This window comes from Micromonospora sp. NBC_00821 (assembly GCF_036347035.1).
GTDB lineage: Bacteria > Actinomycetota > Actinomycetes > Mycobacteriales > Micromonosporaceae > Micromonospora > Micromonospora hortensis.
The window spans coordinates 2,639,448-2,695,093 of the sequence record NZ_CP108880.1 but is presented as its reverse complement, the minus strand read 5'-3'; the positions used below and the strand labels follow the sequence as shown (position 1 = coordinate 2,695,093).

Below are 55,646 nucleotides of genomic sequence, written 5' to 3'. Positions count from 1 at the left end.
GACCGAGGATCGACGAACAGATGAGTCAGGAGGTCAGCGGCCTCGTACAGGGGCCGGGGACCGGTGGCTCTCGGGTCGACGAGTCGCGGGTGCCGGAACCGGCTGGCGAGGACCAGCCGGAGACGACCACCGCCCCGGCCGGCGACCTGCGCACCGGCACCCCGCAGGGCATGAGCTCTACGGACGTCGAGCAGCGCAGCCGGCTCGGCCGGTTCATCTCGATGAGCGCGCTGCCGGGCGACCGTCTGGTGCTCATTGCCAGCGCCCGTGAGAACGAGGCGCCGGACGACATCGTGGCGTCGCTGGAACGGCTGCCCGAGGGCACCGTCTACCAGACGGTCTCCGAGGTGTGGGCGGCGCTGGGCAACAAGAACGAGACAACTCGCTGGTGACCAGGATCGCCCCCGATCCGGCAATCCACCAGTGGCTGAAGGAGGTTCCCCGATGAGTGGCGTTACCGAACATGTGGACGTTTCCGTACCCGTACGCACCGCGTACGACCAGTGGACGCAGTTCGAACAGTTCCCCGAGTTCATGGAGGGTGTGCAGGAGGTCCGGCAGCTCTCCGACACGATGACCCACTGGACCGTTGACATCGCCGGTGTGAAGCGCGAGTTCGACGCGGAGATCACCGAACAGCTCCCCGACGAGCGGGTCGCCTGGCGCTCGACCGACGGCACCCAGCAGGCCGGCGTGGTGACCTTCCACCGACTGGACCAGGACAAGACGCGGGTCACCCTGCAGCTCGAGTTCGAGCCGCACGGCGTGGTCGAGCAGGCCGGCGACAAGCTCGGCATCGTCGACCGACGGGCCAAGGGCGACCTGGAACGGTTCAAGACCTACATCGAGCGGCGTGGTCAGGAGACCGGCGCCTGGCGCGGACAGGTGGACCGTCCGCAGCCGTGACGGTGAGCAGTGACCTGCGATGGCCGCCGGGATTCCCGGCGGCCATCGCCGTATCCGAGCCTTGTCGCACACCACCGTTTGCGATCATCGCGCCCGGGTACCGCTGAAGACATGACCGACGACAACATCAGGGTGTGGCGGGACGAGGAACGGCTTCCGTTGGAAGAGCTGGAGCAGGCCGTGGCCGGCTCCAGCCTCGACGGGCAGGCCGACGACGTGACCGGCAACGACGCGGGGGAAGAGGCGACGTTCGGGCACGGGCCGGCAGCGGACGACCGTAAGGGGCAGGCCCAGGGCAACAGCCGGGAGGACACCGATCCGGAGCGCCGCTACCGCCCGTCCACCACCGGGCGGACCGGCCCGGACGCGGGCTGACCCTCCCCGCCGGGCTGACTGGGCGCCGGCCGCCCGGTGGGCCGGCCGGGCGAGCGACGGGCACCCCACTCGTAGAGCGCGATCAGCGCCAGCGCGAGCACCAGCAGAGCCGCGCCCAGCACCTGCACCGACGTGTTGCCGATCAGCACGCCCAGCCCGGCCGGGACAAGCGCAGCGCCGACGCCCGAGGCGCCGATCTGCATCCCGATGGCCCGGTCCGCGTGCGCCGCGCCGACCCGTTCGGCGGTGGTGAGGGTGAGCAGCGGAAACACCGGCGCGGCGGCGAAACCGACAACGACAAGGCCGAGCACCGCCAGGGCGGCCGGGCCGGGAACGGCGATCAGCGCCGCGCCGACGGCCATTCCGGCCAGGCTGGCCCGCAACACCAACCCCGCCCCCAAGCGCTCGGCCACCAGACCCTGCACGACCCGGCCGACGAAGAGACTGCCCCAGTACGCGGAGACACAGCCGCCGGCCAACGCCGCGCTGAGCCCGCGCCCCTCGGTCAGCAGCAGGAACGCCCACAGGCCGGCGGACACCTCGATGGCCACGTACAGCGCGAAGGCGAGCAACCCCGACCAGACCGCCGGCAACCGCAGCGTGTCCCGAACCGGAACCTGGACGGTCGACGCCGGCCCGGAATCCGTGGCGCCGGGCACGCCCTGGACAGCCGCGCCCGCTTCGGTGCCGGCTGGGGCGTCACGGCGCCAGGCCCGCGCGGTGAGCACGAACGCGACGGCGAGGACGAGTTGGGCGGCGGCCACGATGCCGTACCCCCAGCGCCAGGCCAGCCCGGCGCTCAGCACCGCGGTCATGATCAGCGGGCCGATGGCCACGCCGAGGCCGAAGAAGGCGTGCAACCAGTTCATGTGGCGGGGCCCGAAGGCCCCGGCGGCGTACGCGTTGAGCCCGGAGTCGACAGCGCCGGAGCCGAGCCCGAGCAGCAGCGCGCAGCCCACCAGCACCGCCAGCACGGGGCTCACCGAGTAGCCCGTCAGCGCCAGGCTGGCCACCAGGGTGCTGCCGGCGAGCAGGGCGCCCACGCCGACCCGGGCCAGCGTGAAGCCGGCCAGCACGCTGGAGGTGAGATAGCCGACGGTGCCGGCGGTGAGCACCCACCCGACGGCCTCGGTCGGTACGTCGAAGTCGCCTCGGATCGAGGGCCAGCTGACGCCGAGCAGGCCGTCGGGCAGGCCGAGACTGACGAACGCGAGGTAGGACAGCAGGAGCAGTGCGGCGCGGGGACGCGCGGGCGCGGTGGACACGAGACACCATCCTGCCGCAGGGGCACCCTAGCGCCGTCGGCACCCGATCGCTCGCGGCGCAAAGAAGTCGTGTCCGTACGGTCGAGAAAACGGACAGCTCATCCAGAATCGGCCGATCGGAGGACGGCAAGCCGGCCGGTTCGCGTAAGAATTTCGGGATGCATCAAGGCTCCGGAATCCTCTCCACGCGTCAGCGCAAACTCGCCTGGCTCGGCTTCCTGCTCGCCGCGCTCCAGGCACCCGTGTCCGCCTGGCTCGTCGCCGACGAGTCGTGGCTGTTCAGCCTCTGCGTCGCGCTGATGGTGGCCACCGTGATCATCGCTGACGACGCGGCACGGCGTCGCCCGGCCGACGCGACAAGCGACTAGCCCTCGCCACCCGGCCGGGCCTCGTGGCCCGGCCGGCCCCGGCTCCGGCGGCGTTCCTTCATCTCCGCCTCGTAGAGGTGGCGCCGCCCACCCACCAACTCGTCGCGGGCCTGCTGGTCCAACTCGCGGAACAGCGCGTGGTAGCCGTCGTCGAAGTCCTCGACGATCTGAAACGTCCACCGTCCGGCGATGACGTTGCGGCCGCGTAGCTCAGTGGCGATCCGGTCGGCGAGGTGCGGATGCCCGGCGGCGCGAAACTGCTCCACCGCGTCGTCGAGCATCAGGTCGGCGTGGCCGATCAACTGGTGCACCGAGTAGAGGTGCCCCCGGGCCCGCTCCACACATTCCAGCGCCTCGCTGAGCTTGCCGAGCGCGGCGACCGTCGCGTCGCTGACGCCGTCCGGCCGCCGGTGCCGCTCGTCGGGTCCGTCCGCCTGCTGTCCCATCCGTGCCTCCGTGCCGGGTGCCGTCATTCCTGGGTGTTCTCCTGCTGCCCCGTCTGTGCCGGATCAATCCCCCAGGCCAGCGTCGACCGCCTCAGTGGCGCACCCGACATCCGCCGAGCGGACGAGGTCGACACGGTCACTGGTCGGTTAGCCTCGGTCACCATGCGTGTGCCGTTCAACCGGGTCGCCTCCCGTACCGCCGTCGACTCGGCGCGGTCCACCCTGGCCGCCCTCACCGTCTCCGTGGGCACTGTCGGGCTCGCCGCCGCCGCCGCGCGCCCGGGCCTGCTGGCCCTCGTCGACCAGCATGCGGCGGCCGTCCGGGACAGCCTCGACGGCGACCGCACGCCGCTGAGCGCCGCGGCGCTCGCCGGCTACGCCGAGGGGGTGCGCGCCGCCGCCCTGGAGCACGGGTGGACGCCACCCAGCGGGTCGGTGGACTGGAGCCAGCCGGAGTGGCTGCTCACCCGCCTCGTCGCGGTCTGCGCGCTGGCTCGCGCACTCGATCGGCACTGACACGCGAGGGGAGGGCACCCCGCGTCGTACGCGGAACACCCTCCCCACCCGTCGTGCCGTTCCGCCCGCTACGAGCGGTACTGCTGGGCTTCGTCCACCCGAGGCATGGCCTGGGTGCGGTCACCCCCGCGGTCGGCCATCTGCCGCTCCACGTCGCTACGCCCGGCCGACGCGGCCTGACGTTGCTGCTGCACCGCCCGAGCCTCCTGGGCCGCCCGCTGCAACCAGCCGTCCCAGCGGTTCTGCATCGGCTTCACGAGACCACCGCCGACGCCGACGATCAGGATGCCGGCCACCGTGGCGAGCACCGCGATCAGCACCGGAGTCGTCACCGTGGTGGCGATACCCACCTGGTTGAGGGCGGCGATCACACCGAGCGCGATGATGAAGATCGCCGTCAGATCGGCCAGGACCTTGCCGTACGAGAGCCCTCCCAGCGCCCCGGTGACCAGATCCCGGACAGCGTTGGCGATCGCGGCCGCCACCACCACGATGACGATCGCGATGAACGCCCGCGGCAGCCAGGCCACCACGCCGCTGATCAGGTCACTGATCGCGTTGGGTCCCCAGACTCCGAAGGCGAACTGCAGCGTGAACAGCAGTACGGCGTAGTACGCCAGTCTGGCCAGGATGTCGCTGGCGTCGTACTTCGTTCTCTCCAGGGCCCGTTTGATGCCACCGCGTTCGACCGCCTGGTCGAAGCGCACCCGTTCCAGCACCGTATCCACGATTTTGAGGACGGCTCTGGCGATGAGCCAGCCGACCACGAGGATGACGATGAAGGCCACTGCCTTCGGGATGAAGAGCAGCACCGACCTCCAGGTGTCGGCGATGGCATCGCCGATGTCGGCCTGCCGGACCGCGAGGGTTTTCAGCATGATGTCCCTCCTGTCGCATGGACTGCGCCGGGCGCATACCCGGCAACCGGTCCGGCACTCCGCGCAGCGCGCGGCGTTTTTCCCGACAGACCTCCGGACAGGGGCCCTGAACTGCCCGAACGGCCACCGCGAGGGACTCGGCGACGGCCGGACGCCGTGGTCGGATGCCTTTTCCGGTCGGCCGACTAGGCTGCGAACATGCCAGGAACGGTCGGGCGGGTCCCCACACCAGCAACTCCGGGCCCGGGCAGACCCACCGGGTCCGGCCCGGCCGTCGGCGTGCTCGCCCACGACTGGGCCAACACCCCGCTGGGCCCGGCCGACGACTGGGACGTCGCCCTCCAGGCAGTGGTGGAGCTGGTCCTCGCCTCGCCGATGCCGATGGCCCTGGCGTACGGCGACGATCTCGTCCTGCTCTACAACGCCGGCTACGCCGAACTGCTGGGCACCAAGCACCCGAGCGCCCTCGGCCGTCCGGCCGCCGAGGTGTTCGCGGAGATCTGGGCGCTGCCCGGCGTCGGCGCGGTGATCGAGCGCTGCTACCGGCAGGGCGAGCCCTTCCTGGAGAAGGAGTCCACCCTGCCGCTGGTCCGTGGGCACTCCGCGACGGTGGAGCAGGCGGTCTTCACCCGGGGCTACTCACCGGTGCGCGACAGCGCCGGGCAGATCGTCGGCGTGCTGACTGTCGCGGCCGAGACCACCCACGTCACCGAGCAGTTGCAGAGCCTCAGCGAGGTGGCCGCGGCGCTCGCCGGCACCCTCACCCTCGACGACGTGGCCCGGGTGGCGCTGCGGTACGCGATCACCACGTTCGACCCCGACCAGGCCTCGTTCGCTGTCGACGAGGGCGGCGGCGGCTGGCGCATGGTGCGTCGGGTCCGTGGCGAGTTGTTGGACGAGGCCGACGAGCGGCTTCCCCCGCTCTGGCGGCGCGCACCGGCGGACTGGTCGGCCCCGGTGGTGCAGGCGGCCCGCTCCGGCGCCCCGTCGTTCACCCGCGACGGGCAGCCGCTGCGGGACACCGCCGTGGACCGCCACGACCAGAAGGTCCGCGCGGTGGCGGCCCTGCCGCTGGGCACCTCGGTGGTCCGCGGCGGGCTGGCGGTCGGCTACCAGGTTCCGCACACCTGGTCCCCCGCCGAGCGGGCGCTGCTGGCCGCCTCGGCCGAGCTGATCGGCCAGGCCGCCGAGCGGGCCCGCCGGTTCGAGACGCAGCACGGCACTGCCCAACTGTTGCAGCGCAGCATGTTGCCGGAGCACCTGCCGGATCTACCCCGGTTGCGGATCGCGGCGCGCTACGACCCGGGCGTGGACGGCAACGCGGCCGGCGGTGACTTCTACGACGCGTTCCTGCTGCCCGACGGCTCACTCGGCGTGGTGCTGGGCGACGTCGCCGGGCACGACGTGCAGGCCGCCGCGCGGATGGGGCAGGTCCGGGCGGCGTTGCGCGCTCTGGCCCTGGCCGACCCGACGCCCGACGCGGTCCTGGCCGGCCTGGACCGGCTGGTGACCAGCCTCGGCGCGGAGGCCGGCACCCACGAGCTGTTCGTCACTGTGGCGTTCGGGGTGATCGACGCGGAGCGGCGGGAGCTGACCCTGTCCAGCGCCGGTCACCCCGCGCCGTTGATCCGCCGCGGTGACCCGGATGGTCGGTTCCACGCCGAGTACGTCGACGTCCCGGCCGGGCCGCCGCTGGGGTTGGGCGGCCGGCCGGGCACCACGACCGTCCCGTTCCGCCCCGGCGACACCCTGCTGCTGTTCAGCGACGGGGTGGTGGAGCGTCGCCGGCAGAGCCTGAGCGCCGGGCTGGCCACGCTGAGCGACGCCATCGCGAAGGCCGGCAGCGGCGACCCCCGCGCGCTCTGCGCGGTGGCCACCGCGGCGGTCCCGGGCGGCACGGAGGACGACGTGGCAGTGCTGGCGGTCGAGCACGCGCTCAAACCGAGTCGTTCGGCGAGCATGGAGGTGCCCGCCGAGCCGACAGCGCCGAGCCGGGTCCGGCACTGGCTGACCGGCCAGCTCACCGAGTGGCAGGTGCCCGAGTCGGTGATCGGGGCGGCGGTGCTCTGCACCAGCGAGCTGACCACCAACGCGTTGCTGCACGCCGGCACGGCCGCCCGCGTGGAGATCGACCTCAGCGCCGAACGGCTGCTCGTCTCGGTAGCGGATTCCGGCACCCGAGGGACCGTGACCCGGGCCCGTACCGACACGTTGAGCAGTCGCGGGCGCGGCCTCGGCCTGATCGAGGAGCTCAGCGACGCCTGGGGCACCGACCCGTCGGTCCGGGGCTCCACGGTCTGGTTCGAGATCCTCACGCCGCCGGCCGCGCATCCCTGAGCCGCCCGAGGGTAGGAGGACGCCCATGGCTACCGACCGGCCCGCCGGGGTCCTCTTCGATGTCGACGGCACCCTTGTCGACACCACCTACCTGCACACGGTGAGCTGGTGGGAGGCGTTACGCCAGACCGATCAACCGGTGCCGATGGCGGTGGTGCACCGTTCGATCGGGATGGGTTCGGACAAACTCCTGGATCATCTCCTCGGCCCGGAGCGGGACCGCGACGCCGACTCGAAGCTACGCGACGCGCACGACACCCTCTACGCCGAGTACTGGGAACGGCTCACACCGCTACCCCGGGCGGCCGACCTGTTGGGGGCCTGCGCCGATCGGGGGTTGCGGGTCGTGCTGGCCACCTCCGCCTCGGAACCCGAGGTGGGCGCGCTTCGTCGGGCGCTGGCCGCCGATGACGTGATCGACACGATCACCTCCTCCGCGGACGCCCAGCAGAGCAAGCCGGCCCCGGACATCCTCATCGCCGCCTTGGAGCAGTCCGGGTTGGCCGCCGAGCGGGTGGTCTTCGTCGGCGACTCGGTGTGGGACGTCGCCGCGGCCGGCAAGCTGAACATTCCGTGCGTGGGCCTGACCTGCGGTGGCACCAGCCGCGGCGAGCTCGCCGGCGCGGGTGCCGTGGCGGTGTACGACGACCCGGCCGCGCTGCTGCACGAGTTGGCGGACTCGCCGCTCGCCCGACCCCGGTGAGAATCACTCGGGTCCGCCGGCACTGACGCGCATAGCCGGAGCCCTTGCGGGGCAAGGACTGTCACCACCTGCCCGCACCTCGCGGGTGCGGCCGGAAAGGTGGTGCCGTGGAGCCGGTAGATGTGGCGTTCGCGCTGGTGGGCCTGGGCGCCCTGCTCGCGGGCATCCTGCCGCGGGTGCTGGATAGGCGCCCGCTGTCCATGCCCATCGCCTTCCTCGCCCTCGGCATGCTGGTGTTCCTTCTGCCGGTCGGGCTGCCGTCGCCGGACCCCCTGGCCCACCCGGAGCTGACCACTCACCTCACCGAGATCGGGGTGATCGTCGCGCTGATGGGTGCCGGGTTGAAGATCGACCGGCCGTTGAGTTGGCGGCGGTGGTCGTCCACCTGGCGGCTGCTGGCGATCGCGATGCCCCTGTGCATCGCGGCGGTGGCCCTGCTCGGCTGGTGGTGGGCGGGGCTGGTGCCGGCCGCCGCGCTGTTGTTGGGCGCCGCGCTGGCACCCACCGACCCGGTGCTCGCCGCCGACGTGCAGGTCGGTGAGCCGACCGACGTGGAGGATTCCGAGGACGAGGTCCGATTCGCGTTGACCTCCGAGGCCGGCCTGAACGACGGGCTGGCGTTCCCGTTCGTCTACGCGGCCATCGCCATCGCCTCGACCAGCCTCGCCCCGAGCGACTGGTTGGCCGAGTGGTTCACGGTGGACGTCCTCTGGAAGATCAGCATCGGCGTCGGCGGTGGCCTGCTCATCGGCTGGCTGCTCGGCAAGCTGTTCTTCCGCGCGCCCAGCGAGCTGCGGCTGGCCCGGCACGCCGAGGGCTTCCTGGCGCTGGCTGCCACGTTCCTGGCGTACGGGCTGGTGGAGGTGGTCGGCGGGTACGGCTTCCTGGCGGTGTTCGTGGCCGCCCGGGCCATTCGGGCCGCCGAACGGACCCACGAGTTCCACTCGGTGCTGCACGACTTCGCCGAGCAGGTCGAACGGCTGCTCACCCTGGTGCTGTTGCTGCTGCTGGGCGGCGCGATAGTGGGTGGCCTGCTGAGCCCGCTGACCTGGCCGGCGGCCGCCGTCGGGCTGGCGCTGGTGTTCCTGGTGCGGCCGCTGATCGGCTGGTTGTCGTTGCGTGGCGCTCCCGGACGCCCGGCCGAGCACTGGGTCATCTCCTTGTTCGGCATTCGTGGCGTCGGCTCGTTCTACTACCTCGCGTACGCCACCACCAAGGCCGACTTCCCGCAGGCCGAGCTGCTCTGGGCGACCGTCGGGCTGGTGGTGCTCGTCTCCGTCGTGGTGCACGGCATCACGGCGACCCCGGTCATGCAACTGCTGGACCGGGAGGGAGAGCGGACCTCCGACCCGGCCGAGCGCGACGCCGACGCCCGCCCCGTCGCGGCCGCCGGTCACACCTGAGCGGGTGGCCCCGGGCCGAGCGGGCATGCCTGAGTGGGTGACTCAGGCCAGGCGGGCGGCCAGCGCACGGCCCAGGTCCCGGCCGGAGCGCCAGGCGCTCTGCACCCGGGGCTTGCCGAACGCGTCGCCGGCCAGGCCGATCCCGTCGGCGTCGAGGTGGTGGGTGGCGCCGCCGGCGTCGGTGGTCGGCTTCGCGTACGTCCAGCGGTGCACGTGCACGTCGACGGCCTGCTCGGGCAGCCCGAGCAGGTCCCGGACGGCCTGCTCGATCGCCGGGCCGGCCCCGGTGGGTTGGGCCAGGTGCCCGGCCGCGAACTCCGGCACGGTGTGCGCGACCAGCACCGGCGCGCCGTCACCGCGCCGGTCGCCGTCGTCGCAGACGAGGTTGACGACCGGGTGCTCGTTGACGAACGCGCCCCGGAAGTCCGGCCAGCGCCGGGTCGGGAAGCGCAGTACCGCGGCCAGCGACGGCGACCAGCGTTGCGCCTGCACGACCCGGGTGGCGTCGGTCAGGGCCGGGTCGAGCAGTAGGGCGGCCTGCGGACCCGGCATGGCCAGGGCGACCGCCGCACACGGCTGCCCGTCGACGACCGGGCCGGGTTCCACCGTGAGCACCAGCCTGTCGACGGTCACCGGTACCGCGTCGGCCAGGTGCTCGACCAACGAGCGCAGCCCACCGGGGGCGGCGAAGCGCATCGGCCCGGGCACCTCGTGGTTCCCACTCCGGTCGTACGCCTGGAAGGTGTCGGTCCATTCGCGGACCAGCCCGGCGGCACGCCACTGCTCGACCAGCGCGGCGAAGTCCGGGTCGGTGGCGGTGAAGTAGGCGGCGCCGATGTCCGCGGGCCGGCCCTGGAAGCGTTTGCTGGCCATCCGGCCACCGCGGACGTGCCCCCGCTCCCGGACCTGCACCGGCACCCCGGCCCGGGTCAACTCGACCGCACAGGCCACCCCGGCGATGCCCGCCCCGACCACCACCACGCTCGACCGGTCCTCCGTCATCAGATGATCGTAGGTGGCGGCGTTCGGGCATGAACCACCGACGATCGGGGTACTGGCACACCTGTTCGAAAGGAAGGGTGATGATGATGACGGACCGCCGTACCGAGCAGGCCGACCAGAACCCCGCGATCAAGGACCCGGACGAGTGGGTCACCGGGGACGAGCCGCCGACCGCCGCCCAGGAGTCGTACCTGAGCACGCTGGCCCGGGAAGCCCATGCCGACCTCCCGGACGACCTGACCAAGGCCGAGGCGTCCAAGCGCATCGACGAGCTCCAGGCCGAAACGGGCCGAGGCCAGTAGGACCCGCCCCGTCGATCTTGCACTTTCTGTCGCGACGAAACGACACACAAGGTGCAATTCGACGACAGCAAGTGCAAGATCGCCGGGGCGGGGCGGGGCGGGGCGGGGCGGGGCGGGGCCGGGCGGGGCGGGGCCGCAGGCCGGGGCGGGGCCGCAGGCCGGGGCGGGGCCGCAGGCCGGGGCGGGTCAGGGGCGGGGTAGGTGGTGTAGGTGGACCTTGGTGAGGGTGCCGGTGTGCACCTCGGCGGTGAGGTAGGTGGCGTGGGGTTGGGAGCGGCGGTCGGTGGGTGAGCCGGGGTTGAGCAGGCGCAGCCCACCGGGCGCCTCGGTGTCCCAGGGGATGTGCGAATGCCCGAACACCAGCAGGTCCACGTCGGGAAAGCGGGCCGCGCACCGCTTTTCCCGGCCGGTCCGTTGACCGGTCTCGTGCACCACCGCCATCCGCAGGCCGTCCAGCTCCACCCGGGCCACCTCCGGCAGCCGGGCGCGCAGCGCCGGGCCGTCGTTGTTGCCGTACACCCCGATCAGTCGGCGCGACCGCGCTGTCATGGCGTCGAGCAACGCCTCGTCCACCCAGTCGCCGGCGTGCACCACCACGTCGGCCGCTTCGATGGCAGCCCAGAGGGGCCCGGGTAGGTCCCGGGCCCGCTTCGGTACGTGGGTGTCCGCCGTGAGCACCAGCCGCATACCGGCATTGTGCCCCGAGTCCCGGCCGCCCACCCGGGGGACGTGGGTGGGCGGCCGGGCTCCGCCTCCGCCGCCCGGCCCCGTGCGTCATCGACGCTCGGGTACGGGAGCCGAGCCGGTCAGGGGGCGGTCACGGCAGGGTCCAGCGTTGCGCCCCGGTGCCGTTGCAGGTCCAGATCCGCAGTTGCCGACCGTCGGTGAGATCCGAGTTGGGGATGTCCAGGCAACGACCGGACTGGGGGTTGCGCAGGCTGCCGTCCGACTGGGCGGCCCACTGCTGGGCCCCGCTGCCGTTGCAGTCGTAGAGCTGCACGAGGGTGCCGTCGGTGGTGCCGCTCGCCTTCACGTCCAGGCACTTGGCGAGCCCCCGCACCGTGCCGTCGCCGGGCAGGGTCCAGCGCTGGGCGGCGGTGCCGTTGCAGGTCCAGGTCTGCACCCTGGTGCCGTTCGCGGTCTGGCTGGAGGCGATGTCCGCGCACTTGCCGAGGGCCTTGACCTCACCGGTGCGCGCCCCGCCGGTGCCGACGCCCGGGCCGGTGAAGGTGTAGCTGTCCACGTCCAGCAACGCCCCGCTGCCGCCGGTGACGACCAGGTACAGGTCGTGGGTGCCGTCGTCGGGCTTGGTCACCGTGGCGCTCAGTTCGGTGTAGTTGTCCCAGCCGCCGGTGTTCGGCACCGCGATCCGGGCGACCTCGGTGCCGGTCGGTGAGTCGTACCGGAAGGAGAGGGTGCCGCCGGGGCCGCCGGAGGAAACGCGAGCCCGGACGCCGGTGATTCCCTTGAGGCTCACCGCGTGGTGCCGGACGCTCTCGCCGTTCTGGACGTCACCCAGCCGCTTGCCACCCTCGGCCGCCGCCTGGTCGATCACCTTGGGGCCGTTGAGCTGGACGAAGTGCTCGGCCTGCCACTGTTTCGGGTAGAGGCTGATCTCCTGCTCACCGGTGAGCGCGGCCGAGCCGGTCGCGCCGCGATCGGTGTAGCTGCCCCGCAGGACGAAGAACAGCACCGAGTCGGGGCCGGCGTGTACCGGGCCGGTGTTGAAGGTCGCGCCGCAGCCGGTCCCCTCCCCCTCCTCGTGGGCGTGCTCCTGGTGGCCCAGCGCGGCCCGGACGACCACCGCCGAGCAGGCCGGCGTGCCGTCCTGCGGGTCACTGGCCGTGGCGCCCACCGCCAGGTCCTGCCCCCAGTCGAAGAGCCCGCCGGCGGGTAGGCCGGTCAACGTGACGGTCGGCCGGTTGTTGCCGACCACCACCGACACCACTGTGGTGGCGCTGCGGCCGGTGCCGTCGTTGACGGTGAGCCGGGCGCTGTAGCTGCCGTTGGCGGAGTACGTGAAGGACGGGTTCGCGGCGGTCGAGTCGGTGCTGCCGTTGTTGGTGAAGTCCCACGCGTACGTCAGCGGGTCGCCGTCCGGGTCCGAGCTGCCGGCGCTGGAGAAGGTCACCGAGAGGGGGGCCAGGCCGTTGTCCCGGTTGACTGTGGCCTTGGCAGCCGGCGACCGGCCACCCTGGACATAGTTGATCTTGTAGAGACCGGCGTCGACAGCGCCGGAGAAGTAGCCGCTGCCGTATTCCAGCAGGTAGAGCGAACCGTCCGGGCCGAACTGCCAGTCGATCGGGTGGACGAGTTTCATGCCGGCGAGCACCGGCTCGATGACGGTCGGCGACCCGGTGGACGGGTTGCCGTTGTCGAACTGGACCTCCTTGATCCAGTTGCGGCAGTACTCGGAGATCAGCCACTTGTTGTCGTAGTAGGCCGGCCACTTCACGTCCGAGACGAGGTTCGGATCGTAGTGGTAGACCTCGACGTGGTTGGGCGATCCGCACCCACCCGGGTTGTCCAGCGCCGGCCAGTCCTCACTGCCGCCGTGCTGCTCCCAGACCAGTGCCGGTTTCGTCGGCGGAAGCTGCTGGACGCCAGTGTTGCGGGGTGAGTTGTTGACCGGTCCGGTCGAGCCGCCGCAGGGGAACCACCCGCGCGGTGTGGCGGTGGCGAAGTCCCAGTCGTTGTAGGCGACGTTGGGGCCGCCACAGTACGGCCAGCCGTAGTTGCCGGGCTCGTTGGCCCGGTTGAACTCGTCGTAGGCCGCCGGGCCGCGGTTGGCGAGGTCGGTGCCGGCATCCGGGCCGACCTCCCCCCAGTAGAGGGTGTTGTTGGCGGTGCGGTCCACCCAGATCCGGTACGGGTTGCGCACGCCCATCACGTAGATCTCCGGGCGGGTGCGCGCGGTGCCGGCGGCGAAGAGGTTGCCGACGGGGACGGTGTAGCTGCCGTCGCTCTCCGGGTGGATCCGGTTGATCTTGCCGCGCAGGTCGTTGGTGTTGCCCGAGGTGCGCTGGGCGTCGTACTGGGCGTTGCGGTTCGTCCGCTCGTCGATCGGGGCCATCCCGGCGGAGTCGCCGCCGGAGTTGGTGTTGTCGCCGACGGCGAAGTACAGGTTGCCGGCGGTGTCCCAGCTCATCGAGCCGGCCGAGTGGCAGCAGAGATCGCGTTCGGTGGGCCACTCGATGAGCACGTCCTCGCTGCCCGCGTCGAGCAGCAGGGTGGACGGGTTGAAGGTGAACCGACTGATCCGATTGACCAGTGGGGTGACCTTCGGCGAGTAGAAGAGGTAGACCCAGCGGTTGGTCGCGAAGCTCGGGTGCAGCGTGATGCCGATCAGGCCGTCCTCGAAACGGGCGTCCAGCGCCAGGGTCAGGGCCACCGTGGTGGACCTGGTCTCCGGGTTGTAGAGGCGGACCTGCCCACCGGCGGCACTGGTGCCCCGGTTGATGTAGAAGACCTTGCCATCGGGTGCGACGGCCAGTTCGATCGGTTCACCCATGGACAGGCCGCCGTCGAGGGCTACCTTCTCGAAACCGACCGTGGCGGGCGGCGCGAGGGCGGCGGCCTGGACCGGGGACGCGGCTGCCGGTAGGACGCTCGCCTGCGGGACGAGGCAGAGGGCGACCAGGACGGTGAGCAGTGTGGTGGCGCTGACGAGCCGTCGACGCAGATTGCGGGACACGAGACCTCCAGCTGTCCGGGGGATCTCGGTGCCGCTCCCGCCGACTGGAGGAGCACCGCGGTGTTTCCCGGACATTAACGTCTTTCACTGGAAGGCGATAGAACTTCACGTCATTGGATCGAAAGTTGTCAAGATTTACACGAAAGTACAGCCTCAGCGACGCGCCGGGGTGAAGTGCGCCGGGGGCATCCCGCAGTCGCGCAACGTCGGGTCCTGCTCGACGTCGGTGAGCACACCGGCGGCATTGATGAGGCCGATGTGCGAGAACGCCTGTGGGAAGTTGCCCAACTGCTCCCCGGTCAGCTGGTCGATCTGCTCGGCGTACAGGCCCAGGTCGTTGACCCGACCAGCCAGATCGCGAAACAACTCGTGCGCCCGGTCCCGCTCGCCGGCCAACGCCAGGCAACTCACCAGCCAGAACGAACAGATGACGAAGCCCGCGGGATCGCCGTCCCAGCGCCGCAGCAGGCCGTCGTGTGACAGTCGCCGCTCCACCGCGCGGACCGTCGAGCGCATCCGAGGGTCGTCGGCCCGCACAAATCCCACCAGCGGCATCACCAGCACCGACGCGTCCAGCTCGTCGGAATCAAAAATCCCTGTGTACGACTGGAGCCTGTCGCTCCACCCCCGCTCGAGGATCGCCGCGCGCACCTCGTCGCGGGCAGCCGTCCAGCGCGCCAGGTCCTGCGGCCCGCCGAGCTGGTCGCCGAAGCGGACCGCCCGATCCAGCGCCACCCAGCACTCCACCTTCGAGGACACGTGGTGGTGTTGCACTCCACGCTCCTCCCACATCCCCGCGTCCGGCTGTTTCCAGTCCTGCTCGGCCTGATCGGCGAGCACCCGGAGCAGGTGGTAGACGTCCGGGTCGAACGGTTCGAGCTGGTCGCGCATCAGCCAGGCGGCGTCCATGGCCGCGCCGTAGATGTCGTTCTGTCGCTGCCGCCACGCGTCGTTGCCGGTCACCACCGGCGGGCTGTCGCGGTAACCGCCGAGCTGGTCCAGCCGGTGCTCGGTGAGGTCCCGCTCCCCCAGCACCCCGTACATGATGGGCACCGGCTGGTCGCCTATTCGGCCCATCGCCCGGCCCAACCAGGCGAACTGCCGCCGCACCTCGTCGAAGCACGCCGACCGCCACAGCGCCCGCAGGGTGTGGCTGAAGTCGCGCACCCAGACGTAGCGGTAGTCGTAGTTGCGGTCCCCGCCGAGCTTCTCCGGCAGCGAGGTGGTCACCGAGGCCACCACCGCACCGCTGGGCCGGTACGTCATGCCCTGCACAATGAGGCCGCTGCGCCGCACCTCCTCGGCGTAGAGGCCCTGGTACTCGTGCTCGGCGGCCCAGGACCGCCAGCCGGCGACGGTGTCGGCGATCGTCTGGTCGGCGTCCGGCACCTCCGGCAGTGGGGCGTCGTAGGTCGGGGCGTACCCGAGACTGAAGTTGTGGGTCGCGCCGGCGCGGACGGTGAACGTCGCTGCGGCATCGCCGTCGTCGCCGCACGCCAACCGCACGCTGCTGCGGAAGGTGAGCCGCGCGGCCCCGGCGATGGCCTCGAGCATGTCCTCACGCTCGACCAGGTACGCGATGGTGCGCCCGTACTCGAAGCGCGGACGGTAGTGCACCCGCATCGGCACCGCACCGGAGAGTCCCTGCACGCTACGGACCAGCACCTGCGGTGGGTGCATCCCGATGTCGTGACCTCGCGAGCCGGGCTCGAAGGCGAGCGCGTCGGTGAGCGCGACCTCCCCCTGCGCGGTGCGGAAGACGGTCCGCAACACCAGGGTGTCCTTCAGGTAGGTCCGTTCGACAGTGAAATCGGCCTCCGGCCGGATCGACCAGTGCCCCGCACCGTCGTCGAGCAGCCGCCCGAACACCGACGGGGCGTCGAACCGGCCGGGGCACCACCAGTTCACCGAGCCCGAGGCGTCCACCAGCGCCGCGGTGCGGCCGTCGGCGAGGAACCCGTAGTCGCTGATCTGTCCGCTCTCCACCTGACTGCCTACCCGGGCAGCCCGCGCCCATTCCCCTCCTGTCCGACGGTGCAGACCGCGTTACCGGTCGGCCTGGACGGGAACCCGGCGAGCTGACGAGGGAGGATGCTCATGACGTCAGCTTCGGGGCCGACCGCCGCCTGGCGGTCCGGCACACAGGGTGGCGACCTGCTTCCATCCGGGCCGGCCGGCCGCCTGTCGACACCGGCCGGGGACGGCCACGGGCCGGAGGCTGGTCCGCCGACCGTGACGATCGGCTCGTACCCGGACTATCCGACCGCGCAGCGGGTCGTCGACTACCTGGCCGACAACCGCTTTCCGGTGGAGCACAGCGCCATCGTCGGCACCAACCTCGCCCTTGTGGAAACGGTGCTCGGGCGAATGACCACCGGTCGAGCCGGTCTGCTCGGCGCCGGTACCGGCGCCTGGTTCGGGCTCTTCATCGGCCTGTTGTTCGGCATCTTCACCGTCGGCAACTGGCTGGCGGTGATCCTGGTCGGGCTGGTCATCGGTGCGATCTGGGGTGCCGTGTTCGGCGCGGTCGCGCACGCCATGACGGGCGGGCAGCGCGACTTCACCTCGGCCAGCTCACTGCGCGCCGGCCAGTACGCGGTGACCGTCGACGCGCAGCTCGCCGACCAGGCGCGACAGCTACTCGGTCGGATGCAGATGCCCACCTCGGCGGCGAACGCCCGCTGACCGACGACCGACCGCCCGTCCCGGCAGCACTCCGGGGCGGGCGGCCGTTTCGTCGTTCAGTCGGGCTGAGCCTCGAACAGTTCGCCGTACCGGGTGGCGCCGCGCACCGAGTCCACAGCGAACGTGACGTGCCCGACCGGCACCCGCCCGCCGACGGCCTCGGCCACCCGTGCCGCTGCCGCCAGCGCGAAACCGCCGCACAGCTCGATCAGCGCGACCCCCTCGGCCAGCAGGTCCACCGCCACGGTGGGGGCCATCACCGGGTCGGGCACGGGCACGAGGTAGGTGCGTTGGCCGTCGCGGTCCAGCACGACCCGGTCGGCGACGGGGTCGCTGCCCGGGTGCTCGTAGATGTACGCCCAGCTGACAGTCATCAGACCACTCCCCCGCACGGATCGGTGACGTCGACCGTAGGCGTTGAACGGGACTTGAGGTCAAGCCGCGCGACGCACGGGGATCGAGCCGGTCAGTAGGTTTTGTACGCCAGCTCGCCGGCCCGCAGCGGCACGTCGACCCGGTTCTCCGGTGGCGCCAGCGGGCAGGCCCAGCGGTCGTCGTAGGCACAGCTCGGGTTGTAGAGGTAGTTGGCGTCCAGCCGGACCCGGTCGCCGGGCAGCAGCTGCACGCCCCGACCGAAGGTGCCCTTCACCGTGTCGGTGAGGTACCGGCCTCCCCCGTAGCTCTCCCGCCCGCAGGTGCCGTCGCGCAGCGGAACGAACAACCCGCCCCCGTACGCCTCGATCCACCACAGGGTCAGCGGCCCCCAGGACGTCTCGGCAACCGCCACCCGCCGGTACGCGATCACCCCGTCCGGGCCGCCGGTGTCGATGCGCAGCTCACCGCTGGCCGGTCGCAGGGACGCCTCGACCACGGCCTCCGGGTTGGGCGGGAAGTAGCGCACGCCGGCGAAGTCCTGCCGCTCCGCCACGGGGATCGGGCTCTGCGGGTGGGTGGCGAAGAGTTCGTCGCGGCCGGCCCGGAAGCCGGTTAGGTCGACGTCGGACAGGTACAGCCGGGCCACCCGCTCGCGCCAGTCGGCCAGCTCCAGATCATCCACGCCACCGAGCCTATGCCCCGGTGCTGCGGCAGCTCAGCGCGACGGCCAGGTGGTGAGGACGGCGTCGAGGGCGTCCAGGGTGCGGGACCAGGAGTCGTCAGTGGGGCGCGGCGTGTGCCGGAAGCCGCCGGTCTTCTCCAGGCTCACGAACCCGTGGAACGTGCTGTGCATCATCCGCACCGCGTCGGTCTGGTCGGGCTCGGAGAGCCGGTAGCCGCGCAGGATCGCCCGGGTCATCTCGGCGTGCCGGACGCCCGCGCTCGCCGCGGCGGTCTCCGGGTCGAGGTCGATCTGCATGGCGGCGTAGCGGCCCGGGTGCTCCCGCGCGTAGTCGCGGTACGCGTTGGCGAAGGCCACCAGCGCGTCCTTGCCGGCCCGGCCGGCGAGCGCGGCGGCGACCCGGTCGGCCAGCTCCGCCAGCGCCAGCAGGGCGATCCTGACCCGCAGGTCGTGCGCGTTCTTGAGGTGGAAGTACAGGCTGGCGTCCTTCACCCCGAACTGGCGTGCGAGCGCGGCGACTGTGACGTTCTCCACGCCCACCTCGTCGGCCAGCTCGGCCGCCGCCAGTGTCAGGCGCTCGACGGTCACCCCGGCACGTGCCATGCAGCACACTCCAAACCTAGCCGTAATAATCGCTTGCCTAGGAGGGCTAGGCTACTACCTATGTTGGTCCTTACCGAATCCGTCATCCGCGCGTCCTTCGTCAATTGCAGCAAGGGCGAGGCGAAGCGGCTGGCCGTACCGAACGATCTTGAAATGCGGCAGTGGGACGACCTCGACTTCCTCGGCTGGCGGGATCCCTCCGCGCCGCAGCGGGCCTACCTGGTCGCCGAGACCGACGGCACGTTGGCCGGGGTGGTGCTGCGGGCCGCGACGCACCAGACGGGGCGCGTGCGGCACAGCATGTGCTCGTTCTGCCTGACCACGCACCTCGGTGGCGGCGTCTCGTTGATGACCGCCCCCAAGGCCGGTCCGAGCGGACGGCAGGGCGACTCCGTGGGCACGTACCTGTGCTCCGACCTGGCCTGCTCGCTGTATCTGCGGGGGAAGAAGCACGCCGGACCCCCCGCGCCCGAGCCGCTGCCACTGCCGGAGCGGATCGACCGCGTCAGGACCGCCCTCGCGGCATTCCTGCGCAAGGTCACCGAGTGACGGTTCGACACGACCTGGGCGGCCGGGGCCGGAGCGTGTTCGGGCTCCGGCCCGCCTCCGGCTAGCGGTCGGTGGCCAGGCGGGCGTGCAGGTGCTCGTCGTAGCGGCGGCCGTCGCCGTACCGGTACGACTCGCGCAGGGTCCCCTCGGCCGGATAGCCAGCGCGGTCGGCGACCCGGCAGGACGCCGGGTTGGCGACCGCGTGACACAGTTCCACCCGGTGCAGCCCGAGATCCGCGAACGCCCAGTCGGTGAGCCGGACGACGGCGCGCACCGCCACCTGACGGCCCCGCGCCGCGGGCACCGTCCAGTAGCCGATGGACGCGTCGCCGTCGTGGATGCGGTGCAGCGACACCGAGCCGAGCAGCTTGCCGTCGGCCGCCGCGGTGACCGCCATCGAGGCATGACCACCGGTGGACCAGTCGGCCCGGCGACGCACCCAGAGCAGCGCGACCTCGTCGTCGATCGGGTCGCCGCCCTGCGGGTTCCACTGGGCGATCGCCGGGTCCCGGAGGGCGTCGCGCACCGCCGGGGCGTCCTCGTCCCGCCAGGGGCGCAGCAACAGGTCGGCGGCGGAGAGTTCCACGTGTTCCACGAGGCCGGAGTCTGGCACAACCCAAGACCTGCGCGCCGCCGGATTAACGCAGGTTTCCTTCAAAGCTGCACGATCCGCCGCTCGGACGCCAGGAAGTGACGCAGACGACCTTCAACGTCGGTACTTAAATTTTGAAAGGGTGCTATCGTCGTGGGCATGACCGAGAGCCTGGACAGCACCCGAGAGGCCGCCTGGCGCGCCTACATCGAGGCCAGCCAGCGTCTCTACACCCAGTTGGAAGAGGACCTGCGGGTCGACAGCGACCTCAGCTTCGCCGACTACCACGTGCTGGTCCTGCTCTCCGAGGCACCCGGGCAGCGGCTACGGATGGGCGAGCTGGCCGGCCGGTTGATCTTCTCGCCCAGCCGCCTCACCTACCAGGTCTCCTCCATGCAGCGTCGTGGCCTGGTCAGCAAGGAGCCCTGCCCGGACGACCGGCGCGGCAGCGAGGCGGTGCTCACCGCCGCCGGGCTGCTCGCCCTGCGGGAAGCCGCACCCCACCATCTGGCGTCGGTGCGCACCCATCTCATGGACAACCTCGACGATGCCGAGGTCGCCTGCCTCACCCGGGTCTTCGACCGGCTCGGCGAGCGCCTGCGGGCATCGCGGGTCAGCTCGACCACCCCCGCCTCACGCTAGGAGCCTCGACATGCCCGCGATCACCGTCGACAACGTCCTCGTCCTGCCCCGCCTGCCCCAGCTCGACGAGGCCACCACGATCCGCCCGGTCCGCACCGTGACCACGGCGCCCAGCGGCTTCGAGGGTGAGGGCTTCCCGGTCCGTCGCGCCTTCGCCGGGGTGTCGACCACCGACCTGGACCCGTTCATCCACCTCGACCAGATGGGCGAGGTCGACTACGCGCCGGGCGAGCCAAAAGGCACCCCGTGGCACCCGCACCGCGGCTTCGAGACCGTCACGTACATCATCGACGGCGTCTTCGACCACCAGGACTCCAACGGCGGTGGCGGCACCATCACCGACGGCGACACCCAGTGGATGACGGCAGGCAGCGGCCTGCTGCACATCGAGGCGCCGCCGGAGCACCTGGTGATGAGCGGCGGGCTCTTCCACGGCACCCAACTGTGGGTCAACCTGCCCCGCTCGGCCAAGATGAACCCGCCCCGCTACCAGGACATCCGAGGTCGGGAGTCGGCGCTGCTCACCACGCCCGACGGTGGCGCGCTGATCCGGGTCATCGCCGGCGAGGTCGCCGGGCACCGTGGCCCGGGTTCGACCTTCACCCCGATCACCATCACGCACGTCACGGTGCAGCCAGGCGCGCAGGTCGACCTGCCGTGGCGACCCGACTTCAACGCCCTGGTGTACGTGCTGGGCGGTCGCGGCACGGTCGGCACCGACCGGCGGCCGGTGCGTACCGGTCAGCTCGCGGTGCACGGCCCGGGTGACGCGCTGCGGTTCAGCGCCGACACCACGCAGGACAGCAACACCCCGGCACTGGACCTCTACATCATGGGCGGTCAGCCGATCCGGGAGCCGGTGGCACAGTACGGCCCGTTCGTGATGAACACCCGGGACGAGCTGCTCAAGGCGTTCGAGGACTTCCAGGCCGGCCGCCTCGGCGTGATCCCCACCGAGCGGCTCCCGCACACCGGCGGCCAGGGCACCCGGCCCTGACCACCGCCGACCGCTGAGTTCGGCGCCGACGCCTCCGGTTCACCCGGGGGCGTCGGCGCCGCCTCAGGAGACCGCAAAGATCCCGGCAACGCCCAGAATCACCATCACCAACACCGCTACCAGCGCACCCCGTTCGCTCTCCACCGCCGGCTCGCGGTTCTCGGTCACGGGATTCGTCGTGTCGCGGGGCATAGTGTGGCCTCCTCGGCTGTTGTCGCGTCGCTTTCGATGGCGTCGGCCAGGTCACCGGTCTGGGGGCCTGGCGTGCGGACCCGCTTCCGGGGTCCTACCGTGAGGACGTTGCCGACCTCCAGGGGGGCTGGACGGTGCCGTTGCAGGACTGGTTCCTCACCGCCGAGGAACGCGCCAACCCGGTCTCTGGCATACCCGTATGGACCACGGGAAACCTCGCCGAGCCGTTGATTCACGGTGTCGCGTACTTCGACCGACTGGTCGACGAGGTCGAGGCCCTGGGCCCCGGCGACCACCTGTTCTTCACCGACTGGCGGGGTGACCCGGACCAGCGACTGCGCCCGGACGGTCCGACAGTGGTCCAGCTCTTCGCCCAGGCCGCTCAGCGCGGTGTGGTGGTCAAAGGGTTGATCTGGCGCTCGCACCTCGACGTCCTGGCCTACAGCGAGGCCGAGAACCGCGACCTCAGCGAGACGATCTCGGCCGCCGGTGGCGAGGTGCTGCTGGACCAACGGGTCCGGCGCGGCGGCTCGCACCATCAGAAGCTCGTGGTGCTGCGGCACCAGGGCGCGCCAGAGCGGGACATCGCCTTCGCCGGTGGGATCGACCTGTGTCACAGCCGTCGCGACGACGCCGCGCACCACGGCGACCCGCAACCGGTGCAGATGTCGCCCCGGTACGGACCCAATCCGCCCTGGCACGACGTGCAGCTCGCGGTGCGCGGCCCGGTGGTCGGCGCGTTGGACACCCTGTTTCGGGAACGCTGGACCGACCCGATGCCGCTGGACTCGGAGAACCCGATGGCCTACCTGCGGGACCGGCTGCGCGGCTCGGACCTGCGCCCCGACCCGCTGCCCGAACAGCCGGCCGATCCGCCGCCCTGCGGTCCGCACCAGATCCAGGTGCTGCGCACCTACCCCGCCGTCCGCCCGCGCTACTCGTTCGCACCGCACGGGGAGCGGACCGTGGCCCGGGGTTACACCAAGGCGGTACGCCGGGCCCGCCGGCTCATCTATTTGGAGGACCAGTACCTCTGGTCGGCCGAGGTCGCGGACCTCTTCGCGCACGCTCTGCGGGACAACCCGGACCTGCACCTGATCGCCGTCGTCCCCCGCCACCCGGACGTGGACGGCAAGCTGGCGTTGCCGCCGAACATGGTCGGGCGCGAGCAGGCGCTGTCGCTGTGCGAGCGGGCCGCACCGGACCGGGTGCACGTGTTCGACGTGGAGAACCACGCCGGCGACCCGGTCTACGTGCACGCGAAGGTCTGCGTGGTCGACGACGTGTGGGCCAGCGTGGGCAGCGACAACTTCAACCGGCGGTCCTGGACGCACGACAGCGAGTTGTCCTGCGCCGTGCTCGACGACACCCCGGACCAGCGGGAGCCCACCGACCCCGCCGGGCGGGGCGACGGCGCGCGGAGCTTCGCCCGGGACCTGCGACTGCGGCTGTGGCGCGAGCACCTGGACCGCGACCCGGACGGCACGGACGACGCCGACCTGTTGGACCCGGCGGACGCCGTCGCGGCCGTCACGGCCGCCGCCGACGCGCTACAGCAGTGGTACGACGACGGCCAGGTGGGAGAACGGCCGCCCGGGCGGCTGCGCCCGCACCGCCCCGAGCGGCTGCCGTGGTACACCCGGGCCTGGGCGCTGCCGATGTACCGGCTGGTCTACGACCCGGACGGCAGGCCGCTGCGGGCGAGGCTGGCCGGCACCTGGTGATGCGGTCGGGCCGGGTCCGACGCGGCGACCGCGTACACGTTCAGCCCGCCGGGGTAGGCGAACGACGAGCGCGGTGAGTAGTAGCCGAAGCCGATGGTGAGCGGGTTGGCCGGGCGCAGCGCGTACAGCGGGTGGCCGGGCTGGAGGAACTCGACCGACTCGATCTCGAACGGGGCGACCGGCTCGGCGACGAACGGGTAGGCCGAGCTGAGCAGCTGGCCGTCGCGCCGGGTGAAGTATCGGTGGTGCCCACTGCTGATGACGTGACCGGTCTCCCCCACCCGACACCGGGCCCGGACCAACGGCGTGCCGTCGATCTCCGTCTCGGAGAGCAGGTCCTCGCCGTTGACGTCGATCCGGGTGCGCCCGGCGAGCACCGGGGCGCCGCGAGCGACGGCGTACTCACGGACCCGCCGGCTGGAGGCCACGTAGTGGGTCCACCAACCACCGGCGTTGAGGCCGCCCGGCGCGTCGACGCCCAGCAGCGAGACGCCGAGGTAGGTCAGTGAGTACGCGCCGAAGCCGGAGGTCTGCGTCTCGTCGTCGACGATGTACTGATTCAGGAAGACCTGCCGGTCGGGACGGGGGCAGAGCCCCGGCGGGACCAGCGCGGCGACCGCGTCGGGATCCGCCGGCAGCCAGCTGAAGTAGAGGGTGCGGCTGTTCACGACAAGCTGGGGAGCGGCTGGATCGAGCACGGTGCCTCCGAACCGGGTGTGTACACGCGACGCTACGGCCGGTCCCACCAGCGGGACAAGGACGGATAGTCGACACTCCTGGCGACTTGTCGGATTTCCTGTTGACCAGTCGACGCGAGCCGTGGGCCGATCAGCCGGAGCGGCCGGCCGATTGGGCAGCGGCTGCGGCGTGAACAACGGGTAAGGATCCTCACAGTCACCCCAACTTCCGCGCCATATGCCCGTTTTATGGTCGAACATACCTTAAGTACATCAACCTTTCGGCTAGATTTCTGCGAGACGATCAGGTTAAGGTGACTCCCGAACGGCCTATTGGAAGCTAAACCAAAGCGTCACGTCTTTTTAGTCAGCGGACGAGGTGCAGGGAGGACCACCCATGACCGCGCCAACGATCACCGAGCAGCCGAGCGCCGCCGTCAAGGCCACCACCAAGCTCGACCCGCGCGCTCTCACCGACAGCGCCGCCGACCTGCTCAACGCGATGGCGGCGCTGCCCGCCAACCACCCGTCGCGCGCCGCTCTGCGGGACCGGGCGATCGAGGCCTGGCTGCCGCTCGCCAACCACCTGGCCCACCGCTACAGCGGGCGCGGCGAGCCGAACGACGACCTGGCGCAGACCGCCGCTATCGGTCTGATCAAGGCCATCGACAAGTTCGACCCCGAGCGCGGTGTCGACTTCGCCGGTTACGCGATCCCCACCATCATCGGCGAGCTCAAGCGGCACTTCCGGGACCGCACCTGGGACATCCGGGTGCCCCGCCGGCTCCAGGAGCTGCGGCTGGCCATCTCCGACGCCAACAGCTCGCTCCTGCAGACCCTCGGCCGCTCGCCGACGGTCGCCGACATCGCCGCGCACCTCAAGCTCACCGAGGAAGAGGTGCTGGAGGGCCTGGAAGGCGCCCGCGCGTACAACGCGGTGTCGCTGTCCACCCCGACCGGCGACGGCGAGCGCGCCACCGAGCTGGGCGACATGCTCGGCGGCGAGGACAGCGAGTTCGAGCTGGCTGAGCTGCGCGTGGCCCTCGGCCCGGCGCTGGCCACCCTCGACGAGCGCGAGCAGAAGATCCTCACGCTGCGCTTCTACGGCAACCTGACCCAGTCGCAGATCGCCGACCAGATCGGTGTCTCGCAGATGCACGTATCGCGGCTGCTGACCCGGGCGCTGACCAAGCTGCGCGGCCAGCTCGACGGCACGTACTGATTAGGTGACGAGCGGAGGGCCGGGTCCATTGGACCCGGCCCTCCGCTTTTGTCAGTGCTGTCACGCGAGCGTGACAGTGCGACCACAGGACGTGCTGGTCGCGTCTACCGACCGGCTCAGTGCCCGACCGGCTCCCGCCACATCGGCCAGAACGGCGTCCCGTCGGGCACCCGGAACGGCTCGCCGGCCAGGTAGCCGTGCTTCGCGTACAGGTCCCGACTGCGCGGGCTGCTCGCCTCCAGGTACGCCGGCATCCCGTTGGCGTCCAGCCAGGCGTGGTGGTGGCGCATCAGCGCGCTCCCCAAGCCCTGCCCCTGCCGGTCCGGCCGGGTCGCCAGGAACGCGAGGTGGTGGTGATCCGGATGCGGGTGGTTCGCCGCGAACAGCTCGTCGAGGTGCTGGAACCGGTCGGTCCACTCGCCGCAGGCGGCGGCCAGTCGGGCGTCGTAGTCCGCCGGCGGCGGCGCCGGCTCACCGACCGACGGAAACCAGACCGCGACCGAGGTCCGGTCGGCTGTGGCGTGGACGATGCCGTGCCGCATCGCGTGCCCGACCAGGATCTCGAAGTCGCCGGCCAGTACCGCCTCCCGCTTGCTCGGGTCGGGGACCAGCCAGTACGTCACCTCCAGGACGGTGAACGCCTCGGCGATCCGACCCGCCACGAGGGTGGTCTCCTCCGGCCCGAGTTGCTCGATGACCACGCTCATCGGGTCACCTCCACGGCGGCCGGCGCCTCCGGCTTGACGGCGGCCGCGGCGCTCGCCGCACCCAGGCCGATCCGGGCGTACGTGTCCGGGCGGTTGCTGCGCAGCAGCAGGGCCCAGCCGATGCCCAGCAGGGCGGCCACCGGGTACGCGGCGGGCAGCGCCCAGCGCAGCGTCGAGTCCGGCGCGACGCCGAGCAGGTTGGCGAAGTTCGACACGGCCAACCAGATGATCACGAAGAGCGCGATGGTGGCCAGGCCGGGCGCGATGGCCCGTCGCCAGAGGTTCTCGCCCCCGGCGGAGCGGGCGAAGTAGGCGATCACCGCCACCGAGGTGGTGGCGATCAGCAGCAGGACACCGAAGCCGCCGGTGGTGCCGACCCAGAAGAAGAGCTGGACCACCGGATCCCAGCCGTTGATCGCGTACAGCAGGATGACCAGCAGCCCGAGGACGCTCTGCGCCACCGAGGCGGCCCGCGGCGCCCCGGTACGGGCCGAGGTCTGCCCGAACACCGCCGGCAGCACCCGCTCCCGACCGAGCGCGAAGGTGTAACGGGCCGTGGTGTTGTGGAACGAGATCATCGCGGCGAGCACCGAGGTCAGGAAGAGCACCTGCCCGATGGTGACCGCGGTGTCGCCGAGGTGCGCGGCGGCCAGGTTGAAGATGAGCCCGACGCTCTGTTCGCCGGCCTCGGCGACGATCTGGTCCTGCCCGACAGCGACGGTCATGGTCCAGGACGACAGCGCGTACAGCCCAGCGATGATCGCCACCGAGAGGTAGGTGGCCAACGGCACCGTCCGCTTCGGGTCCTTGCTCTCCTCGCTGAAGACCACCGCCGACTCGAAGCCGACGAAGCCGAGGACGGCGAGCACCAGCACCGCGCCGACACCCGGCACGAAGAGGTTGTCCGGCGAGAACGGGGCGAAGCTGACCCCGCCGTCGGCCGGGTTGCCGAGCTGTCCCAGGTCGAAGACGAGGACCACCACGATCTCGGCGACCAGCAGCGCGGCCAGGACCATGCCGTTGAGGTCGACCCGGAGCAGGCCGAGCAGGCCGACCAACGCCCACGCCACCAGGGCCACTACCGCCCAGTGCGGGTGCCCGCCGAAGAGCCGGTCGAGCACCGGCTCGGCCGCCACGCCGATGGTGCCGTACAGCCCGACCTGCAACGCGTTGTACGCGATCAGCGCCACCCAGGCGGCGCCCACGCCGGCCGGTCGGCCGAGGCCACGGGAGATGTAGGCGTAGAAGGCGCCGGCGTTCTCCACCCGACGGGACATCGCCACGTAACCCACCGAGAAGAGCGCGAGCACCGCGGCGATCAGCAGGAAGGCCAGCGGGATGCCGGTCACCCCGATGACGCCGTAGCCGGTGGTGACGACGCCGGCCACCACTGTCAGCGGCGCGGCGGCGGAGAGGACGAAGAAGATCACCGAGGGGATGCCGAGGCGGCCTCGGGCCAGGGCTTCGGAGACGTTGCTGGGTCGGTCGACTGTCGATGTCGGGGGCATACGACTACTCCGATTGACGAGGGGAGGGTTGGGGGTTACCGGAGGGAGATCAGGGAATGCCGCGCAGCACGGCGGCGCCGACGGCTGCCTCGGTGTGCCCGACGAGTTCCTTGAGTGGCGCCGGCAGCGCGGGGATGAGGACGTTCAGCCGGTGGTGCGCGCGGGGGCCGGCGCTCCACAGCACCTCGCGGGTCAGTCCCGCGGCCACCACCAGGCCGAGCAGCAGGGCGTCCGGCACGCCCGGCGGGTCCGGCCGGTCCAGCAGGGCCCGCAGCCGGGTGGCCGGCCAGGCCACCGCGTTGAGGTCGATCGGCAGGTAACTGACCGAGGTACGCAGCAGCCGGCGACTCTCCTGGCGGCGCAGCACCCCGGCGCGGGCCAACCGCTCCCCCACCGAGGTCGTGGCGCTCTGCGCCAGGAAGCTCAGCCAGGTGCGCAGCTCCCGGTGCTGGGACTCACCGACCAACTGGTCCAGCACCGTGTGCGCCAGGGCATCGGCCGGCGGACGCCGGTCGATGACGGTGATGTGCCCGGCCGTGACGGTGATATGTCCATAGAGGATCAGCTCACCGAGGAGCCCGCCGGCCAGCCCCAGCCCGGTCGCCGCCGGGTGCAGCTTGGCCTTGCCGCGACTGTCGTTGTGTGCGATCAGGAAGAACTCGTCGGCGATGAGCAACGGTCCTCCCGCACAGGTGTGTCCACAGTGATCGCGACCGGGAAAGGATGCACCGACAGCTACTGCAACGCAACTCCCAGATTCGAAAGTTGCACTCCGTGCATATGCGACCTGCGGATCTTGTCGTGGCAGACTCGGACGGTGACCGCCACTCCCGCCATTCGGCCCGCCGCCAGCCCCACAGTGCGGCGACGCCGCATCGCCCGGGAACTCCGCCAACTTCGGGAACGCGCGGGCATGACACTCGATGTGGCGGCCCGTCAGCTCGACATGTCGAAGAGCAACCTCTCCCGCATCGAGACCGCGCAGATCGGCATCAAACCGCGTGACGTCCGAGCGGCTCTCGCGCTGTACCAGGTGACCGGTTCGGATGCCGAGGCGCTGATCGAGATCGCCCGGGGAGCACAGCAGCGCGGCTGGTGGCAGAACTACAGCGACGTGCTCCCGGAGTGGTTCGAGTTCTACGTCGGGCTGGAGGCCGAGGCGGCGGCGCTGCGCACGTACGAGGCCGAGTCGGTGCCCGGGCTGTTGCAGACCGAGGCGTACGCCCGGGAGATCTTCCGGCGCACCGCCGGCGAGGACGGTCTGGAGCGCAAGATCGCCGCCCGGCTGCGCCGGCAGGAGGTGCTGCGCCGCGAGGACCCGGTCGATCTGTCGGTGATCCTCAACGAGGCGGTGCTCCTGCGCCCGGTCGGCGGCGCCGCCGTGATGGCCGAACAACTGGTCCACATGAGCCGGATCGCGCAGCTACCCAACGTGACAATCCAGGTACTTCCCTTCACCGCTGGCGGGCATCCCGCGATGAGCACCCCGTACGTGATCCTCAACTTCGCCGATGCCGCCGACGCGTCAGTGGTTTACCTGGATAACCTCACGATGGGGCTGGCTCTGGAGGAAGCCGATCATGTGCTCGGGTATAGCCTTCTGCACGAGGAGCTGTGCCGGATGGCGCTCGATCCGACGGCGTCGTTGACCCGTCTTGAGCATGCTTCTCGTAACTTTGCGTGACCGCTTCTGCGGCACGCCGACGCAGACGAGAGGTACCGCGGATGACGGCGTACGACCTGACCCGAGCGGACTGGCGCACCAGCACGCGCAGCAGCGGCAACGGCAACTGCGTGGAGGTCGCGACAGTCGACGGTCAGGTCGCCGTCCGGGACAGCAAGGACCGCTCCGGCCCGGTGCTCGCCTTCGGTGCGACGGCCTGGCGGGCGTTCGTGCTCGGCGTCGGCGAGGTCCGTCGCTCCTGACGCACCCGTCCCGGTGCGAGACTGGGCCGTGCTCTCCGACGTAACAGTTGACCTGCCGGTCCGTCCGGTGCTGCCGGCGCTTGTCGCGGCACTCGACGCGGCCGGCGCCGGTGTGCTGGTGGCCCCGCCGGGCACCGGCAAGACCACCCTCGCGCCGCTGGCCGTGGCCGACCGGGTGACCGGTCGGGTGGTGATCGCCCAACCCCGCCGGGTGGCGGCCCGTGCCGCCGCCCGGCGCATGGCCGAGCTGCTCGGCGAGCGGGTCGGTGAGCGGGTCGGCTACGCGGTACGCGGCGAGCGCCGGGTCGGCCCGGCCACCCGGATCGAGGTGGTCACCACCGGCCTGCTGGTCCGCCGGCTGCACCACGACCCGGAGCTTCCCGGCACGGGTGCCGTGCTGCTCGACGAGTGCCACGAGCGCCAACTCGACGCCGACCTCGCGCTGGCCTTCACAGTGGAGGCGCGCGCCACTCTCCGGCCGGACCTGTGGCTGCTGGCGATGTCGGCGACCCCGGACACCGACCGGTTCGCCGCGCTGCTGGGCGGGCCCACCCCGGCCCCTGTGGTACGGGCCGACTCGGCTTTGCACCCGGTGGAGCGGATCTGGATGCCTCCGGCGCGCCCGATCGCCCCGCCCGGGGCCGGGCCGGTGGACCGGGCCCTGCTCGACCACGTGGCCGCCACCGTCCGGCGGGCGCTGCGCGAGCACGACGGCGACGTGCTCGTCTTCCTGCCCGGGGCCGGCGAGATCGCGGCGGTCACCGGCCGGCTGGCCGACCTGCGGGAGGTGGTCGCGCTGCTGCCGCTGCACGGTCGTCAACGCGGCGCCGAGCAGGACGCGGCGCTGCGTCGCGCGGACCGGCGGCGGGTGGTGCTGGCCACCGCGCTGGCCGAGACCAGTCTGACAGTGCCGGGTGTGCGGATCGTGGTGGACGCCGGGCTGTCCCGGGTGCCCCGGATCGACCTGGCTCGCGGGCTGGGCGCGCTGGTCACCGTGCCGGTCTCCCGCGCCGCCGCCACCCAGCGGGCCGGCCGGGCCGGTCGGGAGGCCCCCGGGTACGTCTACCGGTGCTGGTCGGCGGCGACCCACGAGCGGCTGCCCGCTCGTGCCGAGCCGGAGATCGCCACCGCCGACCTGACCGGCTTCGCGTTGGAGCTGGCCGCCTGGGGCCGGCCGGACGGCGTCGGGCTCGCGTTGCCCGACGCGCCGCCGACGGCCGCGATGACAGTGGCCCGGGAAACCCTGGAGACCCTGGGCGCTGTCGACGCCGACGGTCGGATCACGGCGCGGGGGCGGTCGATCGCGGCCGCCGGGGCGCACCCACGGCTGGCCCGGGCGCTGCTCGACGGGGCCGGCCGGGTCGGTGCCGACCGGGCCGCCGAGGTGGTCGCCCTGCTCGCCGAGGAGAGCGCGGCCGGCCCCGGTGACGATCTGGTCGCCGGTTGGCGTCGGCTGCGCGCCGGCGTGGACGCGGGCGCGACGGCCCGTTGGCGCACCGAGGTACGCCGGCTGCGGGCCGCGCTGCCTGCCGGCGCCCCGCCGAAGGGCCGCGCTGACGCCACCGGCCGCACCAACTCGGGTGGACTGAGCGACGATCTCGCCGCCGGGCTGCTCGTCGGTCTGGCGTACCCGGAACGGTTGGCCAGGGTGCGGCGGGCGGGCGGTTCGGCGTACCTGATGACCGGCGGGACCGCCGCGGAGCTGGCGGCCGGCTCGGGGCTGACCGGGTCCGACTGGCTGGCGGTGGCGGTCGCGGACCGCACCCCCGGCGCGCCGTCGGCCCGCATCCGCCGGGCCTCCCCGGTGGACGAGGCGACGGCCCGGGAGGCGGCCGGTCCGTTGCTGCGAACCGACCGCGAGGTCGGCTGGTCGGACGGGGACGTGGTGGCCCGGGAGGTGACCCGGCTGGGCGCCATCGAGCTGGTGCAGCGACGGCTGGACCGGCCGGACCGGGCGGAGGTGGCCGCCGCGCTGCTGACCGGCCTGCGCCAGGAGGGGCTGGGGCTGGTGCCCTGGACACCGGCGGCACGGGCGCTGCGCGAGCGGCTCGCGTTCCTCCGGCACCACCTGGGCGAGCCGTGGCCGGAGGTCGGGGACGACTCGTTGCTCGACGCCGCGCCGACGTGGTTGGGCCCGGAGCTGGCCGCCGGGCGACGCCGGGCCGACCTGGCGCGAGTGGACGTGTCGTCGGCGCTGCGTCGGCTGCTGCCCTGGGCACAGGCCGCCCGCCTCGACGAGCTGGCCCCGGAGCGGATCGAGGTGCCGAGTGGTTCTCGGATCCGGCTGGACTACGGCGACCCGGCCGCGCCGGTGCTCGCCGTGAAGCTCCAGGAGACGTTCGGCTGGCCGGCGGCCCCCCGCATCGCCGACGGTCGGGTGCCGGTGCTGCTGCACCTGCTCTCCCCCGCCGGCCGGCCGGTGGCGGTCACCGCCGACCTGGCGTCGTTCTGGCGTACCGGTTATCCGCAGGTCCGCTCCGAGCTACGCGGGCGCTATCCCCGGCACCCGTGGCCGGAGGATCCGGGAACGGCGACACCCACCCGGCACGCCACTCCACGTCGGCGCTGAGCGCCGGCCTACTCCTCGACGACGTCGGCCACCACGACTGTGACGTTGTCCGGCGCGCCGGCGTGCAGGGCCAGGTCGATCAGCTTGGCGGCGCAGGCGTCCCGGTCCGGATAGCCGCTGAGCACCTCGGTGAGGGTGTCCGGGCGGACCACGTTGGAGAGGCCGTCGCTGCACAGCAGCCACCGGTCGCCGGCCCGGGGCACCATTGTCGCGTACGACGGTGAGACCTCTTCGCCCTGCAACGCCTGGGTGACAACGGCCCGGCGCGGGTGGCTGCTGGCCTGGTCCGCGGTGATCACGCCCTGGTCCACCAGCATCTGGACGAACGTGTCGTCCCTGGTGACCTGCTTGAGCACGCCCTCGCGGAACAGGTAGGCCCGGGAGTCGCCGACGTGCGCGAGCGCCAGGCAGCTGCCGGTACGGGCGAAGAGCAGGGCGGTCAGCGTGGTGCCCATGCCCTGGCGCTCGGAATCCTCGGCGACCGCCTGTCGGATCCGGGAGGTGGCCAGCGCGATGCCACCTTCGAGCGCGGCCACCAGGGCGTCCTCGGGTGTCTCCACGTCCAGCGGGGCGAACGCGTCGATGGTGAGGGCGCTGGCCAGGTCGCCGGCGGCCATTCCGCCCATGCCGTCGGCGACGGCGACGAGCCAGGTGCCGGCGTGCAGGGCGTCCTGGTTTCCGCTGCGGATCAGCCCACGGTCGCTCGTTCCCACGGAACGCAGCTTCAGGGTCATGGGAGGCAGCCTGCCAGGCGAAGGGCGCAGTTGTCTCTAGGAGATCAGGACGACGGCGCGTGGCGCGGCCAATCTCACGTCCGGGTGGGGGCGCGTCAGGGTGCCCGCTCGGGCTGACCGCCCTCGTCGGATGCGGAAACCCATCCAACCAGATCAATTGACATGACGTACCGGCACTGGAAACATCGAGCCGATACCTGGGAGCGCTCCCAGCTTCCGTCGCATCACCCTGCCACCACCAACGTCCCACTTTCCGTCCCGGAAGGACTCCCCGTGACGCCATCCCGACGCCGCCTCCTGTTGGCTGCGGCGACCACTCTGGCCCTCACCGGCGCGGGCGCCGGCGCGGCCCACGCCGACCCACCACCGGACGCCCCCGAACAAATCGACAACGGCGACTTCAGCGCCGGGGTGAGCCCCTGGTTCTCCTTCGGCACCGGCGAGCTGGCGGTCACCGACGGCCAGCTCTGCACCACAGTCGCGGGCGGGCTGGCCAACCCGTGGGACGCCGGCATCGGCCAGGACGGCGTCCCGCTGATCGCCGGCGCCGAATACACCCTCGGCTTCGCGGTCTCCGCCACCCCCGGCGCCGCGGTCAAGGCCGTGTTGCAGCTCGGCAGCGCCCCGTACACCACGTACGCGGCAGTGGACGCCACAGCGACCGGCACCCTCCAGCGGGTCGAGCAGACCTTCACCGTCCCGGACGACAACCCCAGCGCCCAACTCATCTTCCAGGTCGGCGGTTCCGCCCAGGCGCAGACCATCTGCCTGGACGACGTCTCGCTGCGCGGCGGCGAGCCGCCCGAGCCGTACGAGCCGGACACCGGGCCACGGGTGCGCGTCAACCAGGTCGGCTACCTTCCCGGCGGCCCGAAGAACGCCACTGTCGTCACCGAGGCCACCGAAGCGCTGCCCTGGCAGCTGCGCAGCGCCGCCGGTGCCGTCGTGGCCAGTGGCACCACCACCGCTCGCGGTGTCGACGCCGCCTCCGGGCAGAACGTGCAGACTGTCGACTTCTCCAGCTACCGCACCCCCGGCAGCGGGCTCACGCTCACCGTGGACGGCGAGACGAGCCACCCGTTCGACATCTCCGGCGCCCTCTACGACCAGCTGCGCTCCGACTCGTTGCAGTTCTTCTACGCCCAGCGCAGCGGCATCGCCATCGACGGTGACCTGATCGGCGACGAGTACGCCCGGCCCGCCGGCCACCTCGGCGTCGCCCCCAACCAAGGCGACACCAACGTGCCCTGCCAGCCGGGTGTCTGCGACTACTCCCTGGACGTGCGCGGCGGTTGGTACGACGCCGGCGACCACGGCAAGTACGTGGTCAACGGCGGCATCGCCACCTACCAACTGCTGAACACCTTCGAGCGGACCAGGACGGCGGCCACCGCCAACGGCGGCGCGGAACTCGCCGACGGAACGCTGCGGGTGCCCGAGCGCGACAACGGGGTGCCGGACATCCTCGACGAGGCGCGCTGGGAGCTGGAGTTCCTGCTGCGCATGCAGGTGCCCGCCGGCAAGCCGCTCGCCGGCATGGTCCACCACAAGATCCACGATCAGAACTGGACCGGGCTGCCCCTCTCGCCGCAGGACGACCCGCAGCCGCGCGAGCTGCACCCACCGTCGACAGCGGCCACCCTCAACCTGGCCGCGACCGCCGCCCAGTGCGCCCGGCTCTTCGCACCGTACGACGCGGCGTTCGCGACCCGCTGCGGCACTGCCGCGAAGACCGCCTACGCCGCGGCCAAGGCCCACCCGGCGGTGTACGCCAGCCCGACCGACGGCACCGGCGGCGGCGCGTACGACGACAGCAACGTCACCGACGAGTTCTACTGGGCGGCTGCCGAGCTGTACCTGACCACCGGTGCGCAGAACTACCTGGCCGACCTGACCGCCTCACCGCACCACACCGGAAACGTGTTCGACGCACGGGGCTTCGGCTGGCAGAGCGTGGCCGCGCTGGGCCGCCTCGACCTGGCCACTGTGCCGAACGGGCTACCCGCCGCCGACCTGGCCCGGGTCCGCGCCTCGGTCACCGCCGCCGCCGACACGTACCTCGTCGAGCTGCGCCGGCAGGCGTACGGGCTGCCGATGCCCGGTGACGCCAACAGCTACTTCTGGGGCGGCAACAGCAACGTCATCAACAACGCCGTCGTGCTGGCCACCGCGTTCGACCTGACCCGCAACCCCGTCTACCGCGACGGCGCCGTACAGGCCATGGACTACATCCTCGGTCGCAACGCCCTGAACATCTCCTACGTCACCGGGTGGGGAGAGCACGCCGCGCAGAACCAGCACAGTCGGATCTTCGGCCACCAGCTCGACCCGAACCTGCCCCGACCGCCCGCCGGCTCCCTCGCCGGTGGCCCGAACGCGGCCCTCCAGGACCCGTTCGTGGCACAACTGCTGGCCGGTTGCGAGCCGATGTTCTGCTACGTCGACGACATCAACTCGTACTCGACAAACGAGGTGGCGATCAACTGGAACTCGGCGCTGACCTGGATCTCCTCGTTCCTGGCCGACCAGGGTGACGCCGGCGCGGTGCCGGCCACCACCTGCACGGCGCGCTACACCAACTACGGCGCCTGGCAGGGCGGCACCGGGTTCACCGGGCAGCTGACCATCCAGAACACGGGCACCGCGGCCATCAACGGCTGGAGCGTGCGCTTCGCGTTCACCGGTGACCAGCGGGTACGCGAGGCGTGGCTGGCGAAGGTCGCCCAGTCCGGCGCGACGGTGACCGCGCGCAACGAGTCGTACAACGCCAAGATCGCACCCGGCGGCACTGTGACGTTCGGTTTCAACGCGACGACGGGCGGCGGCGCCAACCCGGGCCCCGGCCTGGTCACTGTCAACGGAGCGGCCTGCTCACTGACCTGACCGACGTCCTGGTGCCCGCCCGGGGAGGGGCGGTCACCAGGACCGCACGACGCGCGGCCGGCGGGTCAACCGCCGGCCGCGTTGTGCTTCGCCACCAGGCTCGGGAGTTCGTCCAGTGAGTCGATCCGGAACAGGCACCGCTCGGCCACCGTGGAGGGGTCGAGGATGTGCCCCCACGGACCGCGTCGGATCAGGCACGTCTTCATGCCCGCCTCCAGGGCCGGGCGCACGTCGTTGTCGGGCCGGTCGCCGACGTACAGGATCGACGACGCGACACCGCCGCCCGCTGCGACGACCCGCTCGAAGAACGCCGGTGCCGGCTTCGCCACGCCCCACCCGTGCGACGTGCCGATCACGTCCACCGGAAGGTCGAGATCGCGCAGGGTCGCCTCCGCATGAGCTGGCTGGTTACCGGCCAGGCCCACCAACATGCCCTGGTCCTTCAAGGACTCCAGGCACCCCCGCGCGTCCGGGTAGAGATCCTCCTCGGCGAACGACTCCGGCTGGCCGGCAGCCGCCCGACGCTCCAGCTCGACGGTGAGGTCGAAGTCGGGCCGAAAGACCCGGAACGTCTCCTGATAGTCCAGACCCCGAGCGATCACCGCACCGAAGACCGCCGAGAAGGTGTGTCGGGGCACGCCGAGCCAGTCGGCCCAGGCAGCGAACTCGTGGGACTCGTCGAGAATGGTCCCACCAACGTCGAAGAAGATCGCCTCAATCACGTCGCATCCCCCGTCACCGTCGTGATGTCGGTGGATCATAGATGCCGATCACCCCAATGGTGAGGCCCCGAGTTGCCGCCGGACGACCGCGGATGACCGATACGGCGACCCGTCTCCTGGTGGTGCTTTCGAGCTGATGCCGTGGACGATGCACCGCTCGCTACCAAACTCGGTGGATCCGACGCTCCGGGTGAGCCATGGTCATGCCATGGATGGCGGCGAACTGGCCGGCGCGGAGCGTCGGGTGTGGGCGGAGATGCCGACGGGGACGCGGACCGCTCTTGCCGGGCTGTCCGGCGCGGACCTGCGCAGTCTGCTGTTGAGCGTGGCCCGCGACCGGGCGGCGACCATCCGCCCCTCCGAGGTGGTACGCCGCTGGCGCGAGGACCGCTTCGTCCGCCCGGCCCGCGCCGATCCGCGCGTGCTCGCACGGGTGGAGGCCCGGATGTGGCAACTGTTGCCCGCCGACGTCGCCGGGGTGGAGTTGTCGCCGGTCGTACCGGTCGGCGCCTGCTCGGCGATCGCACCGGTCAGCCAGAACAGGATCGTCACCACGATGCGCGCCAGCGAGGTGCTGAGCGATCCCACAAACGCCCTCGCCATCGAGGCGGCCGTACGTCGCCGCCGACAGGGCGAGGTGCACCTGGCCGCCGCCCATCGGGTGCTGCGGGCGCAGGACTTCGGCGGCGACGCGTCGGTGCACTTCCGGCTCTTCGCCCTGGTGTCCAGCGCCCGGGACACCGGCTCGGGCGGCACGCAGGCCCGGCTGCTGGTCCGGCACCTCACCTACTGGCGGACCGTCCTCGCCGAGCTGGCACCGGCCGCCGCGCCGCAGCTGCACGTCACCACCTTCGACGATGATGCCGTCCGGGATCGGCTGGCCGACACCATCCGACCGGCCCTCGACGCAGGTGTGGTGCCGCTCGTGGACGAACCGGAGCGGTCTCGCGGTCGCGGCTACTACACGGGCTGTGCCCTGCGGATCACCGTCCTGGACGGCAGCCTGGAGATCGGCGACGGCGGCCTCACCGACTGGACCGCCCGGCTGAGCGGTGACGCGAAGGAACGCTGTCTCGTCTCCTGCCTCGCCACCGAACGTCTCGTCGACGGCATCAGCCGCTGAAACCGGCGCGCCGGCGCCTCCGAAGATCCGGAGCACGACCTCGTCGCGGCACTCGACGCCACGCACCGACTCGAGCAACGCCTGGCCGCGGTCAAGCTGGCCCTCGTGCGGGAGCTGGACGGTCGAGGCATCGCGACCGCGCAGGGCGCGTCCTCGACGGCCGTGTGGCTACGGGACCGGTTGCGCCTCGGGGTTGGTGCCGCCCGCCGTCTGGTCGAGTTGGCCGCGACGCTCGATGCCGCCCCGGCCGGTGTGCGGGACGCGCTGGCCGGCGGAGCGGTCGACGTGGAGCAGGTCCGGGTCATCGCCGACACGGTCAGCACAGTGCACACGGCCGCCGGCGCCGAGGCGGCCGAGAAGGCAGTGGGCGTCCTGGTCGAGTGGGCCGGGCAGTTCGAGCCGACCCTGCTGCGCAAGCTGGGCACCCGGATCCTCGACCACGTCGCCCCAGAGGTCGCCGATGCCGCCGCCAAGGCGGCGATGGAGGCCGAGGCCCGCCGAGCCTGCCGAGACCGTCATGTCACGCTGTCGGAGCTGCGGGACGGCCGGCTACGGCTGTCCGGCATCCTCGACGGCGAGGCGGCCGGCCTGCTGCGCGCCGCGATCGACCCGCTGACCGCACCGTCCGGCCCAGACGATCCGCGTTCTCCCGGGCAACGCCGGCACGACGCGTTCGCCGACCTTTGTCGGCTTGCCCTACGCACCGGCGAGTTGCCCGAGCACGGAGGCGATCCTGCCCAACTCGTCGTCACCACCAGCTACGACGGGTTGGCGCGGCAGCTCGGCACCGCCGCTCTCGACACCGGCCTGCATCTCACTCCCGAGGCCGTGCGCCGGCTCGCGTGCGACGCCGCCGTCCTCCCCGCCGTCCTTGGCGGCGCGAGCCAGCCACTCGACGTCGGGCGACAACGCCGGCTCATCACCGGCCCGCTACGCCGCGCCCTGGTGCTGCGTGACCGAGGCTGCGCCCTCCCCGGCTGCGACCGCCCACCGCGCTGGTGCGACGCCCACCACATCCGGCACTGGGCCGACGGCGGCGACACCAGCCTGACCAACGCCGTGCTGCTCTGCGGCCACCATCACCGACACGTCCACCGTGGCGAATGGACCGTCCGGCTCGGCGGTGACGGCCACCCCGAGTTCATTCCGCCGGCCTGGCTAGACCCCGAACAGCTCCCCCGCCGCAACCAGTACCACCGACGGACGTGACCAGAGCGAGCGACCGACGGCGGCGCGATCGGTTGGCCACCCCCTGGCTGAGCCGCCGCTTACGTCGCGCCACGGCCCCACGTGCTGCTACCGCTCACCGAACGGTGCGGCGACCCGACGTCGGCCAACGATCAGCCGATCTCCTCGTCGACGAAGCACCAGCGCCAGGCCTCGCCCGGCTGCGCCGAGCGGATCACCGGGTGGCCGGTGGACGCGAAGTGCTTGCTCGCGTGCTGGTTCGGCGACGAGTCACAGCAGCCGACCTGCCCGCAGCTCAGACAGGTGCGCAGGTGCACCCAGTAGGTGTCGCCGGTGGCGACGCAGTCCGCGCACTCGTCGGGGGTACGCGGCTCGGCGGCACCGGCCTCGGTCAGGTGCTGACAGCTCACTTCTCAACCTCTCGCAGCAACGACTCTTCCAGGTCCAGGTCACGGTAGGCCCGCACCAAGACTTCCTCAGGGATCCGACCGGAGTCCCGGGCCGCCCGGAACACGTCCCGCTCGGCGTCGATCATCTCCTGCCGCAGCCGACCGTACGCCTGCGACGGGGTCTCCCGCTCGTCGCCGCCGAGTCGTTCCCACGCCATGTTGGTGCGGTCTTCCACCGCTCGGCGCAGCCGGTCCACCACCGCATCCGGTGCGCTGTCTGCCAACTCGTCGAGGCGGTCCTGCGCGGCCTTGCTGGCCTGCTGCTGCACGGCGGCCGCGGAGAGCGCGTCCTGCACCGGGTCGTCCTGCGGCAGCTTCAACCGGCGGGCGACCAGCGGCAGGGTGGCGCCCTGGCCGACCAGGGTGAAAACGATCACGGCGAAGGCCAGCCAGATCAACAACGCCCTGGGGTACGGCTCGTCGCCGGCCAGGGTCAGCGGCAGGGCCAGCGCGGCGGCCAGGGTCACCACGCCTCGCATGCCCGCCCAGCCGATGATGATCGGGAACTTCGGTGACGGCCGCTCGTCACGGCGGCGGACCCGGGGGACCAACCGGGCCAGGTAGGTGGCCGGGAAGAGCCAGACGAAGCGGGTCAGGAAGACGGTGGCGAGCACCGCGAAGGTGATCAGGATGAGCGAGCCGATCGGCTCGTCGAGATCGCGCAGCACCTCCCGCAGTTGGAGCCCGACCAACAGGAAGACCAGGCCCTCCAGCAGGAAACGGACCAGCCGCCAGAACGCGCCGATCTGCAACCGGGACGCCGCCGACAGCAGCTGGGGCAGCTTGTGCCCGAGCACCAGGCCGGTGACGACCACGGCGACCACACCGGAGGCGTGCAGGTGTTCGGCGGTGAACACCACAGCGAACGGAATGATCAGCGACAGCGCGTTGTCCAGCAGCGGGTCGGTGATCCGCCGGTGCAGGAAGCCGAACACCAGCGCCCCGAGCGCCCCGATCAGGATGCCGCCGCCGGTGGACCGCAATACCTCGATGGCGATCTTGTCGGCGCCGACGGCCGAGCCGACGGTGGCCATCGTCGCGACCCGCAGCAGCACGAGCGCGGTAGCGTCGTTGACCAGGCTCTCGCCCTCCAGGATGGTGACGACCCGGCGGGGCAGCCCGACCCGGCGGGCGACGGCCGTGGCGGCCACGGCATCCGGCGGGGCGACCACCGCGCCGAGGGCGAGGCAGATCGCGAACGGCAGCTGCGGCAAGAGCAGGTGCAGCACCAACCCGACCACGAACGCGGTGAACAACACCAGGCCGACCGCGAGCAGCAGGATCGGCCGGATGTTGTTCTTGAACGCCGGCACCGAGGTCTCCAGCGCGGCCACGTAGAGCAGCGGCGGCAGGATGCCGACCAGCACCAACTCTGGGTCGAGTTCCACCTGCGGGAAGCCTGGCACGAACGAGAGCGCCAGGCCGAGGACGACCAGCACGATCGGCGCGAGCAGACCGAGCCGGCGGGCCAACGCGGCGCCCAGGGTGGCGATCGCCAGGAAGACGACGACCGGAAACAGGCTTTCCATGGGGTACGAGCCTAGGGGTACGCCTGTTCGATCAGCCGCCCGGGCGCAGCTTCGGCAGCACCTCCGCGCCGAACGCGTCGATGAAGCCGCGCTGCTCCTGCCCGACGTGGTGCAGGGCGATCTGGTCGAAGCCGAGCTGCGCGTACTCCTCCAGCCAGCCGACGTGCCGACCCAGGTCCGCCGACACGTTCACCACCTCGGCGACCCGCCGCGCTGGCACGTCGGCGGAGACCACGTCGAAGTGTTCGACGGTCTCCAGGTCCCAACAGACCGGCGGGGCGAAGACGTTGCTGCGCCACTGGTCGTACGCGAGCGCCTCGGCCTCGGCCTGCTCCCTCGCCCAGGAGACGTGCACCTGGAGGTGCAGCGGCCCACGTCCGCCCGCGTCCCGGTACGCGTCGATCATCTCGCGCAGGTGCGCCACCGGGGCGTTCACGGTGATCAGCCCGTCCGCCCATTCGGCGCACCAGCGGGCGGTGGCCACACTGACGGCGGCCCCGACCAGCGCGGGCGGCTGCTCGGGGCGGGTCCACAGCCGGGCCCGATCCACCCGGACCAGGCCGTCGTGGCTGACCTCCTCGCCGGCCAGCAGTGCCCGGATCACGTCCACGCACTCGCGCAGCCGGGCGGCGCGCACGTCCTTGCGAGGCCACGGGTCGCCGGTGATGTGCTCGTTGCTGGCCTCGCCGGTGCCCAGGGCCGCCCAGAACCGGCCCGGGTACATCGCGCCCAGGGTGCCGATCGCCTGCGCGATGATCGCCGGGTGGTACCGCTGACCGGGCGCGTTGACAACGCCGAACGGCATGCCGGTGGCCTGCAACGCCGAGCCCAGCCAGGACCAGGCGAAGCCGGACTCGCCCTGCCGGGCGCTCCACGGGGAGAAGTGGTCGGAGCACATGGCGGCGTCGAAGCCGGCCCGCTCGGCGTGGATCACCGCCTCCAGGAGGGCGCGTGGACCGATCTGCTCATGCGAGGCGTGAAAACCGAACGACGTCATGGGCACACCTCCTACCCACGACGGCACCGGCTGACGCGTGCCGCGCCCCGAACTACTCCGCGTGCGCGCCAGCGCCGGCCGAGGCGGCGCCCTCGCCCACCCAGACCGTCTTGGTGTTGCAGAACTCCCGCATGCCCAGCGCCGACAACTCCCGCCCGTACCCGGAGTTCTTCACACCCCCGAACGGCAACTCCGGGTACGAGGTGGTCATCCCGTTGATGAAGACGTTGCCGGCGTCCAGGTCGGTGGCGAAGCGCTCCTGCTCGGCCGGGTCCCGCGTCCAGGCGTTCGAGCCGAGCCCGAAGCTGGTGCCGTTGGCGACCTCGATCGCCTCCTCGTACGACGAGACCCGGAACAGGCCGGCGACCGGGCCGAAGACCTCCTCGGACCACATCCGCATCCGCGGGGTGAGGTCGGTGACCACTGTCGGCGGGTAGAACCAGCCGTCGCCGCTCGGCGGCTCGCCGCCGCAGAGCACTGTCGCGCCGTTGTCGACAGCGTCGCGGACCTGGGCGTGCACCTCGTCGCGGCCACGCTCGCTGGCCAGCGGCCCGACGTCGGTGTTCGGGTCCATCGGGTCGCCGACGCGCAGCGCGGCCATGTTGGCGGCGAACTTCTCGGCGAAGGCGTCGAACACGTCGGTGTGCACGATGAACCGCTTCGCCGCGATGCAGGACTGGCCGTTGTTCTGGCAGCGTGCGGTGGTGGCCACCTCGGCGGCCCGGTCCACGTCGGCCGAGGGCATCACCACGAAGGGGTCACTGCCGCCGAGTTCGAGGACGGTCTTCTTCAGCTCCCGCCCGGCGATCTGCGCGATGGACCGGCCGGCGGGTTCGCTGCCGGTGAGCGTCGCGGCGCGTACCCGGGGGTCGCTGAGGATGTGGTCGACGGCCTCCGAGTCGACCAGCACCGTGGTGAAGGCCCCCTCGGGGAAGCCTGCTCGTCGGAACACGTCCTCCAGCAGCAGCGCGGTCTGCGGCACGTTCGAGGCGTGCTTGAGCAGGCCGGTGTTGCCGGCCATCAGCGCCGGGGCGGCGAAGCGCATCACCTGCCAGAGCGGGAAGTTCCACGGCATGACCGCGAGCACCACGCCGATCGGCTGGTAGCGGATGAACGCCCGGATGGCCTTCACGGCGTCGGCGTCGGCGGGCTCGTCGGCGAGGAACGCGGGGGCCTTGTCGGCGTAGAAGCGGGCGGCGGAGGCGCACTTGGTCACCTCGGCCTGCGCCGCGACGTACGTCTTGCCCATCTCCGTGGTCATGATCCGGGCGATCTCGTCGCGCTCGGCGTCCAGCAGGTCGGCCGCGGCGTTCATCCACTGGGCGCGCTGGCCGACGGTCGTCGCCCGCAGCTGGTGGAACGCGAGGTCGGTGCGTTCGATGGCGTCGTCGAGTTGCTCGGTGGACATCGCCTCATAGGTCTTGAGCACCTGTCCGGTGGCGGGGTTGGTGGTGGCGATGTGCGGCATTCCGTCCTCCTGTCACTCGAACAACGAGTGTCGTACGCCCGGCTCCTCGCGGCGGCGAGCGGCGCGGCGGCGCTGGATCACGACCAGGTCGACCACGGCGACCACGGCGAAGATCGCGCAGAGTACGCCGAGCCAGGCGATGCCGGCCCAGAACGCCAGCACCGCGAAGAGCACCATGATCACCAGCCCGAAGCTGGCGAGGGTGAGCCGAAGGTTCAACGCGCTGTTCGCGTGGCCGACCGTGCCACGGGCGCGCCGGGGCTGCGATCTCGTCATACCCACCGATCTACCCCCGATCGGCCGGATTAACCGGTACCGCGCGCCTGTGCACCCGCCCCCCGCCGGTGTGCTCCGGCACATCCGTTCGCGCCGCGGCCTCGTCGACCGCAGGATGGGCGCATGTCAATGACCCTCGCCGTACCGGTGACCGTCTCCATCGCCCGCCGCGTCGATCCCGGCCGGGCCAGCGAGATGGTGGCCTGGATGCGGGCCGGCACCGCGCTGGCCGAGGCGTTCCCCGGATTTCTCGGCGCCGGCTGGGTGCAGAGCGGCCCCGGTTCGCCGGAGTGGCACATGCTCTACCGCTTCGCCGACGCCGAGACGCTGCGCCGGTGGGAAGAGTCGCCGCAGCGGCACTGGTGGCTCAGTTCGGCGCAGGGCATCGTCGAGCACACCCGGGTCGAGCGGCGCACCGGGATCGAGGGCTGGTTCGATCCGCCGCTGGAGCACTCGGTGGACCCGGTGGAGCCGGCCCCGCCCGCCTCGCCGCCCCGCTGGAAGCAGGCGGTGACCATCTGGCTGGCGTTCTTCCCCCTGAGCCTGACCGCCACCCTGCTGACGAGCCGCTTCCTCGACGCGGTGCCGCTGGCGGCCCGGGTGCTGCTGATGACGCTCTGCCTGACCCCGCTGATGACCTATCTAGTGCTGCCCCGGATCACCCGGGTGTTGCACTGGTGGCTGCACGGTCAGCGGGCACCGTGGCGGGACGCATAGCACCCCGACGGCTTCCGCGTCGGCACTCTGCCGCATACCCGACAGCAACTTCCCGACCCACCACATCCTGCGCATAGAGTTACCGCGCTGTCGCTCTGTGCTGCGGGAACGGGAGAGACGTCATGCCTCGACGCTGGGTCGCCGCACTGGCCTGTCTCGCGGCGCTCGTCGCACTGGCCTGCGAGGGCGGCAACTCCGCGGAACCCCGCCCCACCACGAGCGCCAGGCCGTCGAGCGGGCCCGGCGGCATCGCCGCCCTCGGCGACTCGATCAGCACCGGCTTCGCCTCCTGCCTGGTGCTCACCTCCTGCGAACGCAACTCCTGGTCGACCGGGGACGGGCTGCGGGTGCAGAGCCACTACCGGCGGCTGCTCGAACAGAACCCGGCGATCCGCGACCGGACGTACAACCATGCCCGTCCCGGTGCCCGCGCGGACGCCCTCGCCGGTCAGGCCGAGGCGGCGGTACGCGACCGCGTCGACTACGTCACGGTGCTGATCGGCGCCAACGACGCCTGTCGGGGCGGGGTGGACGCGATGACGCCGGTGGCGCGGTTCCGGGCCGACGTCGACCGGGGGCTGCGGGTCCTGCGGACCGGCCGGCCGAAGGCACGGGTGCTGGTGGTGAGCATCCCCGACCTGTACCGGCTCTGGGAGGTCGGGCACGACGACGCCCGGGCGACCCGCGCGTGGCGGCGGGGCATCTGCCCGGCCCTGCTGGCCGAGGCGACCTCGACCGCACCCGCCGACCGGGCGCGCCGGGCCGCCGTCCGGGACCGGATCGACGCGTACAACGCCGAGTTGAAGGCGGCCTGCCGGGCGTACGGATCACGGTGCCGGCACGACGGCGGCGCGTTGCACAAGGTCCGGTTCACCCTGGACCTGCTCAACCCGCTGGACTGGTTCCACCCCAACGCCACCGGCCAGGGCCGCATCGCCGAGGTGACGTGGCGCTCCTCCGGCCTGGCCAACTGACGGCTTCGACCGACCCTCAGGGTCGACGCGGCTCGGGGACGGCGTTGCCGCGGGAGCCATAGAGGGCCCGGGATCGCTGGGCGAGGTCCTTTGTAGCCGACGAGTTGGCCCAGGTGCCGAGCACGATGGCCGCACCGGGGACGATCTTGGCGACCATCCGCTTCGCGGCCCGGACGCCGGCCATCTGGGCCAGCCGGATGCCGAGTTGCAGCATGACCCGACCGAGCGGACGCTGGCCGCCCAGGCCGAAGAGCGCGTCGGCGCGTTCCCGCCCGGCGGCCACGCCGAGCGCCAGCCGGGCGCTCTCGGCGACCTTGTGCACCCGCTGAAGCACCAGCAGGTCGGTGGCCCGGTCATTGTGCAGGGGGTCGACGTCGTACGCGGCGGCGATGTGCAGCACCATCCGCGCCTGGGTCCAGGCCAGCACGCCCACGTCGATCACGGCGCCGGGCAGCCCGGCCGCGCCGGAGACCGCGCCGGACAGTCGAGCCAGATTGACGAACTTGCGGGCCGCCTGGTCGGCCAGGACGTCGGTGGAAACCCCGGGCTGCTCGGCCCGGGCACGGGCGGCCCACTGCACGGCTTCCGGCCCGAGGCGGCGCACCGCCTCCAGGGCAAGGTGCTCCGGCGCGTACTGCGGGTCGTCACGCATCCGGTCCCAGAGCCGGGCCGGCGGACCCTCGGGGGCGTCCACCGGCCCGGCCGGCAGGTCGGCGGACGGCTGCGGAGTAGGGGCGGCGGGCTGACCGCCGACGGGCGGAGTGTCGGTCACCAGGTCTCCCCAGGGGTGGAAACGGTGGACAGGGCGGCCGATGGAGCGGTCAGCGCCGGCGGTTGGACAGCCGAGCCGCCAACCCCTTCAGCTTCTGCTGGTTGCCCGGCTTGGCCATCTCTCGACGACCTCGCTCGACCAACTGCTGGCCCTTCGGCGATCTCAGGAACGTGGTGATCCGCTGCATCAGTGACATGGCGTCCTCCTGTCGATGGTCCCGTACTCATGTGTACCCCGAACCCGCAACAGATGTACCCGGGATGCGACAGCCTCAACCCTGACCGTCCATAGTGGGCGGTAGGTTACCGCCCCGCCGGCACGATGGCGTCAACGACCCGGGTGGCCCGCCACTCGTGCTGCTGGTAGTGCTCGGGGTACGCGGAGACCTGCACCGCCTGGGCGGCGTCGGTGAGCCGCATCCGCTGCCAGCCGGGCACCTGCTCCAGCGCGCTGAGGAACTGCCGGGTGGCGAACTCGGGGTCCATCAGCCGCCCCACCGGGCCCCAGCCGCTGCTGGAACGCTGTTGGAACAACCCGACCGAGTCGTGGTCCCAGCCGACGCCCTGGTGCGGATAGTCCTGCGACTCGGGCAGCACACCGCTGGCCACGTTGTAGAGGTTGCTCTCCTGCATGGCGGTGGCCACCGCGATCACCAGACCCCGACGCGGCACACCCATTTTGCGGCCGGTACGGACGATCGCCTCGGCGTTCTCCATCTGGTCGTCGTCCAGCCCGGCGACGGGCGCCGGGTCGGTTGGGCGAGCCGGGGCGACCTTGCGGGCCGGCGGGCTGGTGTCCGGATCGGCGGGGCTCGCCGCGGCGGACTGGGCGGCGGAGGCGGAGGTGCTCGGGGCAGCCGTGCGGTCGAGGGAACGGGAGGCGCGCTGCTGCTCGGCGCGCTGCGCCAACTCGGAGCTGGAGAGCGATCCACTCCGGGTCGCGGCGTCGGCGTCCTCGTTGCGAACCTGGACGACGGCGGTCAGACCGAGGCAGCACACCACACCGGTGGCCAGCGCCAGCTGTGCCCGGCGTCGACCGGTCAGGTCCCGGGCGTACGCCCGGAGCCGGCTCGCGGTGGTTGTCCGTTCGGTTGAGGTGCCATCCTCCGTATCGGCAGTGGGCCTGCTCGGGGCGTACGGGTCGTCGAGGGTGCCGTCGTCACGCATCAACCGAGGCTAGGCAGATGGAAACCCCGATCACGCACGGTGATCACGTGGTGCTCGACACAGATTCGCCCCGTACTGGTGGACGACCCGGGCGGCTCGACCCGCCCGGGGAACGAACCTCGCGTACCGGATGAAGCTGGCGGGGCACGCGGGCCGGCACGGCCCGGGACAGGGCCGGACATCCGACCTCCGAGCCTGACATGATCGACAAACTCGGCCTTTGGGCCGAACGGCCCCTCGGCCGATCGGCCACAGGGGCTCGGCCTGGCGGCGCAAACAGACGATTAGTCCGGTCACGCCCGCCCTCCGGCCAACGGATCGCCCGGCGCAGGAATGCACCAGGATGGCGGGTACGTTGCCCGAACGGGTGCCCTCCGTCGCGACGGCGCCCCGCAGGCACATTTCAGGGAGGTCCGCACCGGTGCTCGACCCACACGAGCTCTACCAGCTCACCGACGATCTGCCCGACCTCGGGCAGCCGGTTCTCATCCAGGCCCTCACCGGGTTCGTGGACGCCGGAAACGCCAGCCGACTGGCGCGTGAGCAGCTACTCACCTCGCTGGAGGGTCGGCCGATCGCCACGTTCGACGTCGACCAGCTCTTCGACTACCGATCGCGACGACCGGTGATGACCTTCGTCGAGGACCACTGGGAGAGCGTCGACGCGCCCAAGCTGGAGCTGCACCTCCTGCAGGACGACGACGAGACCCCGTTCCTACTGCTCACCGGCCCCGAACCGGACCTGCAGTGGGAGCGTTTCGTGGCCGCCGTCGCCGGGCTCGCCGCCCGGCTGGACGTCCGGCTCACAGTGGGGCTCAACTCGATCCCGATGGCGGTCCCCCACACCCGGCCGACCGGGGTGACAGCGCACGCCACCCGCCCCGAGCTGATCGCCGGCTACGAGCCCTGGTTGCAACGCGTCCAGGTGCCCGGCAGCGTCGGTCACCTCCTGGAGTTCCGCCTCGGCGAGCAGGGCCGCGACGCGCTGGGCTTCGCCGCCCACGTGCCGCACTACGTGGCCCAGACCGAATACCCGGCGGCGGCCGAGGTGCTGCTCACCTCGGTGTCGCGCAGCACCGGCCTCCTGCTGCCCGGCGACGGGCTGCGCTCGGCCGCCGAGGTGGTCCGGGTGGAGATCGACCGTCAGGTCGCGCAGACCGAGGACGCCGCGGCCCTGGTCCAGGCCCTGGAGGAGCAGTACGACGCGTTCGCCCGAGGTCGGGGCGAGAAGAGCCTGCTCGCCCCGGATGCCGGCCCGCTGCCCACGGCCGACGAACTCGGCGCCGAACTGGAACGGTTCCTGGCCGAACAAACCCGTCCCGGCGACACCCCGGGCAGCTGACCGGGCGTCGCGGCGGCGGATACGGCAGGCTGGGGGCATGCGCCTGGCGACCTGGAACGTCAACTCGGTGAAGGCCCGCCTACCCCGGCTGCTGGACTGGCTGGCCGACACCGGGCCGGACGTCGTCTGCCTCCAGGAGACGAAATGCCCCGACGGCGCCTTCCCGGTAACCGAGGTGGGCGCGCTGGGCTACACCGTGGCCAGCCACAGCGACGGCCGGTGGAACGGGGTGGCCATCCTGTCCCGGGTCGGGCTGGGCGACGTCCGGGTCGGGTTCGCCGACGAGCCCGGCTTCCCCGAGCCCGAGGCCCGAGCCATCTCCGCCACCTGCGACGGGGTACGGGTCTGGTCGGTGTACGTGCCCAACGGCCGGACGCCGGACGACCCGCACTACGCGTACAAGTTGGCCTGGTTCGCGGCGCTGCGCGACGCACTGGACACCGAACTGGCGGGCGGCTTGCCGCTGGCGGTCTGCGGCGACTTCAACGTCGCCCCGACCGACGCCGACGTCTGGGACCCGGCGGTCTTCACCCACTCCACACATGTCACCCCGGCCGAGCGGGCAGCCCTCGCGGCGCTGCGCGACCTGGGCCTCAGTGACGTCGTCCCGACCCCGATGAAGGGTCCGCACCCCTTCACCTACTGGGACTACCGGGCCGGCATGTTCCACCAGAACAAGGGCATGAGAATCGACCTGGTGTACGCGTCCGCACCGTTCGCCCGAGCGGTCCGCTCCGCGTACGTGGACCGCGAGGCCCGCAAGGGCAAGGGTCCCTCCGACCACGCGCCGATCGTGGTCGACGTGGACCTGGTCCCGGCGGTGGAGACGTTCTGAGCCCACCCGGTCGTTCCCACTGCCGGTCCGATGCCACGGGCGGCCGCCCCGGTGCCGCGTCCGCTGGCTAGGGTGGGCAGATGGCAGTCGTGAAGATCAACGCAATCGACGTTCCGCCCGGCGGCGGCGCGGAGTTGGAGAAGCGGTTCGCCGCCCGGGCCGGCACTGTGGAGAACTCCCCCGGCTTCCTCGGCTTCGAACTGCTCCGCCCGGTGGCCGGCGAGACCCGCTACTTCGTCTACACCAAGTGGGAGAGCGAAGAGGCGTTCCAGGCGTGGGCCGCCGGCCCGTCGCGCGCCGCCCACGCCGCCGCCCCCGGCGACAAACCCCGCCCTCCGGTCTCCACCGGCGCCAGCCTGCTGGAGTTCGAGGTGGCCCTGCACGTCCCCCAGCCCTAGCAGGCCTCGCGGCCGGCCTCTCAAAACCGGACGAATTTCCCCGCCTCGACACATCGTCAGGCAGCAGTTTCACCGGAAGTACGCGGATCTTGGCCATGCCGCGACGGGGTCGGGGCGGTTCGGGCGCGTCGAAGCGGGTATCGAGCGGCATCCGGCGCCTTGATCGCGCTCGATCCTGGATCTAGTCCCCTCCTCTCCACCGCGAGGCCACTACATCCTTGTTCGAGCACGACCTTGACCGGACCCGGCGACGCAGTGGGGTGCCCGCCAGGGCGGGCCTGCCCTGGCGGCTTGACAGTCACCGCTTCTGAAAAATGACTGAGACGATTTCCGCGGTCAGCTCGATAGCCCAGTCAAGCTGCGGACAGTCGTTGCGACCGCGGCACTCCAGGCACCCGCTGACGCAGAGACGGGGTCGATCTCAGGGCTTGCGGGAGGACTGGAGGGTGGCGAAGGCGATGACGTTGTCGGCGTAGCCGGTGCGGCCCCCGATGAACTGCCCACCGCAGGTGATCAACCGCAGCCCGGGTGGCCCGTCGTTGCCGTAGATCCGCTCGGCGGGCAACTGGTCCTTCGGGAAGTGCTCCACGGTGTCGACCCGGAACACCACCACCGACTCGTCCGCCCGCGCCACCTCGATCAGGTCGCCGGGGTGCAGCTTGCCCAGGTCGTAGAAGACCGACGGGCCGGTCTTCGTGTCCACGTGCCCGACGATCACCGCCGGGCCAGGCTCACCGGGGGTGGGCCCACGGTCGTACCAGCCGGTCTCGTTGTGCCGTTCCAGCGGCGGTACGGCGATCGAGCCGTCGCGCGCCTGCCCGACGGGTGCCACCGGCGCGGTCACCTTGATCGCTGGCACGGAGAGGCGCACCGGGCGACTGGCCGACAACCCGACCGACTCACTGCGGGCCGGTCGGTCACCGCCGGTCGGGGCCAGGTCGAACGGGCCCACCGAACGGCCCAGCCCCGCCCCGGTGGCGAAGACCCCGGCCAACACCAACACCACTGCCAACGGTACGGACCAGGGGCTGCGGCCGGAGGGACGACTACGCCGGGGGGCGACGGCGGTCGCCGGACGCGCTGCCACCGAGGGGCGGTCGGGATCCGGCGGGCGCTGGGAACGCGACGAGCGTTCGGGACCTGACGGACGGTCGGAGCCCGGCCAACCGTCGTCCACCGGCAGCCGAACGTCATCGGGCGGCAAGGCGGGACGGCCGGCGAACGGCTGGCGGGCAGCGTCCGGCGGCGAGGCGGGACGACCGGGCGACGGCGGGCGTGAACCGGCCGGCGGCGGCGTGGGGCGGAAGATCGTCATGGCGGGCTCAGCGACGCGCGGCGGCTCGGGGGCGGCGCATCGCCATCACAGCGAGGATCAGCCCGCTGATGATCAGTGCCGCGCCGCCGGGCAGCAGCAGCTTGCCGGTGATCCCGCCGCTGCTCCCACCGAACCCGGTCGCCGGACCCCGACTCGGCTGGTTGGGGATCTTCTTGACCACCTGGAGCATCGTCGAGGCGGTCTCGCCGTCGCGGCACTCCAGCTTGACCCGGTAGTTGCCGGGGCGGGTGCGCTCGCGGACCATCGGCGCGGCGGTGAGCACCCCGCGCTGCGGCTGCACGCCGACCGCCCCGAAGGCGTCGGAGACCACCGTGGCGCCCACCGAGTTGTCCCGACAACTGGCCCGGATGCCGACCAGGTAGCCGGGCTGCACCGTGCTGGGGCTCACCTCGACGAAGATGTCCACCGCCGGCGTCGGTTGGGGCGCTCCGCCGGGCGGCCCTCCGGGCTGCGGTGCCGGCGCGACGGCGACAGCCCGCTCGGGCGCCGCGAGGGCGGGTGTGGTGGCCAGCAGGGGGCCGGCCAGCACGGTCACCAGCGACAGGGTCACGACGCCGCGGGTCATTGCCACGATGCCCCCTCTCGACGCCGTGCGGCCGGGTCGGGCGGTGGAGCACCCGACCTGCCGTACCAGTTGGATCCTCTCATTTCCGGTCGCACATCACATCCGATCCGCCGGCGGCGTCGCGTACGCTCGGGTCGCTGTGACCGCCACCGACCATGACCCCGCCGTCCCGCCCGCGAGCCGGACGATCCGCACGTTCCACCCCCGCCGGGGTCGGATGAGCGACCGGCAGACCGACGCGCTGAGCCGGCTCTGGCCCACGTACGGCCTGGACGTGCCGGACGGACCTGTCGTGCCCGTCGACCTGGCCGACCTGTTCGGTCGCCGGGCGCCAGTGGTGCTGGAGATCGGCTCGGGCATGGGCGACAGCACCGCTGCGATGGCTGCCGCCGACCCGGATCGAGATTATCTGGCGGTCGAGGTGCACACGCCGGGAATCGCGAACCTGCTCCACCTGGTGGAGCGCGAGGGCCTGCGCAACGTACGGGTGGCGGAGGGCGACGCGTTGTCCCTGGTCAAAGGCTTGCCCGAGGGCGTGTTGGACGCCGTGCACGTCTTCTTCCCGGACCCGTGGCCGAAGTCCCGCCACCACAAGCGGCGGATCATCCAGCCGACGCACGTGGCGCTGCTGCGGTCCCGGCTGCGCCCCGGCGGCGTGCTGCACTGCGCTACCGACTGGGCCGAGTACGCCGAGGCGATGCGGGAGACGCTGGAGGCCGACCCGGAGCTGGTGGACACGTACGGCGGCTTCGCGCCGAGACCGGCGCACCGGCCGGTGACGAAGTTCGAGCGTCGGGCGATCACGGCCGGTCGGCCGGTCGCGGACCTGTTGTACCGCCGACGGTGACCGACGAAACGCCCGAACCGGAACGCGGCGGGGCGTTCGGGATGCCCGGACGGGGGTCCGGTGCGGGCCGGGTTGGCGTACCGGGGCATGATCCAGGCACCATGGACAGGCTATGACGCTCACCGCCGCGCTGCCGACAAGCGCCGACCCCGACACCCTCTTCGACGCGTTCGCCGGCTGGGCGAAGGAGCGCGGCCTCGACCTCTACCCCCACCAGGAAGAGGCGGTCATCGAGATCGTCTCCGGCGCCAACCTGATCATGAACACGCCCACCGGCTCGGGGAAGAGCCTGGTGGCGATCGCCGCGCACTTCGCGGCCCTCGCCGACAGCCGGACGACCTTCTACACCGCGCCGATCAAGGCGTTGGTGTCGGAGAAGTTCTTCGCGCTCTGCGAGGTCTTCGGCGCCGAGAACGTCGGCATGCTCACCGGCGACGCCAGCGTCAACGCCGACGCCCCGATCATCTGCTGCACCGCGGAGATCCTGGCGAACCTGGCGCTGCGCGAGGGCACGAAGGCCGACGTCGGCCAGGTGATCATGGATGAGTTCCACTTCTACGCCGAGCCCGACCGGGGCTGGGCGTGGCAGGTGCCGATCATCGAGCTGCCGCAGGCCCAGTTCATCCTGATGTCCGCCACCCTGGGGGACACCACCCGCTTCGTCGACGACCTGACCCGGCGCACCGGGCGGCCCACCGCCGTCGTGCGCACTGCGGAGCGGCCGGTCCCGCTCATCTTCTCGTACGCGATGACGCCGCTGCACGAGACGCTTGAGGAGCTGCTGGAGACCAAGCAGGCCCCGGTGTACGTGGTGCACTTCACCCAGGCCGCCGCGCTGGAACGCGCCCAGGCGCTGACCAGCGTCAACGTCTGCACCCGCGCCGAGAAAGACATGATCGCCGAGGCGATCGGTGGTTTCCGGTTCACCGCCGGCTTCGGCAAGACGCTGTCCCGACTGGTCCGGCACGGCATCGGCGTGCACCACGCCGGCATGCTGCCCAAGTACCGCCGCCTGGTGGAGACCCTCGCCCAGGCCGGCCTGCTCAAGGTCATCTGCGGCACCGACACCCTCGGCGTCGGCATCAACGTGCCGATCCGCACCGTGCTGTTCACCGGCCTGTCGAAGTACGACGGGGTCCGTACCCGGCTGCTGAAGAACCGCGAGTTCCACCAGATCGCCGGGCGGGCCGGCCGGGCCGGCTACGACACCATCGGCCGGGTCGTCGTGCAGGCCCCCGAGCACGTCATCGACAACGAGAAGGCCCTCGCCAAGGCCGGTGACGACCCGAAGAAGCGACGCAAGGTGGTCCGCAAGAAGCCGCCGGAGGGCTCGATCGGCTGGGGCCAACCCACCTTCGACCGACTCGTCGACGCCGAGCCGGAGCCACTGACGTCCAGCTTCCAGGTCAGCCACTCGATGCTGCTCAACGTCATCGGTCGGCCCGGGGACGCGTTCACCGCGATGCGGCACCTGCTCACCGACAACCACGAGGAGCCCACCGCGCAGCGCCGGCACATCCGCCGCGCGATCGCCATCTACCGGGCTCTGCGTGCCGGCGGGGTCGTCGAGGAGCTGCCCGAGCCGGACGAGACCGGCCGGCGGATCCGGCTCACCGTCGACCTCCAGCTCGACTTCGCCCTCAACCAGCCGCTCTCCCCCCTCGCGCTGGCCACCATCGAACTGCTCGACGCCGAGTCCCCGTCGTACGCGCTCGACGTGCTGAGCGTGATCGAGTCGATCCTCGACGACCCCCGGCAGATCCTCTCCGCGCAGCAGTTCAAGGCGCGCGGCGAGGCGGTCGCCGCCATGAAGGCCGAGGGCATCGAGTACGAGGCGCGTCTCGAACTGCTCGACGAGGTGACCCACCCGAAGCCCCTGGCCGAGCTGCTGGAGGCCGCGTACGAGATGTACCGGCAGGGGCACCCCTGGGTCGCCGACCACCAGCTCTCCCCCAAGGCCGTCGTCCGCGACATGTACGAGCGGGCCATGACCTTCACCGAGTACGTGCAGTTCTACGGGCTGACCCGCTCGGAAGGTCTCGTCCTGCGTTACCTGGCCGACGCGTACAAGACGCTGCGTCAGACAGTGCCCGAGGACGCCAAGACCGAGGAGCTGATCGACCTCATCGAGTGGTTGGGCGAGCTGGTCCGCCAGGTCGACTCCAGCCTCATCGACGAGTGGGAACGACTGCGCAACCCGTCCGACGTGGCCGAGGTCGCCCAGGCGCACGCCGCACTGACCGACCGGCCACCGGCGGTGACCCGCAACGCGCGGGCGTTCCGGGTGTTGGTGCGCAACGCGCTGTTCCGACGCGTCGAGTTGGCAGCGCTTCGCCGCTGGGACCTGCTCGCCGAGTTGGACGCCGAGGACGGCTGGGACTACGACGCGTGGGCCGATGCCCTGGCGCCGTACTTCGAGGAGTACGACTCGATCGGCGTCGGGCCGGACGCGCGAGGGCCGGCGCTGCTCATGATCGAGCAGGGGCGGGAACGGTGGACCGTCCGCCAGAGCTTCGACGACCCCAACGGCGACCACGACTGGGGCATCAGCGCCGAGATCGACCTGGCGGCCTCGGACGAGGTCGGCGCGGCGGTCGTGCGGATCACCGACGTCGGCCAGCTCTGACCTGTCGATCGGCGCGGTGCCGACCGGCGGCGCTCGGCCGAGGACCCAACAGTGCCGGCGTACGCCGGGCGGCCACGTCCTCGATCCAGCCGAACAGCAGCACCGCCCCGGCGGTCAGTAGGCACACCCCGGTCAGTCGCAGCGCGATCGAGGCCACCGAGTTGTACGGGAGCACCGGCGCGAGCAGGAGGAACATCCCGAGGCTGGCCGGGATGTGCCAGAGGTAGATGGTGACCGCTCGGGCGTTGACCAGCCGGAGCACGGCGCCCAGCGGCACCCGGCCGACAAGCCGGGGCTGCACTCTCAGCAGCACTGCCACGAGCGCCATCGACCACAGTGTGGTGCCGCCCGCGATGTGGTTGAGGTCGACGGCCCGGCCGGTCACCATGGCGGCCACCACCCAGGCGCCGCCCACCCCGGCGAGGCCGGCCACGAGGCACCCATACCAGCGCCACGGGACACGGTGCAGCAGCCGATCATGGTGGGCGAAGCCCATCAGCCAGCAGGACAGGTAGGCGGCGACGAAGTAGCCGGCGTGCGCACCGGTCAGATGCATCCCGACCGGCAGCGCGGTGGCAACACCGATGCTGGGCCACGGCCAGCGGCGGAACAGCCACAGCAGCACCGGCGAGAGCAGCACCAACCACAGATAGGTGACGACGTACCAGAGCCCGATGTGGAACGCCCAGGCCCAGGACTGCCCACCCACCGGCGGCACCCGCAGGGGTAGCACCCACCAGAGCAGTTCAGCCCAGCCGGCCACGCCACTCGGCAGTGGACGCCACCCGACGGAGAGCACCGCCAGTGCGATCGCGCCGAACGCCCAGTACGGCAGCAGCAGCCGGCGCAGCCGT

At 71.8% G+C, this 55,646-nt stretch carries 56 protein-coding genes and 1 pseudogene (2 of these 57 cut by a window edge); 28 read left to right on the top strand and 29 right to left on the bottom strand.

Features of this window, described 5'->3' with window-relative positions; translation table 11 throughout:
• The 3 genes from OHB44_RS12220 to OHB44_RS12210 all read left to right on the top strand — a co-directional run.
• On the top strand, nt 1–392 hold the 3' portion of the coding sequence (locus OHB44_RS12220) for a DUF2795 domain-containing protein (protein WP_238682925.1). The gene continues 25 nt to the left of window position 1, outside the view; only the last 392 of its 417 coding nucleotides appear in the window; its start codon lies off the left edge, out of view; its stop codon occupies nt 390–392.
• Nucleotides 393–444: 52 nt separating this feature from the next.
• Nucleotides 445–906: an SRPBCC family protein gene (locus OHB44_RS12215; RefSeq protein ID WP_238682924.1), complete on the top strand. Its 462-nt coding sequence runs from the start codon at nt 445–447 to the stop codon at nt 904–906.
• A gap of 111 nt (nt 907–1,017) precedes the next feature.
• Entirely contained in the window at nt 1,018–1,281 is a 264-nt protein-coding gene (locus OHB44_RS12210) for a hypothetical protein (protein WP_266303057.1), read from the top strand.
• Here OHB44_RS12210 and OHB44_RS12205 read toward each other — a convergent pair.
• Nucleotides 1,236–2,546: an MFS transporter gene (locus tag OHB44_RS12205; RefSeq protein ID WP_330440824.1), complete on the bottom strand. Its 1,311-nt coding sequence runs from the start codon at nt 2,544–2,546 to the stop codon at nt 1,236–1,238. The two genes, OHB44_RS12210 and OHB44_RS12205, sit on opposite strands and share 46 nt — an antisense overlap.
• Nucleotides 2,547–2,704: 158 nt before the next feature.
• Between OHB44_RS12205 and OHB44_RS12200 the strand changes: the two genes are divergently transcribed.
• Nucleotides 2,705–2,914, top strand: coding sequence for a hypothetical protein (locus OHB44_RS12200; protein WP_210787345.1), 210 nt, complete (start codon nt 2,705–2,707; stop codon nt 2,912–2,914).
• Here OHB44_RS12200 and OHB44_RS12195 read toward each other — a convergent pair.
• Nucleotides 2,911–3,360, bottom strand: coding sequence for a hypothetical protein (locus OHB44_RS12195; protein WP_330440823.1), 450 nt, complete (start codon nt 3,358–3,360; stop codon nt 2,911–2,913). The genes OHB44_RS12200 and OHB44_RS12195 overlap by 4 nt on opposite strands.
• 162 nt (nt 3,361–3,522) lie before the next feature.
• On the opposite strand from OHB44_RS12195, the gene OHB44_RS12190 reads away from it, so the two are divergent.
• The gene (locus OHB44_RS12190) at nt 3,523–3,876 is read left to right on the top strand and encodes a DUF6401 family natural product biosynthesis protein (RefSeq protein ID WP_238682920.1); all 354 of its coding nucleotides are present in this window, start codon (nt 3,523–3,525) and stop codon (nt 3,874–3,876) included.
• Nucleotides 3,877–3,944: 68 nt separating this feature from the next.
• On the opposite strand, the gene OHB44_RS12185 is transcribed toward OHB44_RS12190, so the two are convergent.
• Nucleotides 3,945–4,754, bottom strand: a complete 810-nt coding sequence (locus tag OHB44_RS12185; RefSeq protein ID WP_238682919.1) for a mechanosensitive ion channel family protein — start codon at nt 4,752–4,754, stop codon at nt 3,945–3,947.
• Between the two features lie 198 nt (nt 4,755–4,952).
• On the opposite strand from OHB44_RS12185, the gene OHB44_RS12180 reads away from it, so the two are divergent.
• From OHB44_RS12180 to OHB44_RS12170, 3 genes are all read left to right on the top strand, one after another.
• Nucleotides 4,953–7,091, top strand: a complete 2,139-nt coding sequence (locus OHB44_RS12180) for an ATP-binding SpoIIE family protein phosphatase (protein WP_266303059.1) — start codon at nt 4,953–4,955, stop codon at nt 7,089–7,091.
• Nucleotides 7,092–7,116: 25 nt separating this feature from the next.
• Complete coding sequence (locus OHB44_RS12175; protein WP_330440822.1) at nt 7,117–7,794, top strand: HAD family hydrolase; 678 nt, start codon at nt 7,117–7,119, stop codon at nt 7,792–7,794.
• 107 nt (nt 7,795–7,901) lie between these two features.
• Nucleotides 7,902–9,197, top strand: coding sequence for a cation:proton antiporter (locus OHB44_RS12170; RefSeq protein WP_330440821.1), 1,296 nt, complete (start codon nt 7,902–7,904; stop codon nt 9,195–9,197).
• 42 nt (nt 9,198–9,239) lie between these two features.
• On the opposite strand, the gene OHB44_RS12165 is transcribed toward OHB44_RS12170, so the two are convergent.
• Nucleotides 9,240–10,178, bottom strand: coding sequence for an NAD(P)/FAD-dependent oxidoreductase (locus OHB44_RS12165; protein WP_330441222.1), 939 nt, complete (start codon nt 10,176–10,178; stop codon nt 9,240–9,242).
• A gap of 107 nt (nt 10,179–10,285) precedes the next feature.
• Here OHB44_RS12165 and OHB44_RS12160 point away from each other — a divergent pair, with 107 nt between their 5' ends.
• Nucleotides 10,286–10,501, top strand: a complete 216-nt coding sequence (locus OHB44_RS12160; RefSeq protein ID WP_442932694.1) for a DUF3072 domain-containing protein — start codon at nt 10,286–10,288, stop codon at nt 10,499–10,501.
• 186 nt (nt 10,502–10,687) lie between these two features.
• Here the strand turns inward: OHB44_RS12160 and OHB44_RS12155 are convergent, their stop codons facing one another.
• The 3 genes from OHB44_RS12155 to OHB44_RS12145 form a co-directional block, all read right to left on the bottom strand.
• Nucleotides 10,688–11,188: a metallophosphoesterase family protein gene (locus tag OHB44_RS12155; protein ID WP_266303062.1), complete on the bottom strand. Its 501-nt coding sequence runs from the start codon at nt 11,186–11,188 to the stop codon at nt 10,688–10,690.
• A gap of 130 nt (nt 11,189–11,318) precedes the next feature.
• Entirely contained in the window at nt 11,319–14,195 is a 2,877-nt protein-coding gene (locus OHB44_RS12150; protein WP_330440820.1) for a ricin-type beta-trefoil lectin domain protein, read from the bottom strand.
• Between the two features lie 153 nt (nt 14,196–14,348).
• Complete coding sequence (locus OHB44_RS12145) at nt 14,349–16,181, bottom strand: glycoside hydrolase family 15 protein (RefSeq protein ID WP_266303064.1); 1,833 nt, start codon at nt 16,179–16,181, stop codon at nt 14,349–14,351.
• Between the two features lie 111 nt (nt 16,182–16,292).
• Here OHB44_RS12145 and OHB44_RS12140 point away from each other — a divergent pair, with 111 nt between their 5' ends.
• A complete protein-coding gene (locus tag OHB44_RS12140; protein WP_238682912.1) occupies nt 16,293–16,880 on the top strand; it encodes a general stress protein in 588 nt (195 codons plus the stop codon).
• A gap of 56 nt (nt 16,881–16,936) precedes the next feature.
• Here OHB44_RS12140 and OHB44_RS12135 read toward each other — a convergent pair whose 3' ends face one another.
• From OHB44_RS12135 to OHB44_RS12125, 3 genes are all read right to left on the bottom strand, one after another.
• Entirely contained in the window at nt 16,937–17,254 is a 318-nt protein-coding gene (locus tag OHB44_RS12135; RefSeq protein ID WP_238682911.1) for a DUF6506 family protein, read from the bottom strand.
• Between the two features lie 92 nt (nt 17,255–17,346).
• On the bottom strand, nt 17,347–17,937 hold the full coding sequence (locus OHB44_RS12130; protein ID WP_330440819.1) for a DUF1684 domain-containing protein: 591 nt from the start codon (nt 17,935–17,937) through the stop codon (nt 17,347–17,349).
• Between the two features lie 33 nt (nt 17,938–17,970).
• Complete coding sequence (locus OHB44_RS12125; RefSeq protein ID WP_238682909.1) at nt 17,971–18,540, bottom strand: TetR/AcrR family transcriptional regulator; 570 nt, start codon at nt 18,538–18,540, stop codon at nt 17,971–17,973.
• A gap of 60 nt (nt 18,541–18,600) precedes the next feature.
• Between OHB44_RS12125 and OHB44_RS12120 the strand changes: the two genes are divergently transcribed.
• Nucleotides 18,601–19,089: an FBP domain-containing protein gene (locus tag OHB44_RS12120; protein WP_238682908.1), complete on the top strand. Its 489-nt coding sequence runs from the start codon at nt 18,601–18,603 to the stop codon at nt 19,087–19,089.
• Nucleotides 19,090–19,150: 61 nt separating this feature from the next.
• Here OHB44_RS12120 and OHB44_RS12115 read toward each other — a convergent pair whose 3' ends face one another.
• Nucleotides 19,151–19,684 (bottom strand): GNAT family N-acetyltransferase, encoded by a 534-nt coding sequence (locus tag OHB44_RS12115; protein WP_238682907.1) that lies wholly within the window; start codon nt 19,682–19,684, stop codon nt 19,151–19,153.
• A gap of 156 nt (nt 19,685–19,840) precedes the next feature.
• On the opposite strand from OHB44_RS12115, the gene OHB44_RS12110 reads away from it, so the two are divergent.
• Both OHB44_RS12110 and OHB44_RS12105 read left to right on the top strand, forming a co-directional pair.
• Nucleotides 19,841–20,323 carry a MarR family winged helix-turn-helix transcriptional regulator gene (locus OHB44_RS12110; protein WP_330440818.1) on the top strand — a complete coding sequence of 161 codons (483 nt, stop codon included), beginning with the start codon at nt 19,841–19,843 and terminating at the stop codon, nt 20,321–20,323.
• A 10-nt stretch (nt 20,324–20,333) separates the two neighbouring features.
• Nucleotides 20,334–21,320, top strand: a complete 987-nt coding sequence (locus tag OHB44_RS12105) for a pirin family protein (protein ID WP_238682905.1) — start codon at nt 20,334–20,336, stop codon at nt 21,318–21,320.
• Nucleotides 21,321–21,383: 63 nt separating this feature from the next.
• Here the strand turns inward: OHB44_RS12105 and OHB44_RS12100 are convergent, their stop codons facing one another.
• Nucleotides 21,384–21,512 carry a hypothetical protein gene (locus OHB44_RS12100; protein ID WP_256441970.1) on the bottom strand — a complete coding sequence of 43 codons (129 nt, stop codon included), beginning with the start codon at nt 21,510–21,512 and terminating at the stop codon, nt 21,384–21,386.
• Between the two features lie 134 nt (nt 21,513–21,646).
• Here OHB44_RS12100 and OHB44_RS12095 point away from each other — a divergent pair, with 134 nt between their 5' ends.
• Nucleotides 21,647–23,236 carry a phospholipase D family protein gene (locus OHB44_RS12095; protein ID WP_330440817.1) on the top strand — a complete coding sequence of 530 codons (1,590 nt, stop codon included), beginning with the start codon at nt 21,647–21,649 and terminating at the stop codon, nt 23,234–23,236.
• Here OHB44_RS12095 and OHB44_RS12090 read toward each other — a convergent pair.
• Nucleotides 23,185–23,934 (bottom strand): hypothetical protein, encoded by a 750-nt coding sequence (locus OHB44_RS12090; protein WP_330440816.1) that lies wholly within the window; start codon nt 23,932–23,934, stop codon nt 23,185–23,187. The two genes, OHB44_RS12095 and OHB44_RS12090, sit on opposite strands and share 52 nt — an antisense overlap.
• Before the next feature lie 376 nt (nt 23,935–24,310).
• Between OHB44_RS12090 and OHB44_RS12085 the strand changes: the two genes are divergently transcribed.
• Nucleotides 24,311–25,135: a SigB/SigF/SigG family RNA polymerase sigma factor gene (locus tag OHB44_RS12085; RefSeq protein ID WP_091401616.1), complete on the top strand. Its 825-nt coding sequence runs from the start codon at nt 24,311–24,313 to the stop codon at nt 25,133–25,135.
• A gap of 116 nt (nt 25,136–25,251) precedes the next feature.
• Here the strand turns inward: OHB44_RS12085 and OHB44_RS12080 are convergent, their stop codons facing one another.
• Genes OHB44_RS12080 through OHB44_RS12070 form a run of 3 tightly spaced genes read right to left on the bottom strand, consistent with a single transcriptional unit; the run spans nt 25,252 to nt 28,026 of the window.
• Nucleotides 25,252–25,842 carry a GNAT family N-acetyltransferase gene (locus tag OHB44_RS12080; protein WP_238682902.1) on the bottom strand — a complete coding sequence of 197 codons (591 nt, stop codon included), beginning with the start codon at nt 25,840–25,842 and terminating at the stop codon, nt 25,252–25,254.
• Nucleotides 25,839–27,350 (bottom strand): APC family permease, encoded by a 1,512-nt coding sequence (locus tag OHB44_RS12075; protein WP_238682901.1) that lies wholly within the window; start codon nt 27,348–27,350, stop codon nt 25,839–25,841. Before OHB44_RS12075 ends, OHB44_RS12080 begins: the two co-directional genes overlap by 4 nt.
• Before the next feature lie 49 nt (nt 27,351–27,399).
• Nucleotides 27,400–28,026, bottom strand: a complete 627-nt coding sequence (locus OHB44_RS12070; protein WP_266303068.1) for a GOLPH3/VPS74 family protein — start codon at nt 28,024–28,026, stop codon at nt 27,400–27,402.
• A gap of 183 nt (nt 28,027–28,209) precedes the next feature.
• Between OHB44_RS12070 and OHB44_RS12065 the strand changes: the two genes are divergently transcribed.
• From OHB44_RS12065 to hrpB, 3 genes are read left to right on the top strand one after another with little or no spacing between them, the layout of a single operon-like run.
• Nucleotides 28,210–29,034: a helix-turn-helix domain-containing protein gene (locus tag OHB44_RS12065; RefSeq protein WP_266305185.1), complete on the top strand. Its 825-nt coding sequence runs from the start codon at nt 28,210–28,212 to the stop codon at nt 29,032–29,034.
• A gap of 41 nt (nt 29,035–29,075) precedes the next feature.
• Complete coding sequence (locus OHB44_RS12060) at nt 29,076–29,276, top strand: DUF397 domain-containing protein (protein ID WP_112678514.1); 201 nt, start codon at nt 29,076–29,078, stop codon at nt 29,274–29,276.
• A 28-nt stretch (nt 29,277–29,304) separates the two neighbouring features.
• Nucleotides 29,305–31,845 (top strand): ATP-dependent helicase HrpB, encoded by a 2,541-nt coding sequence (gene hrpB, locus OHB44_RS12055; protein ID WP_330440815.1) that lies wholly within the window; start codon nt 29,305–29,307, stop codon nt 31,843–31,845.
• A gap of 8 nt (nt 31,846–31,853) precedes the next feature.
• Here hrpB and OHB44_RS12050 read toward each other — a convergent pair whose 3' ends face one another.
• On the bottom strand, nt 31,854–32,579 hold the full coding sequence (locus OHB44_RS12050; RefSeq protein WP_238682898.1) for a PP2C family protein-serine/threonine phosphatase: 726 nt from the start codon (nt 32,577–32,579) through the stop codon (nt 31,854–31,856).
• Between the two features lie 273 nt (nt 32,580–32,852).
• Here OHB44_RS12050 and OHB44_RS12045 point away from each other — a divergent pair, with 273 nt between their 5' ends.
• A complete protein-coding gene (locus OHB44_RS12045; RefSeq protein WP_330440814.1) occupies nt 32,853–35,462 on the top strand; it encodes a glycoside hydrolase family 9 protein in 2,610 nt (869 codons plus the stop codon).
• A gap of 65 nt (nt 35,463–35,527) precedes the next feature.
• On the opposite strand, the gene OHB44_RS12040 is transcribed toward OHB44_RS12045, so the two are convergent.
• Nucleotides 35,528–36,184, bottom strand: a complete 657-nt coding sequence (locus OHB44_RS12040; protein ID WP_330440813.1) for an HAD family hydrolase — start codon at nt 36,182–36,184, stop codon at nt 35,528–35,530.
• A gap of 208 nt (nt 36,185–36,392) precedes the next feature.
• Here OHB44_RS12040 and OHB44_RS12035 point away from each other — a divergent pair, with 208 nt between their 5' ends.
• Both OHB44_RS12035 and OHB44_RS12030 read left to right on the top strand, forming a co-directional pair.
• Nucleotides 36,393–37,307: a hypothetical protein gene (locus OHB44_RS12035; RefSeq protein ID WP_330440812.1), complete on the top strand. Its 915-nt coding sequence runs from the start codon at nt 36,393–36,395 to the stop codon at nt 37,305–37,307.
• A 30-nt stretch (nt 37,308–37,337) separates the two neighbouring features.
• Nucleotides 37,338–38,516 (top strand): annotated as a pseudogene (locus OHB44_RS12030) (DUF222 domain-containing protein); the annotation flags it as partial.
• Between the two features lie 131 nt (nt 38,517–38,647).
• On the opposite strand, the gene OHB44_RS12025 reads toward OHB44_RS12030, so the two are convergent.
• The 5 genes from OHB44_RS12025 to OHB44_RS12005 are packed head-to-tail and all read right to left on the bottom strand — an operon-like array spanning nt 38,648 to nt 43,214.
• Entirely contained in the window at nt 38,648–38,905 is a 258-nt protein-coding gene (locus OHB44_RS12025; RefSeq protein ID WP_238682894.1) for a UBP-type zinc finger domain-containing protein, read from the bottom strand.
• The gene (locus OHB44_RS12020) at nt 38,902–40,473 is read right to left on the bottom strand and encodes a Na+/H+ antiporter (RefSeq protein WP_238682893.1); all 1,572 of its coding nucleotides are present in this window, start codon (nt 40,471–40,473) and stop codon (nt 38,902–38,904) included. Before OHB44_RS12020 ends, OHB44_RS12025 begins: the two co-directional genes overlap by 4 nt.
• 31 nt (nt 40,474–40,504) lie before the next feature.
• On the bottom strand, nt 40,505–41,470 hold the full coding sequence (locus tag OHB44_RS12015) for a TIGR03885 family FMN-dependent LLM class oxidoreductase (protein ID WP_330440811.1): 966 nt from the start codon (nt 41,468–41,470) through the stop codon (nt 40,505–40,507).
• A gap of 52 nt (nt 41,471–41,522) precedes the next feature.
• The gene (locus OHB44_RS12010) at nt 41,523–42,938 is read right to left on the bottom strand and encodes an NADP-dependent succinic semialdehyde dehydrogenase (protein ID WP_266303075.1); all 1,416 of its coding nucleotides are present in this window, start codon (nt 42,936–42,938) and stop codon (nt 41,523–41,525) included.
• A gap of 12 nt (nt 42,939–42,950) precedes the next feature.
• Complete coding sequence (locus OHB44_RS12005) at nt 42,951–43,214, bottom strand: DUF6343 family protein (protein ID WP_091401582.1); 264 nt, start codon at nt 43,212–43,214, stop codon at nt 42,951–42,953.
• Nucleotides 43,215–43,337: 123 nt separating this feature from the next.
• Here OHB44_RS12005 and OHB44_RS12000 point away from each other — a divergent pair, with 123 nt between their 5' ends.
• Both OHB44_RS12000 and OHB44_RS11995 read left to right on the top strand, forming a co-directional pair.
• Nucleotides 43,338–43,931: an antibiotic biosynthesis monooxygenase gene (locus OHB44_RS12000; protein WP_266303076.1), complete on the top strand. Its 594-nt coding sequence runs from the start codon at nt 43,338–43,340 to the stop codon at nt 43,929–43,931.
• Nucleotides 43,932–44,053: 122 nt separating this feature from the next.
• Nucleotides 44,054–44,905, top strand: a complete 852-nt coding sequence (locus tag OHB44_RS11995; RefSeq protein ID WP_266303077.1) for a GDSL-type esterase/lipase family protein — start codon at nt 44,054–44,056, stop codon at nt 44,903–44,905.
• A gap of 16 nt (nt 44,906–44,921) precedes the next feature.
• On the opposite strand, the gene OHB44_RS11990 is transcribed toward OHB44_RS11995, so the two are convergent.
• The 3 genes from OHB44_RS11990 to OHB44_RS11980 all read right to left on the bottom strand — a co-directional run bounded on the left by OHB44_RS11990 (nt 44,922) and on the right by OHB44_RS11980 (nt 46,843).
• Entirely contained in the window at nt 44,922–45,677 is a 756-nt protein-coding gene (locus OHB44_RS11990; protein WP_238682888.1) for an EcsC family protein, read from the bottom strand.
• Nucleotides 45,678–45,726: 49 nt separating this feature from the next.
• Nucleotides 45,727–45,873, bottom strand: coding sequence for a hypothetical protein (locus OHB44_RS11985; protein ID WP_167457721.1), 147 nt, complete (start codon nt 45,871–45,873; stop codon nt 45,727–45,729).
• Nucleotides 45,874–45,979: 106 nt separating this feature from the next.
• Nucleotides 45,980–46,843 (bottom strand): peptidase M23, encoded by an 864-nt coding sequence (locus OHB44_RS11980; RefSeq protein ID WP_266303078.1) that lies wholly within the window; start codon nt 46,841–46,843, stop codon nt 45,980–45,982.
• A 421-nt stretch (nt 46,844–47,264) separates the two neighbouring features.
• Between OHB44_RS11980 and OHB44_RS11975 the strand changes: the two genes are divergently transcribed.
• The 3 genes from OHB44_RS11975 (at nt 47,265) to OHB44_RS11965 (ending at nt 49,418) form a co-directional block, all read left to right on the top strand.
• Nucleotides 47,265–48,185: a proteasome assembly chaperone family protein gene (locus OHB44_RS11975; protein WP_091401570.1), complete on the top strand. Its 921-nt coding sequence runs from the start codon at nt 47,265–47,267 to the stop codon at nt 48,183–48,185.
• Between the two features lie 37 nt (nt 48,186–48,222).
• A complete protein-coding gene (locus tag OHB44_RS11970) occupies nt 48,223–49,020 on the top strand; it encodes an exodeoxyribonuclease III (RefSeq protein ID WP_330440810.1) in 798 nt (265 codons plus the stop codon).
• Nucleotides 49,021–49,100: 80 nt separating this feature from the next.
• Nucleotides 49,101–49,418 carry an antibiotic biosynthesis monooxygenase family protein gene (locus OHB44_RS11965; RefSeq protein ID WP_210781367.1) on the top strand — a complete coding sequence of 106 codons (318 nt, stop codon included), beginning with the start codon at nt 49,101–49,103 and terminating at the stop codon, nt 49,416–49,418.
• A 421-nt stretch (nt 49,419–49,839) separates the two neighbouring features.
• On the opposite strand, the gene OHB44_RS11960 is transcribed toward OHB44_RS11965, so the two are convergent.
• Together OHB44_RS11960 and OHB44_RS11955 are read right to left on the bottom strand one after the other, a co-directional pair.
• Nucleotides 49,840–50,505, bottom strand: a complete 666-nt coding sequence (locus OHB44_RS11960) for a class F sortase (protein ID WP_238682885.1) — start codon at nt 50,503–50,505, stop codon at nt 49,840–49,842.
• A gap of 235 nt (nt 50,506–50,740) precedes the next feature.
• Nucleotides 50,741–51,319 carry a hypothetical protein gene (locus OHB44_RS11955; protein ID WP_330441220.1) on the bottom strand — a complete coding sequence of 193 codons (579 nt, stop codon included), beginning with the start codon at nt 51,317–51,319 and terminating at the stop codon, nt 50,741–50,743.
• A 139-nt stretch (nt 51,320–51,458) separates the two neighbouring features.
• On the opposite strand from OHB44_RS11955, the gene trmB reads away from it, so the two are divergent.
• Both trmB and OHB44_RS11945 read left to right on the top strand, forming a co-directional pair.
• Nucleotides 51,459–52,166 carry a tRNA (guanosine(46)-N7)-methyltransferase TrmB gene (gene trmB, locus OHB44_RS11950; RefSeq protein ID WP_442932669.1) on the top strand — a complete coding sequence of 236 codons (708 nt, stop codon included), beginning with the start codon at nt 51,459–51,461 and terminating at the stop codon, nt 52,164–52,166.
• A 112-nt stretch (nt 52,167–52,278) separates the two neighbouring features.
• On the top strand, nt 52,279–54,792 hold the full coding sequence (locus OHB44_RS11945; RefSeq protein ID WP_330440809.1) for a DEAD/DEAH box helicase: 2,514 nt from the start codon (nt 52,279–52,281) through the stop codon (nt 54,790–54,792).
• Here the strand turns inward: OHB44_RS11945 and OHB44_RS11940 are convergent.
• A protein-coding gene (locus OHB44_RS11940; protein WP_330440808.1) for an acyltransferase family protein crosses the window boundary here: on the bottom strand, nt 54,770–55,646 show its 3' portion. It continues 212 nt past the right edge of the window; only the last 877 of its 1,089 coding nucleotides appear in the window; the start codon falls outside the window, past its right edge — the gene reads right to left on this strand; it ends in the stop codon at nt 54,770–54,772. The two genes, OHB44_RS11945 and OHB44_RS11940, sit on opposite strands and share 23 nt — an antisense overlap.

Coding starts and splice junctions, on each gene's coding strand:
- OHB44_RS12215 (WP_238682924.1), top strand. CDS start 445: ATGAGTGGCGTTACCGAACATGTGGACGTTTCCGTACCCGTACGCACC.
- OHB44_RS12210 (WP_266303057.1), top strand. CDS start 1,018: ATGACCGACGACAACATCAGGGTGTGGCGGGACGAGGAACGGCTTCCG.
- OHB44_RS12200 (WP_210787345.1), top strand. CDS start 2,705: ATGCATCAAGGCTCCGGAATCCTCTCCACGCGTCAGCGCAAACTCGCC.
- OHB44_RS12195 (WP_330440823.1), bottom strand. CDS start 3,360: ATGGGACAGCAGGCGGACGGACCCGACGAGCGGCACCGGCGGCCGGAC.
- OHB44_RS12190 (WP_238682920.1), top strand. CDS start 3,523: ATGCGTGTGCCGTTCAACCGGGTCGCCTCCCGTACCGCCGTCGACTCG.
- OHB44_RS12185 (WP_238682919.1), bottom strand. CDS start 4,754: ATGCTGAAAACCCTCGCGGTCCGGCAGGCCGACATCGGCGATGCCATC.
- OHB44_RS12180 (WP_266303059.1), top strand. CDS start 4,953: ATGCCAGGAACGGTCGGGCGGGTCCCCACACCAGCAACTCCGGGCCCG.
- OHB44_RS12175 (WP_330440822.1), top strand. CDS start 7,117: ATGGCTACCGACCGGCCCGCCGGGGTCCTCTTCGATGTCGACGGCACC.
- OHB44_RS12160 (WP_442932694.1), top strand. CDS start 10,286: ATGACGGACCGCCGTACCGAGCAGGCCGACCAGAACCCCGCGATCAAG.
- OHB44_RS12155 (WP_266303062.1), bottom strand. CDS start 11,188: ATGCGGCTGGTGCTCACGGCGGACACCCACGTACCGAAGCGGGCCCGG.
- OHB44_RS12140 (WP_238682912.1), top strand. CDS start 16,293: ATGACGTCAGCTTCGGGGCCGACCGCCGCCTGGCGGTCCGGCACACAG.
- OHB44_RS12135 (WP_238682911.1), bottom strand. CDS start 17,254: ATGACTGTCAGCTGGGCGTACATCTACGAGCACCCGGGCAGCGACCCC.
- OHB44_RS12125 (WP_238682909.1), bottom strand. CDS start 18,540: ATGGCACGTGCCGGGGTGACCGTCGAGCGCCTGACACTGGCGGCGGCC.
- OHB44_RS12120 (WP_238682908.1), top strand. CDS start 18,601: ATGTTGGTCCTTACCGAATCCGTCATCCGCGCGTCCTTCGTCAATTGC.
- OHB44_RS12110 (WP_330440818.1), top strand. CDS start 19,841: ATGACCGAGAGCCTGGACAGCACCCGAGAGGCCGCCTGGCGCGCCTAC.
- OHB44_RS12105 (WP_238682905.1), top strand. CDS start 20,334: ATGCCCGCGATCACCGTCGACAACGTCCTCGTCCTGCCCCGCCTGCCC.
- OHB44_RS12100 (WP_256441970.1), bottom strand. CDS start 21,512: ATGCCCCGCGACACGACGAATCCCGTGACCGAGAACCGCGAGCCGGCG.
- OHB44_RS12085 (WP_091401616.1), top strand. CDS start 24,311: ATGACCGCGCCAACGATCACCGAGCAGCCGAGCGCCGCCGTCAAGGCC.
- OHB44_RS12080 (WP_238682902.1), bottom strand. CDS start 25,842: ATGAGCGTGGTCATCGAGCAACTCGGGCCGGAGGAGACCACCCTCGTG.
- OHB44_RS12075 (WP_238682901.1), bottom strand. CDS start 27,350: ATGCCCCCGACATCGACAGTCGACCGACCCAGCAACGTCTCCGAAGCC.
- OHB44_RS12060 (WP_112678514.1), top strand. CDS start 29,076: ATGACGGCGTACGACCTGACCCGAGCGGACTGGCGCACCAGCACGCGC.
- OHB44_RS12050 (WP_238682898.1), bottom strand. CDS start 32,579: ATGACCCTGAAGCTGCGTTCCGTGGGAACGAGCGACCGTGGGCTGATC.
- OHB44_RS12035 (WP_330440812.1), top strand. CDS start 36,393: ATGGATGGCGGCGAACTGGCCGGCGCGGAGCGTCGGGTGTGGGCGGAG.
- OHB44_RS12020 (WP_238682893.1), bottom strand. CDS start 40,473: ATGGAAAGCCTGTTTCCGGTCGTCGTCTTCCTGGCGATCGCCACCCTG.
- OHB44_RS12015 (WP_330440811.1), bottom strand. CDS start 41,470: ATGACGTCGTTCGGTTTTCACGCCTCGCATGAGCAGATCGGTCCACGC.
- OHB44_RS12010 (WP_266303075.1), bottom strand. CDS start 42,938: ATGCCGCACATCGCCACCACCAACCCCGCCACCGGACAGGTGCTCAAG.
- OHB44_RS12005 (WP_091401582.1), bottom strand. CDS start 43,214: ATGACGAGATCGCAGCCCCGGCGCGCCCGTGGCACGGTCGGCCACGCG.
- OHB44_RS12000 (WP_266303076.1), top strand. CDS start 43,338: ATGTCAATGACCCTCGCCGTACCGGTGACCGTCTCCATCGCCCGCCGC.
- OHB44_RS11995 (WP_266303077.1), top strand. CDS start 44,054: ATGCCTCGACGCTGGGTCGCCGCACTGGCCTGTCTCGCGGCGCTCGTC.
- OHB44_RS11985 (WP_167457721.1), bottom strand. CDS start 45,873: ATGTCACTGATGCAGCGGATCACCACGTTCCTGAGATCGCCGAAGGGC.
- OHB44_RS11980 (WP_266303078.1), bottom strand. CDS start 46,843: ATGCGTGACGACGGCACCCTCGACGACCCGTACGCCCCGAGCAGGCCC.
- OHB44_RS11970 (WP_330440810.1), top strand. CDS start 48,223: ATGCGCCTGGCGACCTGGAACGTCAACTCGGTGAAGGCCCGCCTACCC.
- OHB44_RS11965 (WP_210781367.1), top strand. CDS start 49,101: ATGGCAGTCGTGAAGATCAACGCAATCGACGTTCCGCCCGGCGGCGGC.
- OHB44_RS11955 (WP_330441220.1), bottom strand. CDS start 51,319: ATGACCCGCGGCGTCGTGACCCTGTCGCTGGTGACCGTGCTGGCCGGC.
- OHB44_RS11945 (WP_330440809.1), top strand. CDS start 52,279: ATGACGCTCACCGCCGCGCTGCCGACAAGCGCCGACCCCGACACCCTC.